At 61.6% G+C, this 57,671-nt stretch carries 47 protein-coding genes (2 of these 47 running past the window's edge); 33 read left to right on the top strand and 14 right to left on the bottom strand.

Annotated features, from left to right (window positions below; translation table 11 throughout):
- From RGM2987_RS26985 to RGM2987_RS27015, 7 genes are all read left to right on the top strand, one after another.
- Positions 1 to 474: the end of a CoA-acylating methylmalonate-semialdehyde dehydrogenase gene (locus tag RGM2987_RS26985; RefSeq protein ID WP_245145950.1), read on the top strand. The gene continues 1,035 nt to the left of window position 1, outside the view; the window shows 474 of its 1,509 coding nt (coding positions 1,036–1,509); its start codon lies beyond the left edge, outside the window; it ends in the stop codon at positions 472 to 474.
- 45 nt (positions 475 to 519) lie between these two features.
- Positions 520 to 1,293 carry an enoyl-CoA hydratase gene (locus tag RGM2987_RS26990; protein ID WP_245145953.1) on the top strand — a complete coding sequence of 258 codons (774 nt, stop codon included), beginning with the start codon at positions 520 to 522 and terminating at the stop codon, positions 1,291 to 1,293.
- Between the two features lie 25 nt (positions 1,294 to 1,318).
- Positions 1,319 to 2,209: a 3-hydroxyisobutyrate dehydrogenase gene (gene mmsB, locus RGM2987_RS26995; RefSeq protein WP_245145955.1), complete on the top strand. Its 891-nt coding sequence runs from the start codon at positions 1,319 to 1,321 to the stop codon at positions 2,207 to 2,209.
- Between the two features lie 2 nt (positions 2,210 to 2,211).
- On the top strand, positions 2,212 to 3,300 hold the full coding sequence (locus tag RGM2987_RS27000) for an enoyl-CoA hydratase/isomerase family protein (RefSeq protein WP_245145957.1): 1,089 nt from the start codon (positions 2,212 to 2,214) through the stop codon (positions 3,298 to 3,300).
- Positions 3,301 to 3,319: 19 nt separating this feature from the next.
- Entirely contained in the window at positions 3,320 to 4,471 is a 1,152-nt protein-coding gene (locus tag RGM2987_RS27005) for an acyl-CoA dehydrogenase family protein (protein WP_245145959.1), read from the top strand.
- 67 nt (positions 4,472 to 4,538) lie between these two features.
- Positions 4,539 to 6,167, top strand: coding sequence for a methyl-accepting chemotaxis protein (locus tag RGM2987_RS27010; protein WP_245145961.1), 1,629 nt, complete (start codon positions 4,539 to 4,541; stop codon positions 6,165 to 6,167).
- A gap of 106 nt (positions 6,168 to 6,273) precedes the next feature.
- Entirely contained in the window at positions 6,274 to 6,933 is a 660-nt protein-coding gene (locus tag RGM2987_RS27015; protein WP_245145963.1) for a TetR/AcrR family transcriptional regulator, read from the top strand.
- Positions 6,934 to 6,961: 28 nt separating this feature from the next.
- On the opposite strand, the gene RGM2987_RS27020 is transcribed toward RGM2987_RS27015, so the two are convergent.
- The gene (locus RGM2987_RS27020) at positions 6,962 to 7,237 is read right to left on the bottom strand and encodes a hypothetical protein (protein ID WP_245145965.1); all 276 of its coding nucleotides are present in this window, start codon (positions 7,235 to 7,237) and stop codon (positions 6,962 to 6,964) included.
- Between the two features lie 146 nt (positions 7,238 to 7,383).
- Positions 7,384 to 8,313 carry a LysR family transcriptional regulator gene (locus tag RGM2987_RS27025; protein ID WP_245145967.1) on the bottom strand — a complete coding sequence of 310 codons (930 nt, stop codon included), beginning with the start codon at positions 8,311 to 8,313 and terminating at the stop codon, positions 7,384 to 7,386.
- Positions 8,314 to 8,726: 413 nt separating this feature from the next.
- Between RGM2987_RS27025 and RGM2987_RS27030 the strand changes: the two genes are divergently transcribed.
- On the top strand, positions 8,727 to 10,028 hold the full coding sequence (locus RGM2987_RS27030; protein WP_245146167.1) for an OprD family outer membrane porin: 1,302 nt from the start codon (positions 8,727 to 8,729) through the stop codon (positions 10,026 to 10,028).
- Positions 10,029 to 10,374: 346 nt separating this feature from the next.
- Here the strand turns inward: RGM2987_RS27030 and RGM2987_RS27035 are convergent, their stop codons facing one another.
- The 4 genes from RGM2987_RS27035 to RGM2987_RS27050 form a co-directional block, all read right to left on the bottom strand.
- Positions 10,375 to 10,776, bottom strand: a complete 402-nt coding sequence (locus RGM2987_RS27035) for a biopolymer transporter ExbD (protein WP_245145969.1) — start codon at positions 10,774 to 10,776, stop codon at positions 10,375 to 10,377.
- Between the two features lies 1 nt (position 10,777).
- A complete protein-coding gene (locus RGM2987_RS27040) occupies positions 10,778 to 11,503 on the bottom strand; it encodes a MotA/TolQ/ExbB proton channel family protein (RefSeq protein ID WP_245145970.1) in 726 nt (241 codons plus the stop codon).
- An 85-nt stretch (positions 11,504 to 11,588) separates the two neighbouring features.
- On the bottom strand, positions 11,589 to 12,401 hold the full coding sequence (locus tag RGM2987_RS27045; RefSeq protein ID WP_245145972.1) for an energy transducer TonB: 813 nt from the start codon (positions 12,399 to 12,401) through the stop codon (positions 11,589 to 11,591).
- A 154-nt stretch (positions 12,402 to 12,555) separates the two neighbouring features.
- A complete protein-coding gene (locus RGM2987_RS27050; protein WP_245145975.1) occupies positions 12,556 to 13,602 on the bottom strand; it encodes a LacI family DNA-binding transcriptional regulator in 1,047 nt (348 codons plus the stop codon).
- A 207-nt stretch (positions 13,603 to 13,809) separates the two neighbouring features.
- Between RGM2987_RS27050 and RGM2987_RS27055 the strand changes: the two genes are divergently transcribed.
- The 3 genes from RGM2987_RS27055 to RGM2987_RS27065 are packed head-to-tail and all read left to right on the top strand — an operon-like array spanning position 13,810 to position 18,417.
- Positions 13,810 to 16,068: a TonB-dependent receptor gene (locus RGM2987_RS27055; RefSeq protein ID WP_245145976.1), complete on the top strand. Its 2,259-nt coding sequence runs from the start codon at positions 13,810 to 13,812 to the stop codon at positions 16,066 to 16,068.
- Between the two features lie 39 nt (positions 16,069 to 16,107).
- Positions 16,108 to 17,454, top strand: a complete 1,347-nt coding sequence (locus tag RGM2987_RS27060) for an LLM class flavin-dependent oxidoreductase (RefSeq protein WP_245145978.1) — start codon at positions 16,108 to 16,110, stop codon at positions 17,452 to 17,454.
- Between the two features lie 24 nt (positions 17,455 to 17,478).
- The gene (locus RGM2987_RS27065; protein ID WP_245145980.1) at positions 17,479 to 18,417 is read left to right on the top strand and encodes a sulfonate ABC transporter substrate-binding protein; all 939 of its coding nucleotides are present in this window, start codon (positions 17,479 to 17,481) and stop codon (positions 18,415 to 18,417) included.
- Between the two features lie 36 nt (positions 18,418 to 18,453).
- Here RGM2987_RS27065 and RGM2987_RS27070 read toward each other — a convergent pair whose 3' ends face one another.
- From RGM2987_RS27070 to RGM2987_RS27080, 3 genes are read right to left on the bottom strand one after another with little or no spacing between them, the layout of a single operon-like run.
- Positions 18,454 to 19,500 (bottom strand): ABC transporter substrate-binding protein, encoded by a 1,047-nt coding sequence (locus RGM2987_RS27070; RefSeq protein WP_245145982.1) that lies wholly within the window; start codon positions 19,498 to 19,500, stop codon positions 18,454 to 18,456.
- Entirely contained in the window at positions 19,493 to 20,305 is an 813-nt protein-coding gene (locus RGM2987_RS27075) for an ABC transporter ATP-binding protein (protein ID WP_245145984.1), read from the bottom strand. The genes RGM2987_RS27070 and RGM2987_RS27075 overlap by 8 nt, the downstream gene beginning before the upstream one ends.
- Before the next feature lies 1 nt (position 20,306).
- Positions 20,307 to 21,188 (bottom strand): ABC transporter permease, encoded by an 882-nt coding sequence (locus tag RGM2987_RS27080; RefSeq protein WP_245145986.1) that lies wholly within the window; start codon positions 21,186 to 21,188, stop codon positions 20,307 to 20,309.
- 467 nt (positions 21,189 to 21,655) lie between these two features.
- On the opposite strand from RGM2987_RS27080, the gene RGM2987_RS27085 reads away from it, so the two are divergent.
- Positions 21,656 to 24,091, top strand: coding sequence for a TonB-dependent receptor (locus RGM2987_RS27085; protein WP_245146170.1), 2,436 nt, complete (start codon positions 21,656 to 21,658; stop codon positions 24,089 to 24,091).
- A 41-nt stretch (positions 24,092 to 24,132) separates the two neighbouring features.
- Entirely contained in the window at positions 24,133 to 25,221 is a 1,089-nt protein-coding gene (locus tag RGM2987_RS27090) for an LLM class flavin-dependent oxidoreductase (protein ID WP_245145988.1), read from the top strand.
- A gap of 587 nt (positions 25,222 to 25,808) precedes the next feature.
- On the opposite strand, the gene RGM2987_RS27095 is transcribed toward RGM2987_RS27090, so the two are convergent.
- Together RGM2987_RS27095 and RGM2987_RS27100 are read right to left on the bottom strand one after the other, a co-directional pair.
- Complete coding sequence (locus RGM2987_RS27095; protein ID WP_245145990.1) at positions 25,809 to 26,603, bottom strand: class II aldolase/adducin family protein; 795 nt, start codon at positions 26,601 to 26,603, stop codon at positions 25,809 to 25,811.
- A gap of 104 nt (positions 26,604 to 26,707) precedes the next feature.
- Entirely contained in the window at positions 26,708 to 27,613 is a 906-nt protein-coding gene (locus tag RGM2987_RS27100; RefSeq protein WP_245145992.1) for a LysR family transcriptional regulator, read from the bottom strand.
- A 222-nt stretch (positions 27,614 to 27,835) separates the two neighbouring features.
- Here RGM2987_RS27100 and RGM2987_RS27105 point away from each other — a divergent pair, with 222 nt between their 5' ends.
- The 15 genes from RGM2987_RS27105 to RGM2987_RS27175 all read left to right on the top strand — a co-directional run bounded on the left by RGM2987_RS27105 (position 27,836) and on the right by RGM2987_RS27175 (position 48,472).
- A complete protein-coding gene (locus tag RGM2987_RS27105) occupies positions 27,836 to 28,444 on the top strand; it encodes a cysteine dioxygenase (protein WP_245145994.1) in 609 nt (202 codons plus the stop codon).
- The gene (locus tag RGM2987_RS27110) at positions 28,441 to 30,024 is read left to right on the top strand and encodes a rhodanese homology domain-containing protein (protein ID WP_245145995.1); all 1,584 of its coding nucleotides are present in this window, start codon (positions 28,441 to 28,443) and stop codon (positions 30,022 to 30,024) included. The genes RGM2987_RS27105 and RGM2987_RS27110 overlap by 4 nt, the downstream gene beginning before the upstream one ends.
- A gap of 100 nt (positions 30,025 to 30,124) precedes the next feature.
- Complete coding sequence (locus RGM2987_RS27115; RefSeq protein WP_245145997.1) at positions 30,125 to 30,994, top strand: TauD/TfdA family dioxygenase; 870 nt, start codon at positions 30,125 to 30,127, stop codon at positions 30,992 to 30,994.
- Between the two features lie 93 nt (positions 30,995 to 31,087).
- Positions 31,088 to 33,562, top strand: a complete 2,475-nt coding sequence (locus RGM2987_RS27120) for a TonB-dependent receptor (RefSeq protein ID WP_245145998.1) — start codon at positions 31,088 to 31,090, stop codon at positions 33,560 to 33,562.
- Between the two features lie 284 nt (positions 33,563 to 33,846).
- A complete protein-coding gene (locus RGM2987_RS27125) occupies positions 33,847 to 34,824 on the top strand; it encodes an ABC transporter substrate-binding protein (RefSeq protein WP_245145999.1) in 978 nt (325 codons plus the stop codon).
- A 32-nt stretch (positions 34,825 to 34,856) separates the two neighbouring features.
- On the top strand, positions 34,857 to 36,203 hold the full coding sequence (locus RGM2987_RS27130) for an LLM class flavin-dependent oxidoreductase (protein WP_245146000.1): 1,347 nt from the start codon (positions 34,857 to 34,859) through the stop codon (positions 36,201 to 36,203).
- Positions 36,200 to 36,883 (top strand): peroxiredoxin-like family protein, encoded by a 684-nt coding sequence (locus RGM2987_RS27135; RefSeq protein WP_245146002.1) that lies wholly within the window; start codon positions 36,200 to 36,202, stop codon positions 36,881 to 36,883. The genes RGM2987_RS27130 and RGM2987_RS27135 overlap by 4 nt, the downstream gene beginning before the upstream one ends.
- Positions 36,884 to 36,896: 13 nt before the next feature.
- Positions 36,897 to 37,907 (top strand): ABC transporter substrate-binding protein, encoded by a 1,011-nt coding sequence (locus tag RGM2987_RS27140; RefSeq protein ID WP_245146004.1) that lies wholly within the window; start codon positions 36,897 to 36,899, stop codon positions 37,905 to 37,907.
- Between the two features lie 60 nt (positions 37,908 to 37,967).
- Complete coding sequence (locus tag RGM2987_RS27145; protein ID WP_245146007.1) at positions 37,968 to 39,155, top strand: acyl-CoA dehydrogenase family protein; 1,188 nt, start codon at positions 37,968 to 37,970, stop codon at positions 39,153 to 39,155.
- Positions 39,152 to 40,111: a D-isomer specific 2-hydroxyacid dehydrogenase family protein gene (locus tag RGM2987_RS27150; protein WP_245146009.1), complete on the top strand. Its 960-nt coding sequence runs from the start codon at positions 39,152 to 39,154 to the stop codon at positions 40,109 to 40,111. The genes RGM2987_RS27145 and RGM2987_RS27150 overlap by 4 nt, the downstream gene beginning before the upstream one ends.
- 457 nt (positions 40,112 to 40,568) lie before the next feature.
- Entirely contained in the window at positions 40,569 to 42,701 is a 2,133-nt protein-coding gene (locus RGM2987_RS27155; protein WP_245146011.1) for a TonB-dependent receptor, read from the top strand.
- Positions 42,702 to 42,736: 35 nt separating this feature from the next.
- A complete protein-coding gene (locus RGM2987_RS27160) occupies positions 42,737 to 44,311 on the top strand; it encodes an FAD-dependent oxidoreductase (protein WP_245146013.1) in 1,575 nt (524 codons plus the stop codon).
- A 38-nt stretch (positions 44,312 to 44,349) separates the two neighbouring features.
- Positions 44,350 to 44,847: a RidA family protein gene (locus RGM2987_RS27165; protein WP_245146015.1), complete on the top strand. Its 498-nt coding sequence runs from the start codon at positions 44,350 to 44,352 to the stop codon at positions 44,845 to 44,847.
- A gap of 36 nt (positions 44,848 to 44,883) precedes the next feature.
- Complete coding sequence (locus tag RGM2987_RS27170; protein ID WP_245146016.1) at positions 44,884 to 47,385, top strand: TonB-dependent receptor; 2,502 nt, start codon at positions 44,884 to 44,886, stop codon at positions 47,383 to 47,385.
- A 109-nt stretch (positions 47,386 to 47,494) separates the two neighbouring features.
- On the top strand, positions 47,495 to 48,472 hold the full coding sequence (locus tag RGM2987_RS27175) for an aliphatic sulfonate ABC transporter substrate-binding protein (RefSeq protein ID WP_245146017.1): 978 nt from the start codon (positions 47,495 to 47,497) through the stop codon (positions 48,470 to 48,472).
- Positions 48,473 to 48,508: 36 nt separating this feature from the next.
- On the opposite strand, the gene RGM2987_RS27180 is transcribed toward RGM2987_RS27175, so the two are convergent.
- Positions 48,509 to 49,387, bottom strand: a complete 879-nt coding sequence (locus RGM2987_RS27180; protein ID WP_245146018.1) for a LysR family transcriptional regulator — start codon at positions 49,385 to 49,387, stop codon at positions 48,509 to 48,511.
- 131 nt (positions 49,388 to 49,518) lie between these two features.
- On the opposite strand from RGM2987_RS27180, the gene RGM2987_RS27185 reads away from it, so the two are divergent.
- The 3 genes from RGM2987_RS27185 to RGM2987_RS27195 all read left to right on the top strand — a co-directional run bounded on the left by RGM2987_RS27185 (position 49,519) and on the right by RGM2987_RS27195 (position 53,303).
- The gene (locus RGM2987_RS27185) at positions 49,519 to 50,715 is read left to right on the top strand and encodes a serine hydrolase domain-containing protein (RefSeq protein ID WP_245146019.1); all 1,197 of its coding nucleotides are present in this window, start codon (positions 49,519 to 49,521) and stop codon (positions 50,713 to 50,715) included.
- Complete coding sequence (locus tag RGM2987_RS27190; protein ID WP_245146020.1) at positions 50,712 to 51,911, top strand: MFS transporter; 1,200 nt, start codon at positions 50,712 to 50,714, stop codon at positions 51,909 to 51,911. Before RGM2987_RS27185 ends, RGM2987_RS27190 begins: the two co-directional genes overlap by 4 nt.
- A gap of 180 nt (positions 51,912 to 52,091) precedes the next feature.
- Entirely contained in the window at positions 52,092 to 53,303 is a 1,212-nt protein-coding gene (locus RGM2987_RS27195) for a multidrug effflux MFS transporter (protein ID WP_245146022.1), read from the top strand.
- Here the strand turns inward: RGM2987_RS27195 and RGM2987_RS27200 are convergent.
- Positions 53,283 to 54,236: a transcriptional regulator GcvA gene (locus RGM2987_RS27200; protein WP_245146024.1), complete on the bottom strand. Its 954-nt coding sequence runs from the start codon at positions 54,234 to 54,236 to the stop codon at positions 53,283 to 53,285. The genes RGM2987_RS27195 and RGM2987_RS27200 overlap by 21 nt on opposite strands.
- A gap of 123 nt (positions 54,237 to 54,359) precedes the next feature.
- On the opposite strand from RGM2987_RS27200, the gene gstA reads away from it, so the two are divergent.
- Positions 54,360 to 54,971 (top strand): glutathione transferase GstA, encoded by a 612-nt coding sequence (gene gstA, locus RGM2987_RS27205; protein ID WP_245146025.1) that lies wholly within the window; start codon positions 54,360 to 54,362, stop codon positions 54,969 to 54,971.
- A gap of 85 nt (positions 54,972 to 55,056) precedes the next feature.
- Positions 55,057 to 56,823 (top strand): S8/S53 family peptidase, encoded by a 1,767-nt coding sequence (locus tag RGM2987_RS27210; RefSeq protein ID WP_245146027.1) that lies wholly within the window; start codon positions 55,057 to 55,059, stop codon positions 56,821 to 56,823.
- Between the two features lie 25 nt (positions 56,824 to 56,848).
- Here RGM2987_RS27210 and RGM2987_RS27215 read toward each other — a convergent pair whose 3' ends face one another.
- Positions 56,849 to 57,671: the end of a sigma 54-interacting transcriptional regulator gene (locus tag RGM2987_RS27215; RefSeq protein ID WP_245146172.1), read on the bottom strand. 1,184 nt of this gene lie beyond the right edge of the window; only the last 823 of its 2,007 coding nucleotides appear in the window; its start codon lies off the right edge, out of view; the stop codon is at positions 56,849 to 56,851.

Genomic DNA, 57,671 nt, shown 5'->3' on the forward strand with positions numbered 1-57,671 from the left:
GAAGGCGCCACACTCGAACTGGATGGACGCAACCCCAGCGTACCCGGTTACCAGGACGGCAACTTCGTCGGCCCGACCATCTTCTCCGGTGTCACCGCGCAGATGTCCGTCTATCGCGAGGAAATTTTCGGCCCGGTGCTGTGCGTGATGCACGCTGCCGACCTGAGCGAGGCGATCGAGATTATCAACGCCAACCCCAATGGTAACGGCACTGCCCTGTTCACCCGCTCCGGTGCCGCGGCCCGGCACTTCCAGGAAGAAATCGACGTCGGCCAGGTGGGCATCAACGTGCCGATCCCGGTGCCGGTCCCGCTGTTTTCTTTCTCCGGTTCGCGCGCTTCCAAGCTGGGTGACCTGGGTCCGTATGGCAAGCAAGTAGTGACCTTCTACACCCAGACCAAGACCGTCACCCAGCGCTGGTTCGATGAAGACGACACCGACAGCGCCGTGAACACCACCATCACCCTGAAATGACCTTTGCTGGCCGGCGTCAAGCGCCGGCCAGTCAGGAGCTTAAAGATGGAATACCAGACTCTACTGGTCGATGTGCAACAGCGCGTGGGCCTGATCACCCTCAACCGGCCACAGGCGCTCAACGCACTGAACAGCCAATTGATCGCCGAGCTGAACCAGGCCCTTGATCGCCTGGAGGCCGACCCTGAAGTCGGCTGCCTGGTCATCACCGGATCGACCAAGGCCTTTGCCGCCGGTGCCGACATCAAAGAAATGGCCGCGCTGAGTTATCCGCAGATCTATCTGGACGATTTCTTTGCCGCCGCCGACCGCATCGGCGCCCGGCGCAAGCCAATTATTGCTGCAGTGGCTGGCTATGCGTTGGGCGGCGGCTGCGAGCTGGCACTGATGTGCGACTTCATCTATGCCGCCGATAACGCCCGCTTCGGCCTGCCGGAGCTGAACCTGGGTGTGATCCCCGGCATCGGTGGCACCCAGCGCCTGAGCCGCACCGTGGGCAAATCCAAGGCCATGGAGATGTGCCTGACGGGTCGCCAGCTCAGTGCCGAGGAAGCTGAGCGCGCCAATCTGGTGGCCCGTGTTTTCCCCGTTGCAGAGTTGCTGGAACGAACCCTGGAAGTCGCCCGCGGCATTGCCGGCAAGTCGCTGCCAGCAGCCATGATGATCAAGGAATGCGTCAACCGCGCCGAAGAAATCAGCCTCACCGAAGGCGTACGTTTCGAGCGCCGGCTGTTCCATTCGCTGTTTGCCAGCCACGACCAAAAGGAAGGCATGCAAGCCTTCGTCGACAAGCGCGTGCCAAATTTCCTGCACCACTGAACCCCACTCGCAAAAGGTAGCCATCATGCATATCGGATTTCTCGGCCTCGGCAATATGGGTGGCCCCATGGCTCGCAACCTGCTCAAGGCCGGCCACCGCCTGACTGTCTTCGATCCGTTCCCGCAGGCAGTCGCCGCCCTGGTGGAGGGCGGCGCCAGCCCAGCCGACTCACCGGCCGCCGTGGCAAGCGCCAAGGTTGAAGTAATCATCACCATGTTGCCGACCGCCGACCATGTGAAGCAGGTCTATCGCGGCAAGGATGGGCTACTCGCCAATGTCGACCAGGGCGTCCTGTTGATCGACAGTTCGACCATCGATCCGCTGACCGCCCGCGAGGTCGCCAGGTTCGCCCTTGCCCAGGGCAACCCGATGCTCGACGCACCGGTCTCCGGCGGCACCGGTGGCGCAGCGGCAGGCACCTTGACGTTTATGGTTGGCGGCCCGGTCGGCGTGTACGACCAAGCCCTGCCGGTCCTCTCGGTGATGGGCCAGAACATCGTGCACTGCGGTGCGGCGGGCAACGGTCAGGTGGCCAAGATCGCCAACAACATGCTGTTGGGCATCTCGATGGTCGGGGTCGCTGAAGCGATGGCCCTGGGTGTGGCACTGGGCATGGACGCCAAGGTACTGGCAGGGGTAATCAATTCCTCCACCGGGCGCTGCTGGAGTTCGATGATCAATAACCCGTTCCCCGGGGTGATGGAAAACACTCCGGCCTCCCGCGGCTACAGTGGCGGCTTTGGCACCGACCTGATGCTCAAGGATCTGGGCCTCGCCACCGAAGCCGCCAGGCAGGCGCGCCAGCCAGTGGTGCTCGGCGCCGTCGCCCAGCAGCTCTACCAAACCTTCAGCCTGCAAGGCAAAGGCAGCCTGGATTTCTCCGCGATCATCAAAATGTTCCGCGGGGAGTCATGAGCATGAGCGAGCAACAGGCACCGGTACTGGCTCGTGTGAGCAATCGCATCGGCCACCTGACGTTGAACCGACCCGGCGCATTGAACACCCTGGACCTGCCCACGGTGGACTTGCTGCACCAACACCTACAGGCGTGGGAAAGCGACCCGCAGATCGTTGCGGTGACCCTGCGCGGTGCCGGCGAAAAAGCCTTCTGTGCCGGCGGTGATATCCGGATGTTGTACGACAGCCACAAGGCCGGCCACAACCTGCACGAACGGTTTTTCGAGCAAGAATACGCCCTCGATCACTATCTGCATCGCTACCCTAAACCGGTACTGGCGCTGTTGGATGGGTTCGTCCTGGGCGGCGGCATGGGACTGGCCCAGGCGGCCTCGCTACGAGTCATCACCGAGCGCACGCGGATGGGTATGCCGGAAGTCGGCATCGGCTTTTTCCCGGACGTTGGCGGCAGTTATTTCCTGCCGCGGCTTCCGGGTGAACTGGGGATTTATCTGGGTGTGACCGGCTGCCAAGTACGCGCCGCCGACGCGCTCTACGCGCAACTGGCCGATTATTGTCTGCCCAGCGAACGGCTGGCTGAACTGGATACCCGGCTCGATCAGTTGAACTGGAGCAGCACACCTGAACAGGACCTCCAGGACCTGCTCGGTGGCATGGCTACCGAACGCATCGCCGGGTCGGAACTCAAGGCCTATCGGCAGGTGATCGACGAATACTTTTCCCTGCCGGATGTGCCAGCCATCCACGCGGCCCTGCTGCGCGAACAACGTCCCGAACTGCGCGATTGGGCCGAGCAGACAGTCAGCCTGATCGACAGCCGATCGCCGCTGGCAATGGCCGTGACCCTGGAACTGCTTCGTCGCGGGCGCTACCTGAGCCTGGCCGACTGTTTCGCTCAGGAGCTGTACCTGGATTATCAATGGTTCGACAAAGGAGACCTGATGGAGGGGGTCCGCGCCTTGATCATCGACAAGGACAAGACGCCGATCTGGAACCCACCGACCCTGGATGAACTGGCGCCGCCACGGGTGCAATCGTTTTTCAGCAACTTTCGCCCGGTCTCCGGCAAGCCCCTTCGTACCGCCTGACCCAACAGGAGACAGTGCAATGCACGATATCGAACTGACCGAAGAGCAACGCATGATCCGCGACATGGCGCGCGACTTCGCCCGCAGCGAGGTCGCACCCCACGCCCAGGCCTGGGAAAAGGCCGGATGGATCGATGACCACGTGGTGGCGCAAATGGGCGAGCTGGGCCTGCTCGGCATGGTCGTCCCGGACACCTGGGGCGGCAGTTATACCGACTACGTGGCCTATGCCTTGGCGGTGGAGGAGATCTCGGCCGGCGACGGCGCCCTCGGTGCGCTGATGAGCATCCACAACTCGGTGGGCTGTGGTCCACTGCTGAAGTACGGCAGCGAGGCACAGCAAGACCAATGGCTGCCGGCGCTCGCCAGTGGCCAGGCGATCGGCTGTTTCTGCCTGACCGAGCCACAGGCCGGCACCGAGGCACACAACCTGCGCACCCGCGCCGAACTGCGCGACGGACAATGGGTGCTTAACGGCGCCAAGCAATTCGTCAGCAATGGCGAGCGCGCCCAACTGGCGATCGTTTTCGCGGTCACCGATCCGGAACTGGGTAAAAAGGGCCTCTCGGCTTTCCTGGTGCCCACTGACAACCCGGGTTTCGTGGTCGACCGCCGTGAACATAAGATGGGTATCAAGGCTTCCGACACCTGTGCAGTGACCCTGAGCAACTGCGCGATTCCGGAGGCCAATCTGCTGGGCGAACGCGGCAAAGGCCTGGCAATCGCCTTGTCCAACCTGGAAGGCGGTCGGATAGGCATTGCCGCCCAGGCCCTGGGCATCGCTCGCGCCGCCTTCGAGGCCGCGCTCGGCTATGCCCGGGAACGCGTCCAGTTCGACAAGCCGATCGTCGAGCACCAAAGCATCGCCAACCTGTTGGCCGACATGCACACCCGGCTCAACGCTGCCCGCCTTATGGTCCTGCATGCTGCGCGCTTGAAAAGCGCAGGACAACCGTGCCTTTCGCAAGCGTCCCAGGCCAAGCTGTTCGCCTCGGAAATGGCCGAGCGCGTGTGCTCCAGCGCGATTCAGATTCATGGCGGCTACGGCTATCTGGAGGACTACCCGGTCGAGCGTTATTACCGCGATGCGCGCATCACCCAGATCTACGAAGGCACCAGCGAAGTCCAGCGACTGCTGATCGCCCGCGAGCTGGCCCGCTACGCACTCTGAGCCCCTGCCGGACGCGCCCGCTGCGTCCGGCTGCCCTTTTTATCCTGCCCTTTTTGTGGAGCTGCCCATGCTCGGCCTGCGCAATATTCCCATCAGCCGCCGCTTGTGGTTGATCCTGCTGATGTCTCTGCTGATGCTACTGATGCTTGCCGGCCTGATGCTCAAGCAGAACCGTGACGACCTGTACGCGGCGAAGGAGCTGAAAACCCGCCATGTGGTCGAGACGGTCGGTGGCATCCTGCGCCATTTCCAGAGCCTGGAAAGCCAGGGTCTGAGTCGTGAACAAGCGCAGCAGCAGGCCAGCTCGGTGATACGCGACTTGCGCTATGACCGCGGGGAATACTTCTGGCTCGAAGACCTTGATACCCGCCTGATCCTGCACCCCAACGCCAAGCTCGAAGGCAAGCGCATGGCCGGCACGCTCGATCCTGACGGCAAGGCGCTGTTCGACGAGATGGTTACCGTGGCAAAGCGCGATGGCTCCGGGCTAGTGCGTTATCGCTGGGCCAGGCCCAATAGCGAGACCCCGATTGAAAAAGTGTCCTATGTCGAACTGTTCAAACCCTGGGGCTGGATCGTCGGCTCAGGAATCTATGTTGACGATGTACAGGAGGAGTTCCACCGCCAACTGACCCAGGCCCTGGTCACCCTAGTGATAATCGCCTTGCTACTGGGCGCACTGATCCTGCTCATCGCCCGCAGCATCGCTTCACCACTGACACAAGCGGTGGATGCCATGCAGAACATCGCCAGCGGCGAGGCAGACCTGACCCGCAAGCTCGACAACCACTGGCGCGACGAGCTGACCGCGCTGGGCAGTCATTTCAACGCGTTCATCCATAAGCTGCGGACCGTCATCGACCAATCCAAACAAACCGCCAACCGCTTGGAAAATGCCTCGCAATCGCTGGGTGAAATTGCCAGTGACAGTCAGCGTCACAGTCAACAACAGTCCGAGCAGATGGAGCTGGTGGCCACCGCCATTCATCAAGTTTCCTACGTCGTACAGGAAGTGGCGAGGAACGCTGAGCACGCCGCCAATGAGGTACGCCAAGCCGATGACCAGGCACGACAGGGGCAACAAAACATTGGGAACAGCGTGCAGCGGATCGATCAGTTGTCCGAGACGATCGAGCAGGCGGTCCACGTAATCCAGGGCTTGGCCCAGGAAAGCACCCAGATCGGCGGCGTGCTGGAAGTGATCAGAGCCATCGCCGAACAAACCAACCTGCTGGCGCTCAACGCCGCCATTGAAGCGGCTCGCGCAGGCGAACAGGGCCGGGGTTTTGCCGTGGTGGCAGACGAAGTGCGCCTGCTGGCCCAGCGCACCCAGCAATCCATTGCGCAAATCAAAGGCATGATCGAGCGCCTGCAAGGTAATTCACAAGCGGCGGTCAATGTCATCAATGCCAGCAGTCAAGCAGCACAGTTGACCGTAGAACAGGCCCGCCAAACCGGCGAGACCCTGAATCAGATACTCGGCACCCTGCGCAACCTCACCGAACTCAATACCTCAATTGCCAGTGCAACGCTGGAGCAGGCGCACGTGGTCGACGATATCAACCGGAACGTCACCCGTGCAGCGTCCCTGGCCCACGAAAATGCCATCGCCGCAGACCGGACCACCGAGGCCAGCCAGGACCTGGGCCAAATGGCCGCGCGACTCAATCAACTGTTGAGGCAGTTTCAGGTATGACGCGGACCAAATTCCTTGAGCATTTGAAAACCGGTCGTTTCCAGCGGTAAAGCAAAAATCGCCCCGCTACAGGTAGGGCCCCTGCACTGCTGAAGGAGTTGATTTCATGACCCTCCCCCAATCAGTCACGCATCGTGGCGTCAGCTCGCGTCCCGTCATGACGATCTCCGTCGACGCAGAACGCCAATCACGTTTTGTGGAAACCCGGTTAAAAGCCCTCGAACTGTTCGCCCGGCATGGTTTCAGTCGGGTCGGCATGCGGGACCTGGCCACTGGCATGGGGATCAAGCCGGGGTCCATCTACAACCATATCGAGAGCAAGGAAACGCTGCTGTTCGAGCTGATAGAAGAGCTCTACGAACAGTTGCTCGACGGCGCCGGTCGGGTGACCCGGCGCAAAACGGCGCCTGAAGTGCGGCTGCGTAGCCTGTTGGAAGCGCACCTGTTGCTCCATGAACGCATGGGCGCGCACTTTCGGCTGGCAGAGTACGACCTTCACTGCCTGAACGAAGAGCAGCAAGGCTTGATCCTGTCCCTACGCAGGCGTTATGAGGAGTATCTGATTCACACCATTGAACAGCTCACCGGCAAGCCCACTAGCGTTGCCCGACGCGCAGCTTTGAGCGGCGTCGTTTCCCTGCTCAATCAGTTGCCGGCCTGGGTGGCAGAACTCCAGGTCAACCAAGAGGCTCGACGCAAGCTGTTGCATGACATGGTGATGGGTTCGCTCCAGGGTGCATTGCAGGCCACTCTGGAGAATCTTTAGCGTAGGCAGTGTTCGGTCAATAGGCTGCTCAGATCGTAGGACCGATCTTGGACGTGCAGTAGCGTGCCGTCTGCCAGGCTCCGGCAGCCGACTTACGGAGCAGGAACAGCTCCTGATACGCCGCGGACGTGACGACACCAGTTGACTTGATCGTTTCAGTGCCCTCGGTGGCACTCCGGACAAAGGCCCAGCCGGCGCTGATCTGCACAACCTCCTTGATTCCATAAGTCATGGCGAAGCCGATTGTTTCGAAGACGCCAGGGTAGACGATGGCGAGTTCCTCCTTGCCTACTGCTGCCGGCATGCCGGGCGCCATCAGCACACCGTCATCCGCATACGTCGCCAGTATGGCGGCGTTCGCCTGCGCGATTGAACGCAGTCAAGTAGGCGATCGCATTCGCTTCAATCGCAGCAGTTCTTCATTAATGATTTCGCTCATATCCTCATTCCTCAAAGTGTCCTACAGTGACCATCTTGGTCTGACAGGATCTCCGGTATCATCTTTTTCAACAGCTCGACCCATGTCCTGATCTTCGCATCCAAGTATTGTCGAGATGGATAGACCGCGAATACAGACAGCTCTTGCAGCTTGTATTCTGGAAGCAGTCTGACCAGAGAACCGTTCCTCAAGCCTGGGTTGGCAGTATAAATCGGTAATACCCCCACCCCCATCCCAAGGTTAATAGCAGCGATCAGGCCATCCGCAGTATTGATGTCCAAGGCTGCATTACGAATCGTCACCGCTTCTTCACCATTTGGCCCGTGAAAGCGCCAGTTGTGCAACTCAGACACGTCGCTGACAATTCTCAGGCAGTCATGATGCTTGAGGTCTGCTGGGGTTTGAACTGCTCCATGTAGCTGCACGTATTCAGGCGACGCACAAACCACGCTGTAGGTGTCCCCGAGCTTCTGAGAAATCAATCCTGAGTCCGATAACTCACTGGCGATGACAACAGAAATGTCGAAACCCTCACTGACGAGATCAGGGATACGGTTCGCAAGCATGATGTTGAATGTCACGTCAGGGAACGACTTCTTATACTGCACAGCGGCACGGATAACGAAGTGATGACCGATGCTTGTCATCGCGTGCACCTTTATCCGACCGCTTGGGTGGTTCTGCGCACTCCCCGCCTCCTGCTCCGCATCCCTCACCAGGTCGATGACCGCTTCACATTTAGCCAGATACCTCATCCCCGCTTCGGTCAGGGAAAGCTTACGCGTCGTGCGATTCACCAGTTTTGCTTTCAGGTGTGTCTCAAGCTGAGCCATCGCCCGGGAGACGTTGGCCACTGACGTCCCAAGCGTGTCGGCTGCGCCAGTGAAGCTACCTCGATCAGCAATAGCGATGAAAATCGTCATGAGATTGAACGTGTCCATCAATTTCCCAACTTGAGCAAAAACTGGACGACACGATAATACAAAACACCAACAACCGATTATTAATAAAAACTGTTAACTGATTTACGGATCCCGTCACTTATGGATGGACATTGGGCCGGATACCATCCACTCAGCGTCCCTTAATGGGTCGCTCCTCTTTGAACGTTTTTACGTGGCCCCTAGGTTTAGGGGCTTTTTTTTTCCTGCAATAGCCGTCGTGCTCCAAACAACTACAACTCCTTTCACCACATGCCACGTGATGGGTCATCTCTTGATTCTGACGGTGGGTATTTCATACCAACACGAGTTTGACAGGTATGTGATTGAGGGACAGCCATAGGAAAGCAGAAATGGTTCATCGCAACGCTCTAAACATCGCCATCAGTCTCGCCACGCTACTGGGGCTGCCTATGGTGGTCACACCCGCCTGCGCGGATTTTCTGGAAGACAGTAAAGTGACGCTCAACGCCCGCACGCTATATTTTGAAGGTGACAACCGCGACGGCGGTTCAGACCAGCGACAGACGGTTCAAGGTTTCAAACTGGATGCGATCTCAGGTTATACATCCGGGCCGGTTGGATTCGGGATAGACGCCCAGGCCCTCACCGGCATCACGCTGGGAGGCGGCATTGACAACCACTCGAGTTCAACGGTCAACACCGTGAGTCCTGTCTCCACCGACGGAACGCCTGTTCACAACTGGACCCGATTCGGAGCGTCGCTGAAGGCAAAAATATCCCAAACGGAAATGCGAGCGGGCAGCAACCTCGCCCCCAATGTCCCCGTCATTGTCACGAACGACGGCCGGCTGCTTCCACAGACATTCGAAGGCGCGATGTTCTCATCCAAAGACATCGAGAATGTCACGGTGAATGCGGGACGAATCACCCGCGGCACAAGCCGAGCGTCGAGCAACTCCGCCGGCCTGGCTGCCAATGGCGGGACAAAGGGATCGGACAGCTTCATCTATGGCGGCGCGGATTGGAAAGCCGCCAAGGACCTGACGCTGCAGTACTACTATGCAAAGCTTGAGGATTACTATAAGCAAAACTTCCTTGGCGCGATCTACCTCAAACCCCTCGGTGACGACCAAAGTTTCAAGGTCGACTTGAGATACTTCGACAGTACCTCGGACGGTAAAAACGGCGACAGCGCCTATCGCTTCAACAACAATAATGGTTATGCACGCAAGCCCGGCGAAGTCGACAATAAAACGTGGTCGGCAATGTTCACCTATGCGCTGGGGGGACACTCATTCATGCTCGGACGGCAACGAATCAATGATGACGGGGGCTTTGTCTGGGTCAACAATGGCAGCATCAGAGACGGCCGTGGGCGGCCGGAAGGCGAAGGAGGTTCAAGCTTTTATCTGTTCACAGACCTCATGATCGGGCAGTTTTCGCGAGCAGGTGAAGACACGTCTTTCGGTCAGTATTCCTACGACTTCTCAAAGCAAGGTATACCTGGCCTCAAAGCAGCCATCAGCTACATTAGCGGCCGTGATATCAAGGATGCCAATGGCTCCGGTAGCGAGTACAAGGAATGGGAGCGCGATTATCGTTTCGATTACACCGTCCCGACAGGCACCCTCAAAGGCCTGGGATTTACCTTACGGCGCGCGAACCTGCGTACGAACATCCCTGGTTCACAGGGCGGGGCAGATACCGATCAAACCCGTTTCTACATTAACTACTCCTACGCATTTATGTGATGCCAGGAGGCTGGGCCAAGGATATCTCCTGGCATGAACCTGGCCTCGCCCAGCCGACTGAACTCGCTGCTTTGCGAACGCTACATGCCGCTCCGTCCATGACGCGGCGCCCGGCTCAAGGGTGGCGCGCGGTTGTTGCAACGCTCAGCAGATTGCGGCGGCCGAGGCCGTCGATCAGCGAGCGCAGCCCAAACTCACACCGAGGCGCCAGACCGCTGGTGGTCCGCGATTGCACAGGGCGCCCAGCTTTGTTGCTGATGTTCACCTGTAGCCGAGCACTCGTGAAACAGGGGCCTCACGAGTGGGATCGCGTTCGATATCCTCGCGATGTTCCGGGCGCGGGCCTCTATTTCGCCGTGATCACCGACAACTTGGTAATCCCCGCCCGCTCGATAGAAGCCATGGCCCGGGCCACTTCGCCGTAGTTCACCCCGTTGTCCGCCTGCAGTTGCACCCGCAGATCAGGGTTCTTGCCTTTGGCCGCCTGCAAGTTGGATTCAAGCAGGTCCGCCTGGATCTCGTCCTTGTTGATGAACACCTTGCCCTTGTCATCAATGCTCACCACCAGCGGATCCTTCTGTTCCACCGGCGCCACCGCCTCGGTCTTCGGCAGGTTGATCGGGATGGCGTTGGTCAGCAGCGGCGCGGTGACGATGAACACCACCAACAGGACCAACATGACGTCCACCAGAGGCGTGACGTTGATCTCGCTGAGCACTTCATCGCTGTCTTGTGTGGAGAAGGCCATCTCAGGACGCCTCCTTGACTTTCTGGCCGGTGACCGTCACGCCGGACTTGTTCAGGGCCGGGTGCTGCAACACGCGGAAGGCGTTTTTCTGCGCCAGGCTGTAGAAGTCGTGGGCGAAGTCGTCCAGGTCAGCGGCGGTCAGCTTCAGGCGACGCAGAAAATAGTTGTACACCAGCACCGCCGGCACCGCGACGGCAATCCCGACGCCGGTGGCGACCAGGGCGGCGCCGATCGGGCCGGCCACGGTTTCCAGGCTCGCCGAGCCGGCGGCGCTGATGCCTTTGAGTGCCGACATGATGCCCCAGACGGTGCCGAACAGACCGATGAAGGGCGACGTACTACCGATGCTCGCGAGAATCGCCAAGCCACTTTCCAAGGCACGCCGCTCGCGCACGATCTGCTGGCGCAAAGCGCGCTCGAGACGATCCTGGTGATTGATCGCCTGACTCAGGTCTGCGGCATGGGTGCTTTCCGGCACCTGGATCGCCGCGTAACCGGCCAGTGCTACCCGAGCCGCCGCGCCCGGTTGGCTGTGCGTCAGCTCGGCGGCGGAATCGAGGCTGGAAGCGGCCCAGAATTGCTTGTGGAACTTGCGGTCCTGGATCTTGAGACGGCTGAACTGCAGGCCCTTGAGCAAGGCCAGCCCCCAGGTCGCGACGGAAAAGACGATCAACAGCCAGATGACGGCGTGTTCGATGGATTCGAAAGGTGATGCAATCAGGTTCATGGTCAGGCTCTCCAACAAGGCATTCGGATCAGTTGTAGCGATGCGCCTTTTGTCAGGTGGCCCGCGGTCTATCGGTTAAGTCGAGTTACTTGATCTTGAAGTCGATGGGTACGCTGACCCACCCGTCCAGGGCGACGTCGCCTTGCTTGGCCGGGACGAAACTCCAGCGCTTGACCGCTGCCAGGGCGGCGTCATCGAGTTGATCGCGGCCACTGCTCTTCTGGATCTGGATTTCCCCAGGCTTGCCACTGGCCAAAACGTGAACCCGCAACAACACCGTGCCTTCCCAGCCTCGACGCATCGCCAGCGAGGGGTATTCAGGCGCCGGGTTTTTCAGGTAGCCGGCGCTGGCCGATGGCGGGCTCACCGGTTTCGGCGCAGGTGGTGCGGGAGGCGCAGGCGCGGCAACCGGTTGCACTGGCGCAGGGGCTACGGGCGGTTGCTCCACAGGCTTGGCGACCGGTTTGGGCACGGGCTTGACTACCGGCTTGGGTTTTGGAATCGGTTTGGGGGGCGGTGGCTTGACGGCCAACTCATCCTCCACCGGTGGCGGTGGTTCAACCACAGGCTGCGGGATCGGCTCGGGCGGCACAGGTTCCACCACAGGCGGCGCGGGCTGGGAGAACTCGATGGTCATCGGCGGGATTTCCGGCGGCACCACGGGCAGCACCGGTGCCGGCGCCTGATTGACCCAGACAATCACCGCGCCGTGCAACACCAACGCGAACACGCCCAGCAACACGCCTTCCCGGCGAGTCAGCACGCGTTTGGGGGTGGTGTGCAACCGTGACGACCCAAGGGGTTCACGAAAGACCCGGCCAAGGTCGAGCAGCTCGCCGATAGGCGCCGGGTGCCGGAACACCTCGAATGCACCCTTGGCGCTCTGGACATTGCCCATGTACTTACTCCTGTAAAGCTTCGGATTGATATCGAGCGCTACCCTGTGCGTTTCGACGCTGGGCAAATCACGAAACCGATCATCAATGAAAGCCATTATTTCTTAAAAGAATATTTGATTATCCAAATATGCAATTTGTGCATATAACCCTGTTTTACGCGCTCTCGCGCTCGATCAACCGACATGTCAGCAGGTTCAGTCGCGAGACCTCATCCTCTACCGGCAGGCGGCCCAGGCTCTCCAGTACCCGCGTGGCGGCCAGGACGCCGATTTCCAATGCCGGAGGCTTGATGGTGCTCAGGCTCGGCAACAGCATTTCGGCAAAGGGATAATCGCCAAAGCCAAACACCGCGCAGTCCCCTGGGATCTTCAGCCCGGCCCGTTGCCCGGCCAGCAAGCCACCGGCGGCGAGGTTGTCGTTGGCGAAAATGATCGCGTCGGGACGCCGGGCCTCGCTCATCAATGCATCCATGGCTTGCTTGCCTGCTTCGAACGGTGCCCGCCCGGCATCCGGCGTGAACACCCACGGCTCCAGCTCCAGCGCCCGCACCGTCGCGGCATACCCGTCGCAGCGCTCCTGGGCGCTGAGGTCCCCGGCCACGCTGTTCTGCACAAAAGCGATACGTCGATAACCCTTGCCGTGCAGATAGCGAACGGCGGTTACACCGACTTCATAGTGGGAAAAACCGATCTGCACCGGCTCGCGTTCGGGTTGGTAATCCCAGGTCTCGATCACTGGGATGTCTGCCTCGGCAATCATTTTTTCGGTACCGGCGCTGTGGAAGTGGCTGGTCAGGACCAGCGCCGCCGGTGACCAGCCAAGGAACGCCCGAACCGCGTTTTCTTCCTGTTCCAGGGAGAAATAACTCGATGCCAACAGCAACTGATAACCGTGCTGGCTTAGGGTGTCGCTGAAGCCCTGGATCGTGTTGGCGAAGATCGGGCCGGAGATGTTCGGGATGACCATCGCCACGATCCTGCCCCGCGCCGACGCCAGCCCGCCGGCCACCAGGTTCGGCACGTAACCCAGCGCATTGACCGCCGCCGCGATCCGTTCACGGCGCTCGGGCGAGACCTGCTCCGGCTGATTGAAGTAGCGCGAGACCGTGATGGCAGACACACCGGCGTGCTTGGCCACCGTGTTCAACGTCACGCGTCCGGCACCGCGGCGTTTACGTCCGGGGGGCTTTTCAATACTCAACTGGCGCTCCTTTTTAATACCTAAAACACATATAAAAGTAATTTTTAAGTATTTGACGGTCTATCTATGGATTTTCAATACTGTCGATGTTAGCGCTACCGAAGCGCGTTGTCTGCTACTCGCTCGAGCGAATGCCCAAGACAAATCCAAGGCGCCGCGACCAACGGGTCAACGGCGGTTCAGGGCAAATTCCGAGCAGGCACAACGATGCATTACATTCTTGGGCAACAACAAAAACTGGCGCGTTCGATACGCACGGCCATTGCACGCCAACAGCGGATGGGCCTGTTACTGGCTGGGCTTACAGCGCTCCCATTGCCCTACGCCTTTGCGGCAGACAGCAGCGCAAGCGACCAGGACCGGCCCGTGGCCCTGGAGGCCGTCACCGTCACGGCCACCCGCCGCGAAGAATCCCTGCAGAAAGTCCCGGTGGCGGTTTCGGTGGTGGACGGCGAACAGTTGGAGCGCGACAACCGCAACGGCGTCGCCAGTATCGTCCAACAGGTGCCGTCCCTGAATTTCCGTACCGGCGCGTCGAACAAAGACACCTCGCTGTTCGTTCGCGGGGTCGGGACCATTTCCACTTCCCCCGGCGTCGAGCCGACCGTGGCGACGGTGATCGACGGCGTGGTCTACGGCCGTCCTGGCCAGGCGACCCTCGATCTTCTCGACCTGGAGCGCATCGAAGTGCTGCGCGGCCCCCAGGGCACCCTGTTCGGCAAGAACGCTTCGGCCGGCGTGCTGAACATCGTGACCAAGGCGCCCAGCGCCGAGACCCATGGCTACATCGACCAGTCCTATTACAGCGGCAATGAAAGCCGTACCCGCTTCGGCCTCGGCGGCAGCCTGATTCCAGACACCCTGAGCGGTTCGGTGACCACCCTGTTCGGCAGCTACGATGGCAACGTCGACAACGAACACAACGGCCACGAAGTCAACGGCTACAACCGCAAGGGCGTGCGCGGCAAGTTGGCGTTCACGCCCAACGACGACGTGACCTTCACCCTCGCCGCCGACTACATGCAGTCCCATGACGATGCGCCCAACGGTGTGGTCAGCAAGGCGCTCACCCCGGCCTTCGGCATTGCCTTGAACCCGGTGCGCGCCAGCAGCGATAACCGTGACATCAACACCGACACCCGCAGCCATGTGGAAGACGTCAACAAGGGCTTGTCCGGCCAGCTCGACTGGAACCTGGGCGACTACACCCTCACGTCCATCACGGCCTGGCGCGGCTGGGACAACACCCAATACCAGGACGGCGACCGTCTCGGCACTGTCACTGCCGCCTTCCCCGGCACCGCCGACAAGGGTGAGCTGGATTACAACCAATACTCCCAGGAACTGCGCCTGGCCTCGCCCAAGGGCCAGTTCCTGGAATACGTAGGCGGTCTGTTCTACATGCACGGCAAGGATGAGGAAACCTACCGCCGCACGTTGACCACCTCCACCGCCGTCAATCGCGGCATCGCCGACTACAGCACCACCAGCGACAGCTACGCGGTGTTTGGCGAAACCACGCTGAATTTCACCTCGGACTTTCGTGGCATCGCCGGTTTGCGCTGGACCCACGACGATCTGGAATACGGCCACCGCCGGGTTTCCACCTCTGCGACCACGGTCAGCGGTATCCAGCCCAATACCAGCAGTTCCGGATCAGTGGATGAAGATGGCTGGTCCGGCCGTCTCGGTGTGCAGTACGACCTGAGCGACGCGGTCACCACCTACCTGACTTACTCGCGTGGCTACAAAGGCCCTGCGTACAACGTGTTCTTCAACATGCAGCCACGGGATACCGAGGCGCTGAAACCGGAAACCTCCAATACCTGGGAAGCCGGCATCAAGGCCACCTCCTGGAACAACCGCCTGACCACCAACCTGGCGGTGTTCCACAGCGACTACGACAACTACCAGGCGAATTTTTTCGACACCGTCGCCGGCCAGGTCGTGACCCGCTTGATCAACGCCGGCAGCGTCAGCACCGAAGGCGTCGAACTCGATTACACCTTGCAGGCCACTCGCCAACTGAAGCTCTCCGGCGCCCTGGCCTATACCCGCGCCCGCATCGATGAGTTTGCCTGCCCGCCGGGCGCCGCCGCGACCTGCAACGTCAACGGCAAACCGCTGCCATACAGCCCGGACTGGAAAAGCTACGTGCGTGCCGACTACAGCATCCCGCTGGACAACGGCCTGGATATCGAACTGGGGACCGACTACAGCTGGCAGAGCGAGGTGCAGTACGACATCAGCCAGAACGCAGACACCAAACAGGGCGCCTATGGCATCTGGAACGCCAGCATTGCCCTGGCCGACTACAACGAAGGCTGGCGCGTGGCACTGCTGGGCAAGAATCTCGCCGACAAGTCCTATTCGCCGCTGCTGGCAAGCGGTGGCAGCTACATCTACCGCGCCGTGCCCCGGGATGACGAGCGCTATTTCGGTGTGCAACTGCGCAAGGATTTTTGAGCCGTTGCGTGCTCCCACCATTGACCCAAGGAACTGGCTATGACCCACGCACCCCGCCAACTGAAACTGGGGGCTTTTCTGATGGCCACCGGGCACCACGTTGCGGCCTGGCGCCATCCGCAGGTTCCGGCCGACGCCGGGCTGGATTTCCAGCACTACAAACATCTGGCCCGGATCGCCGAAGCGGCCAGGTTCGATGCCCTGTTTGTCGCCGACAGCGTCGCCGCGCCAACCGGTGAAGCAGCCAGCCGCATGGCGCGCTCGGATCACTTTGAGCCATTGACTTTGCTCTCGGCCCTGAGCGCGGTCACTGAACACATCGGCCTGATCGCCACCGCCACCACCAGCTACAACGAGCCCTACCACGTGGCGCGCAAGTTCGCTTCCCTGGATCATCTGTCCGGCGGTCGTGCCGGCTGGAACCTGGTGACCTCCGACGCGGCTGCGGAAGCTGCAAACTTCGGCCGCGACGAACACATCGGCCACGCCGAGCGCTACCAGCGCGCCCGGGAATTCCACCAGGTCGTCACCGGCCTCTGGGACAGCTGGGAGGATGACGCTTTCATCCGCGACAAGATTTCGGGCCAGTACTTCGACCCGGACAAACAGCATGTGCTGGATCACCAGGGCGAATTCTTCAAGGTCAAAGGCCCGCTGAACGTCGCCCGCTCTCCCCAAGGCCAACCGGTCGTCGTCCAGGCTGGCGCATCTCAAACCGGTCGCGAGTTGGCTGCGCAAACCGCTGAAGTGGTGTTCACCGCGCAAACCTCATTGACTGATGCCCAGGCGTTCTATGCCGATTTGAAGGGCCGCCTGGCAGCCTTCGGCCGCAGCCCCGATTCGCTGAAAATCATGCCGGGGTTTTTTGTCGTGGTTGGTCAGACGCAAGCGCAAGCCTGGGAAAAGTACGAGGCACTCCAGGCGCTGGTCGAACCTGAGGTGGGCATCGCCCTGCTGGGACGCATGCTCGGCAACTTCGATTTATCCGGTTACCCGCCGGACGGTCCGGTGCCTGAGCTGCCGCTGACAGAGACCGGCCAGCAGAGCCGACAGAAGCTGCTGACGGCGCTGGCCGGCACGGAAAACCTCAGTTTGGCGCAGTTGGGCCGCAGGATCGCTGGCGGTCGTGGGCATTACAGCCTGATCGGCACGCCGGAGCAGATTGCTGACGAGTTGCAGAACTGGTTCGAAAACCAAGCGGCGGACGGTTTCAATGTGTTGGTCCCGCACCTGCCCGGTGGGCTGGAAGACTTCGCCCAACAGGTGGTTCCCGAACTGCAAAGGCGCGGGTTGTTTCGCCGCGAATACGAAGGCCGGACCCTGCGGGAAAACCTTGGACTGGCCCGACCCGGCAACCGATTCGTATTGGCTGAAAAGCGACCTTAATCCCCATTGCAAAGTGAGACGACAATGAGATTTCTGAAAAAACTCTGCACAGGCCTTGCCCTGCTCGGCGTGACTCACATCGCCGTGGCGCAAGATCCCGCGACGCTGCGGATCGGCTACCAGAAGGGCTCGATTGCCCTGGTATTGGCCAAGGAACATGGCCTGCTGGAAAAACGCTTCGGACAGACCGCCGTGAAGTGGATCGAATTCCCGGCCGGGCCGCAAATGCTGGAGGCATTGAACATCGGCGCGCTGGACGTCGGCTCAACGGGCGACATCCCACCGCTGTTCGCCCAGGCAGCCGGGGCCGATCTGGTGTACATCGGTGCCGAGCCGGCCAAACCCCAGGCCGAAACCATCCTCGTGCGTGGTGACAGCCCACTGCACGACGTTACCCAACTCAAAGGCAAGAAAGTCGCCTTCCAGAAGGGCTCCAGCTCACACAATCTGATTCTGCGCGCCCTGAACAAGGCCGGGCTGAGCTACAACGACATCCAGCCGGTCTACCTGCCGCCCGCCGATGCCCGGGCGGCCTTCGAACAAGGTAGCGTCGATGCCTGGGCGATCTGGGAACCCTACGCGTCACTGGCCCTGAGTCAGAGTGACGGCCGCGTACTCGCCAACGGTGAGGGCCTGGGCCTGTCCGGCCCGGTCTATACCGCCCGACGCGACTATGCCCAAGGCCACGGCGATTTCCTGCGTGCACTGCTCGCTGAGCTTACGGCCGCCGAGGCCCTGACGCGCAGCCAACGGGAAGCCAGCCTTCAGCTGCTGACCCAGTCCATGGGGCTGCCCGAAGCGGTGATCGCTCGTTACGTGGACAATCGACCGCCGTCACCGGTGCTGCCCATCGATGAAAAAATCATCGAAGCGCAGCAGGTCACGGCGGATCTGTTCTATGCCAACAAGTTGCTGCCCAAACGGCTGGACGTGCAAGCCGCGGCCTGGACACCGACCAACTGATGCACGCCTGGCGCGGTCAACGCGCCAGGCTCCCCATTACCGGGCAGGTTCAGCCTGGCTCACGCTCAGAGGTTGAGCGGGAAACACTGTGGCGTCCGTCAGCTTTTCCACCTCGACACGATGGGGGAAGATCTTTTTCTCCACGAACAGGTCATCGACCTGTTGCAGAGCCTGAATGTCTCGCGCCTCGACCGGAACCAGCGATTCGTCGCCCCACTTGCGCAACGTCTGCGAAACGTCGAGAGGGATGTCGTTGACCTTGGCAAAAACCCGGGCGTATTCGTCGGAGTTGTCCTGCGCCCATTCGAATGCCTTGGCAAATCGCCCCAGCACATCGCTCAAGGCCCTGCGCTTGAGCGGGTCGTTCAAGACTTCGTCGGAGGCGGTGATAAACGTCAGCCCCGAATTGATCCCTTCGCCGGTGATCAATACCCGGGCGCCCTTCTGCTCGGCGAATGCCTGGTATACACCGAAGGTCGCCCAGGCTTCGATTTGCCCGGCGTTGAACGCTGGCAAGGCGTCGGTCGGCAGCACGAAGCCCACGTTGACGTCCTTCTCCTGCACCCCGGCGTTGGCCAAGGCGCGGATCAATAGATATTGGGCGATGCTGCCTCGGGCGGACGACACCACGACGTTACGCCCCTTCAAATTGGCGACGCTGCGAATCGTCGAGTCCGGCGGGACCAGGATCGCGATCCCGCGGGACTGGCCGCGCCGCGCCGCGACAATCCGCAGCGGCGTGCCTCCGGTGGCCGCGGCGAGCACCGGCGTATCGCCAGCCGGGCCCAGGTCGACGGCCCCGGCGCGCAAGGCCTCGAACAACGGCGCGGCGCCCTGGAAATTGGCCCACTGCACCTTGTACTCGATGCCGTCCAACGCGCTCGACGCTTCCACCACCGTGCGCAGGCCCTTGGCTTGGTCGCCGAGCACCAACGTCACGCCGGACAAATCGGAAGGTTTGGCGGCTGATGTTTTCGTGTTGGCGCTTTCCCCGCACCCGGCGAGCAACAGCGCCGCGCCGGACAACAACAGCGCCGTGGTTTTCCAGAGGCGCCCTGGCGTCCTTATCGAAAGATCAGCCATGGGCGAACCGCCGGACAGTACCGTTCGAAGGCTGACGCGAAGTCCCGGTTGTTTGAACGGCTGACTCCACCGCTTCGACCCCCAGCAAACCCAACAGGCGCGCACGGATCTGCTGGAAGCCTTCCTGGCCGGTATCCCGGGCCCTGGGCAAATCAATCGTCAGTTGCTCGGCGATCTTGCCGTTGGCCAGCACGATCACCCGGTCGGCCAGCAGGATGGCCTCGTCCACATCATGGGTCACCAACAGCACCGCCGGTGTGTGCTTGCGCCACAGGTCGATGATCAATCGATGCATGCGAATCCGCGTCAAGGCATCGAGTGCAGCGAATGGTTCATCCAGCAACAACAGCTTGGGCTCGCGCACCAGGCCACGGGCCAGTGCTACCCGCTGGGCTTCACCGCCGGAGAGTGTCGCCGGATAGGCTTCCAGGCGATGGGCCAGGCCGACTTCGGTCAGGGCGTCCACCGCCCGGGCCTTGGCATTGGGAATCCGCAGGCCGAGCACGACGTTCTTCCAGGCCCGCTTCCACGGCATCAACCGGGGTTCCTGAAACACCGCCGCCCGCGCCTTGGGTACTCGCAGTTGACCGCTGTCGATGCTGTCCAGACCTGCCAGGCTGCGCAGCAAGGTGGTCTTGCCCGAACCGCTGGCACCCAGCAGCGCGACGAATTCCCCCGGCGCAATGTCCAGGTCCAGGCCGTCGATGACCCGCTGCTGGCCGAATTGACGGACCACATTGCGCAGTTGCACCGGCGCAGCTGATTCCGTGGCGTTGGACGCTTGCACAAGATCGATGCTCGACATATCAGTTCCTCACAAAAGTTGGGCGCCAGGCCAGGGCAAATCGCTCCAGCGTGCGGATCAATCCATCGATCAAAAGGCCGAGGACGCTATAGATAAGGAGGCAGATCACAATCACGTCGGTGCGCATGAAATCCCGCGCATCGCTGGCCAGGTAGCCGATACCGGCGGTGGTGTTGATTTGCTCGACGAACACCAGCGCCAGCCAGGAAATCCCCAGGGAATAGCGCAGGCCGACAAAGAATGAGGGTAAGGACCCCGGCAGGATCACGTGCCAGATCAATTCGCGACGACTCAGGCCCAGGGTGTTGGCGGCTTCGATCAGCTTGGGATCGATATTGCGAATGCCGGCGAACAGGTTCAGGTACACCGGGAACGTGGTACCGATGACGATCAGCGCGATCTTGGTGAATTCGCCGATGCCAAACCACAGGATGAACAGTGGCACCAGGGCCAGCGACGGAATGGTGCGCAGCATCTGCATCGGTGAATCGAGGACCACCTCGCCGCGTTTTGACAGGCCGCTGATCAACGCCGCCACCACACCGATAGACACGCCAATGCTCAGCCCCACGAGCGCCCGTTGCAGGGAAACCAGCAGGTGCTTGCCCAGTTCCCCGGAAACGATCATCGCCCAAAGCGTACCGCCGATCTGCGACGGAGCGGCGATGACTCGCTGCGGAATCAGGCCCCAGCGCGACGCCAGTTCCCACAGCAACAGCAGCACAATCGGGCTGACCAACCGCAACAGGGCTTCCGGCGTGCGCCATTGGCGCAACCAGTCGGGGGCCAGTCTCGACACCCCCTGCCCGGCTGCGCCAACTCGAACGGTCTTGTCGATGGAGAACGAGCTGCTGCTCTGGGTCTCGAATGTCTTGTCGTTCATTCAGGCTTCCTTCCTCATACAGAACATGGCCGGAGGCGCCATGCATCAGCTTCAGGCCATGCTATTCGTATAAAAAACCTCAGTGAAATTCTTTTTGGGAATAACCTAATATGATTAGAAATCAGCTAGCCGATGGAGCGAATAAATTATTTGCATAATGAAGCCACTCAGCCCAGAGGTTCTCAGAGCTGCATCGAATGAACAGCCTAAAATGCCAAGTAATAATATTAGCCATTACATGTGATTAATTAATTTAATAATTACCATAGAACAAAACGGCATTTCACAGCGTCATCCCGTTACGCCTACTTTCCCAGGCACAGACCGACCCCGACCAGGTGGAGGATTGAATCGAGCCTATCCATGACCTGATGTGAGTCGTATCTATGTCCGTACCACCCGCGTCCGCACCACCTGGGTCCTTTTCCCGACGTTCACCTTTGATTGTCAGCCTGGCCGCCTGCGGCATGGCTTTCGGCAGTTCGGCGCTCAAGGCCGAAGATGCTGAGCGCAGCGATGACCGGGAGACCCGCCTGGAAAAAGTCACCGTGATTTCTACCGGGGTCCGGGGCACCCAACGCACCGTTGCCCAGAGCCCGGCGCCGATTGACATCGTCAGCGGCGAACAACTGCTCAAGACCGGTCGCGCCGATCTCAGCGAAGCCATCTCCAAGCTGCTGCCCTCGTTCAACTACGGCACCAACATCGCTGGCTATAACTCGACCATCCGCCCGCTCTCCAATCGCAGCCTGGCGCCGGCTTATACGTTGGTACTGGTCAACGGCAAGCGCCGGCACAACAGCGCCCTGCCCGCCAACGGCTCGACCGACAGCAGCGGCGCCAACTCGGTCGACATCGACATGATTCCGATCAGCGCGGTGGAGCGTATCGAGGTGCTCAAGGACAGCGCCGCCGCCCAATACGGTTCGGACGCAATCGCCGGGGTGATCAACGTGATTCTCAAGTCCGGCAGCCAGGGCGGTCACTTCGGGACGACCTACGGCAAGCTTTACAGTGGCGAAGGCGAAGTCACCAAATTCGAGGGCGATACCGGGTTCACCCTGGGCGATGGCGGTTTCCTGCGCCTGTCGGGCGATGCCCGCAAACGCGGTGATGCCAGCTGGAACGAACGAGCCACCAACACCGCGTACTTTCCGGGCGATCCTCGGGAAGCGACCTGGGACCGGGTCGGAGTCAAAAACGGCGATCCGCAGATCAAGGCCTTCAACCTGGGCTACAACGCCGAATTGCCTCTGGACGAGCAAACCAAACTCTATTCCTACGCGACCTACGGCGAGCGTGAAGCGGTCGTTAACAATTATTTCCGCTACCCCAATGGCAACGCCAACATCCCGGAGTTGTTCCCCGATGGCTACTACCCGCTGAACAACCTGGACGACCGGGACTACCAGCTGTTGTTCGGTGGCAAGGGGATCGCCGCGGGTTGGGACTGGGACCTGAGCACCACCTACGGGCGCAACACCAACCATCAGTACAGCGACCGTACGCTCAACCCGTCGCTGGGACCCGCATCGCCGACTTCGTTTGACGACCTGGCCACCTATCGTTTCGACCAGTGGGTCAACAACCTGGACATCACCCGCGCTTTCGACGAAGCGTTCGGTTTCCCGCTGCAAGTATCGGCGGGCCTTGAGCATCGCTGGGAACGTTTCAACACCTTCGCCGGCGATGCCCAGGCCTACCGTGTTGGCGGCTATCGGTTCCCGGCGACATTACCCAACGGCCAACCCAATCCCCTCGCCGGACAACTGGCGTCGATTGCAGCCCAGGCTGCTGCCACCATCGCGCCGCAGGACGAGGCCAGCATCAAACGCAACAATTACGCCGCGTACATTGACGTCGGAATCACACCGGTCGAGCGCCTGTTCATCGACGTGGCGGCCCGGGCCGAACACTTCGATGACGACTCGGGAAATACCGTCAGCGCCAAGGTCAATTCCCGCTATGAACTCACCGAAACCCTGGCCGTGCGCGGTACGCTGGGCAGCGGATTCCGGGCGCCGTCCCTGACCCAGATCGGCTACAGCATCACCGACAATCGCGTGGGGGCAACGCCTGACGGCACTATTGTCCCGGCCGTCACCCGTATCGCCCCGGTGGACTCGGCACTGGCCCAGGCGTTGGGTGCCAGCAGCCTCGACCCGGAAAAATCACGCAACTTCGGGCTAGGCGTGACATGGCAACCGGCGCAACGCACCAGCCTGACCGTCGATGCGTATTGGATTGAAATCTCCGATCGTATTACCCGCACCGAAAGCCTCTATGGCCCGGTACTCGCACCGACCCTGAGTGGCCTGGGGATCGACACCTCCACCTGGACGTCTTACTACGCCAACGCGTTCGACACCCGCACCCGGGGCGTGGATGTGGTGGCCGATCATCTGACGGACATCGGCGCCTGGGGCGAGGTGCGCTGGAACGCTGCGTTCAACTACAACGACACCGTGATCACCGACCTCAAGGACGCGCCCGCGGCACTTCAGGGCCTGGGCAGCAACCCCGGTGGCAGCCTGACCTGGGTCGGCCGCGCACGCCAGGGCGACTTGACCGATGCGCAACCCCGTACCAAGTGGATCCTGGGGGCGAACTGGCGCCTCGCAGACCTTGCGATCAACCTGCAAACCACCCGCTACGGCAAGGTCAAGACCCTGCAACAGCTGGAAAGCGGTGACCGCAGCTTCGGCGCGAAATGGATCACCGACCTGGATATCTCCTACACCCTGCTGGACAACATCACCTTGAGCCTGGGCGGTACCAATATCTTTGATGTACGCCCGGACAAAAACGCCATCCCCTCAGCCGTCGGCCTCAACCGGTACGGCAACCCGCCGTTCTATCCGGGCGGCGGGTTCTGGTACACGAAGCTGGCCTACGACTTCTGATGCTCACCCACGACTTCTTACCCACGATAAGGAACTGCCCCATGACTATTGAATTCATCGGCTTCATCGGCGGCCATCACGCCTCGGAGATCCACCCTCGCAGCGGCCCTACCCTGCAACCGGAGTACGTGGAGAAAGTCGCCCGCGCCCATGAGGAAGCCGGCTTCGACCGGGCGTTGATCGCCTTTCATTCCAATAGCCCGGATAGCACGCTGATCGCTGCCCACGCCGCCAGCGTCACGAAGAAATTGAAATTCCTGATTGCCCATCGACCCGGGTTTGCGGCGCCAACCCTGGCCGCACGCCAGTTCATCACCCTGGACGTGTTCAATGGCGGGCGCACCGCCGTCCACATCATCACCGGTGGCGACGACCGCGAGCTGCGGGCCGACGGCAGCCACATCGGCAAGGACGAGCGCTACGCGCGTACCGATGAATACCTGGATGTCGTGCGTCAGGAATGGACCAGCGAGAAGCCTTTCGATTATCAGGGCAAGTATTACCAAGTGGAGGGTGCGTATGCGGACGTGAAATCGCCGCAGCAACCGCATATTCCGCTGTACTTCGGCGGTTCGTCGGCGGCGGCCATTGCGGTGGCGGGCAAACACGCCGATGTCTATGCGCTGTGGGGGGAAACCTACGAGCAGGTGCGCGACGTGGTTGCCCAGGTCCGCGCCGAGGCCGCCAAGCATGGTCGCAGCGTTCGCTTCAGCCTGTCGTTGCGGCCGATTCTGGCGGACACCGAAGAGCAGGCCTGGGAACGCGCCGACCGGATCCTGCAACAGGCCGCCGCCCTGGCCGAACAGAATGGCTTCGTTCGCCGCGAACCACCCAACGAAGGCTCGCGCCGCCTGCTCGCAGCGGCCGCCCAGGGTTCGCGCCTGGACAAGCGCCTGTGGACCGGCATCGCCGGCCTGCTCGGCGCCCAAGGCAACTCGACCTCACTGGTGGGCACACCGGAACAAGTCGCCGATGCCCTGCTCGACTACTACGACCTGGGCATCACCACGTTTCTGATCCGCGGCTTCGATCCCCTTGAAGATGCCATCGATTATGGCAAGCGCCTGATCCCCCTGACCCGCCAGTTGATCGCCGAACGCGAACGCCAGGCGGCGGAGAAAGTGGCTTAGCCGCAACGGATTTGCGAGATGCCGATCGGACCTGCTCGCGGTAGCGTCAGGTCCGTTGGCATTTGTGCTGGATGTACCGCCGTCATCGCGAGCAGGCTCGCTCCCAAATGGGTCTTTGGGTGTCCGCAAAATCTGCGTCCACCATCAAGCCCCTGTGGGAGCGGGCTTGCTCGCGATAGCGGTGGGTCTGTTGGCTGTGATGTTGAATGAGCTGTCCTCTTCGCGAGCAAGCCCGCTCCCACAGGGGTTATCGGGTGTATGCAAGACCTGCATCCACCACCAATTCCCTGTGGGAGCCGAGCCTGCTCGCGATGGCGTCAGACCGGCAGCATTGCCCTCGACTGCCCCACCGCTTTCGCGAGCAAGCTCAGCTCCCACAGGTAGCGAGGGTGGCTGCAAAATCTGCGTCCACCACGAACTCTCTGTGGGAGCGGGCTTGCTCGCGAAAGCGGTGGGTCTGCTGGCGGCGATGTTGGATGGGCTGCCGTCTTCGCGGGCAAGCCCGCTCCCACAGGGGTTCCTTGGTGTTCGCAGGATCTGCGTCCACCCTCGATCCCCTGCTCGCGATAGCGGTCGACCTGAAGGACTCAGTCCTTGTAGTCGAGATCGGTTCTTTCCAGCTGGCGGATCAGGGCATTCCAATGCCGTGCAACGCCGGGCCCGTCGCCGCTCTTGAAGGCCTCGGCCTGGGTTTCGACCTTGGCCACCACCTCGGCCGGTGGGAAGATCAGTTCGACGTTACCCGCGGCCTGCGCGGCGATCTGGATGTTGCAGGCGCGCTCCAGGCTTTGCAGCTGTTGAAAGGCATGCTCGACGCTGACACCTGCGGTCAACAAACCATGGTTGCGCAGGATCAACACACTCTTATCGCCCAGATCCGCCACCAACCGTTCGCGCTCATCCAGGTCAAGGGCAATGCCTTCGTAACCGTGATACGCCACCCGCCCGGAAAAGGCGATGGAATGCTGGGAGATCGGCAACAGCCCGTCGCGCTGGGCGGAGACGGCAATGCCGTCGCGGGTGTGGGTATGCAGGACTGCTTGCAGATCGGGGCGCGCCCCATGGATCGCGCTGTGGATCACGTACCCGGCGTAGTTGATGCCCAACCCCGTCGGGTCGTCGACGATAGTACCGTCGATGTCGACCTTGACCAGGTTGGAGGCGGTGATTTCATCAAACAACAACCCGAAGGCGTTGATCAGGAAATGCTCGTCAGGCCCCGGCACCCGCGCCGAAAAATGCGTGTAGATGTGGTCGGTCCATTTGAACAGGGCCGCCAAACGATAGGCGGCGGCCAGTTTGACCCGCACCTCCCACTCTTCGGCACTGACGCGCTGGCGGACATTTTTCGAAACGCTGGTTAACGGACTGACGCTGCTCATGGCAAAACTTCCTGGATGGCCTTAAGGATCTGGCGCCAGCCTAGGGGAAGCCAAAAAATAATAAAAAGCACATTTTAATCTAAGCTAATTATTATTCTTTTTTATTATGCAGCGCTCTTGATCTTCTGCAGCGAGCCGGCCACCAACTTGCCGAAAGCATCCACCGGCCCCTGCAGGTTGCCCAGGAAGTGCGGGTAGATCAGCCACAGGTCCATCACTGGCTTGAAATCCTTGAGCGGCATGGCTGCCAGTTGATCACGGTGAACGCTGCGCTCCAGCAACGGACGCGGCACCAGGCCCAGGCCCAGCCCATCGGCCACCAGGCCAAGCTGCAATTCAGTGCCAAAGGTTTCCAGGTTGACCCGCAGCGCCAGGCCCTGGTCCGACAAGGTCCGTTGCAGCCCGGCGCGGAAACCGCAGCCATCGGGGTTGAGAATCCAACCGTTCTGGTAGACGTCAGCCAGTTTGCACGGGCGCTTGGGCAGTTGCGTCTTGGCACAGACCACCACCAGCTCCATCTTGCCAATGGACTCCCCGACGATGTTGTCTGGAAAGATCTTGCCCGCGGGAAACAATGCCGCCGCCGCATCCAGCTCGCCGCGCTCGATCTTGCCCACCAGCTGGCTGCCCCAGCCCGTCGCCACCTGGGCGCGTAGTTCGGGGTATTCGACGCGCAGATGCTTGAGCGCATCGAGCAGCACCACATCACCGATCGTCTGCGGCACCCCCAGGCGCAACAACCCGGTGGGCGGCGCGTCGGTGGCCACCAGTTCGCGCAAAGCGTCCATTTCCCGCAGGATCAACCGACACTGCTCGTAGACTCGTGTGCCGATCACCGTAGGTTTGAGCGGTTTGGTGTTGCGGTCGAACAACTCCACACCCAAGGCCTGTTCAAAGTTCTGCACGCGCCGCGTGATCGCCGGTTGCGTCAGTTGCAGCGTCTCGGCGGCATGGCTGATGGACTGGCAACGAATCACTTCGACAAAGGCGTCAATATCGTCAATTTTCATTTGGTCCGCACATAGAGAACAGTCAATAAGATGTTCTAAAAGCATAGTGCCATTGTTGAAATCTGGATAGTCCGACCGGGTTGTCGATAACATCTAACGCTAGATGAACCGGTTCTAAATTCCTTTGAGCTATAACCTAATCATTAAAAAATAGCATATTAACCAAAATCATTATGCTTAAATCCAGACATCGACCTTTTCAAACACGATGATGGAATCGCCATGACCCAGGCCCGACACCCGGAAAGACTCAGAGCATTCATAGGCGCCCTGGCGGAACTGATCGACGGCAACCCCCGTGAAGGTGACGTGTTGCATCGCGGGGGCAAGCTGCTTGCCCAGTTGGTCAGCCACGACGATTGGCTCCCCGAAGACTTTGCCCAGCCCGACCCCGAGCGTTATCAGCAATACCTGCTGCATGCCGATTCGCGGCAGCGGTTCAGCGTGGTCAGCTTTGTCTGGGGGCCGGGGCAACGCACGCCGATCCATGATCATCGGGTCTGGGGCCTGATCGGGATGCTGCGCGGCGCGGAATATTCACAGGGTTTCGCCCGTCATCCCGACGGCCACCTGGTGCCCGAGGGTACGCGGATCCAGCTGTCGCCGGGCCAGGTCGAAGCCGTCTCACCCAAGATCGGCGACATCCATCAGGTCAGCAATGCCTTCGATGACCAGGTATCCATCAGCATCCATGTCTATGGCGCCAACATCGGCGCGGTCCGCCGTGCGGTGTACCAGCCCGACGGCAGCGAGAAGTTGTTCATCTCCGGTTATTCCAACGCCTTCCTCCCCAATATCTGGGACCTGTCCAAAGAGAACCAAGCCTTATGAGCACCGCACCCACCCGCTCCTATTCCCAGATTCGCCAGGCGTTGCTGAACCGCGAAGAGCTGGCCATCGTCGATGTCCGCGAAGAGGCGCCCTTTGCCGAAGGCCATCCGCTGTTTGCGGCCAATATCCCGCTGTCCAAGCTTGAGCTTGAGGTGTACTCGCGTATTCCCAGGCGCGATACGCAAGTCACGGTCTACGACAACGGCGAAGGCCTGGCGCAGATTGCGGCGCAGCGCTTGCAGAACCTGGGCTACGTCAATGTCAGCGTGCTCGAGGGTGGCTTGCAGGGCTGGAGCAGCGCTGGCGGTGAGCTGTTCATCGACGTCAACGTGCCGAGCAAGGCCTTTGGCGAACTGGTGGAAAGCCAGCGCCATACACCGTCATTGGCGGCAGAAGAAGTCCAGGCGCTGCTCGACAGCGAGGCTGACGTGGTGGTGCTCGATGCCCGGCGTTTCGATGAATACCAGACCATGAGCATTCCAAGCGGCATCAGCGTACCCGGCGCCGAACTGGTACTACGCGCCCGGGAGCTGGCGCCGGACCCTGCGACCCGGATCATCGTCAATTGCGCCGGACGCACCCGCAGCATCATCGGCACCCAGTCGTTGATCAACGCCGGCATCGCCAACCCGGTGTCCGCCCTGCGCAATGGCACCATTGGCTGGACCCTGGCCGGTCAGACGCTGGAGCACGGCCAGTCGCGGCGATTCGCCCCTACCAGCGACGAACATCGAGCCATCGCCGCCGGCGAAGCCCGCCGCGTTGCCGACAAAGCCCTGGTCGGACGCGCCACCCTCGCCGAGCTACAGCGCTGGCAACAGGAACCGACCCGCAGCACCTACCTGTTCGACGTGCGCACCCCGGAGGAATTCGAAGCCGGTCACCTGCCCGGATCGCGCTCGACACCGGGCGGACAACTGGTGCAGGAAACCGACCACTTCGCCAGTGTGCGTGGCGCACGCCTGGTGCTGGTGGACGACGATGGCGTGCGCGCCAACATGTCGGCCTCCTGGCTCGCGCAACTGGGCTGGGAGGTGCATGTGCTGGATGATCTGCAAGCGGCGCATTTCACCGGACAGGGCCCTTGGAAGGCGCCCGTGCCAGCACCACCCCAGGCCGAGGAAATCAGCCCGGACACCCTCGCCCAGTGGCTGGCCGAAGGTGACACCGCACTGTTGGATTTCACCAGCAGCGCCAACTACGTCAAGCGCCACATTCCGGGTGCGTGGTGGGTACTGCGTGGGCAGTTAAGCGAGGCGCTAAGCAAGATTCCATCGGCGCAGCGCTATGTACTGACCTGCGGTAGCAGCCAGTTGGCGCGCCTGGCAGTCGCCGAGGTCGAGGACCTGACCGGCAAAGCCGTATTCCTGCTACGCGACGGCACTGCCGCCTGGATCGCCGCACAATTGCCACTGGAGCACGGCGAAACCCGCCTGGCCTCGCCGCGCATCGACCGCTATCGCCGACCCTATGAAGGCACCGATAACCCCCGGGAGGCGATGCAGGCCTACCTCGATTGGGAATACGGCCTCGTGGACCAACTCGCCCGCGACGGCACCCATGGATTCTTTGTGATCTAGCAATCGCGTCCCTGTGCCAGTTCGGCACAGGGACAAACCCACCCCACATCCGACCCCTCTCCAGGCGGAGGCTGAACCCACAACCGAGAGGATCTCCATCATGTCCGCTGCTTTGCACCGAACCGACCCAAGCCCCACCCAAACCCTGCACGTCACTCGCCTGGAGCCCACCATCGGCGCAGAAATCAGCGGCATCGATCTGCGCCAGCCGCTGACGCCCGCACGGCGCGATGAGCTGCGCAGCCTGCTGCTCGAACACAAGGTGATTTTCTTCCGCGACCAGGCCATCGACACCGAACAGCAGATTGCCTTCGCGCGTGAATTTGGCGAACTCTACGTTCACCCGACCACCCAGCAAAACGACCCGACGCAACCGCAAGCGCATCTGATTCAAGCCCAGGACGAACGCAAACTGTACGGCCCACGAACCAGTGGCCGTTGGCACACCGACACCAGTTGGCTGTTGCAACCCACCCTCGGCGCCGTCCTGCGCGCGGTCGACCTACCTCCCGTTGGCGGCGATACCCTGTGGGCCGATACAGCTGCGGTCTATCGTGCCTTACCCGACGAGCTACGCGAAGAAATCGATGACCTGCAAGTGGTTCACGACTTCAAGTCGGCATTGGACAAGGTCGGCTACGACTACCCGATTCTCGCGCACCCGCTGGTGCGGACCCACCCGGAAACCGGCGAGGACGGCCTGTTCATCAACTTTTCGCAGAACCCTTCGGTAATCGGCTGGGCGCCCGAGAGGAGCAAGCAACTGGTCGCCCGGCTGTTGCTGGAGTTCAACAAACCCGAACATCAGGTGCGCTTCAAATGGCGGGAAAACTCAGTGGCATTCTGGGACAACCGGTCGACGCTGCACTACCCGGTCTATAACTACGGCGACTACCCGCGCCGCATGGAACGGGTACTGATCGCTTATGACGACATTCCCCATCGGGTAAGACGCGCTCACGCGGCCTGAACCCACCCAAGAAAAAACCTGGCAATCCCCTGTTATTCGCGAATGTTGGCGAAGGGGTTCGCCTGTGCGTGCAATCTTTCAGGAATTCGCGTCATGAGCTCATCCAGCCCCCGAGTGAAATACGATTATTACGCGGTCGCCGCCTTCAGCCTGCTGGCCGCCAGCCTCCAGGCTCATGCCGAGAGCGCCGAGCCGGACAAGACCCTGGGCACGGTGGTGGTGACCGGCAACCGCGGCAGTCAGCCCCGCACCCTCACCGACAGCCCTTCGCCCATCGATGTGATCAGCGCCGAGCAATTGCAAGCCAGCGGCAAGGTCGGCCTCAAGGAGCTGCTCGCCCGCCTGCTGCCCTCCTTCAACCTGCCGGCCATCAATGGCGGCGGCACGTCCTGGTCGGTGCGCGGCGTGACCATGCGCGGGCTGTCCGGCGATCAGGTGCTGGTGCTGGTCAACGGCAAACGGCGACACAACACGGCACTGATCAACAACCTGGCCCGCATCGGCACAGCGGCGGTGCCGGTCAACCTCGACCTGATCCCGGTCTCGGCGATCGATCATATCGAGGTACTGCGTGACGGAGCCTCTGCGCAATATGGTTCGGACGCGATCGCCGGGGTGATCAACATCATCCTCAAGGAAAACGACAGTGGCGGCAGCGCCGAAACCTCATTCGGGCGCTATGGCAGTGGCGACGGCGACACCGTGCACCAGACGGTCAACTATGGCCTGGCGCTGCCCAACGATGGCTTCGCCAACCTGGCGCTGGACAGCAAGGAACATGAACCCTTTGATCGCACCGGCAGCGCCAGCGGAAACCTCTATTCGCTACCCGGCTTCCCCGACAGCCGCGACCAGACCGTCAATCGCCACGGCTGGAACCCCAGTTATGGACTGGGCAGGGAAAAGGTCACCAACGCCAGCTACAACCTTGAGCTGCCGATCGACGATGACCTGACGTTCTATTCGTTTTCCACGGCCAGCTACATGGAGACCACCAAGGTCACCGGCAACTATCGTCCCAACGACATCGTGTCCCTGGCCGGCGACCCGGATACGCCCTACCCCGACGGTATCCACGCGCAGCGGCGCAACCGCACCATAGACTTTCAGGTGGCCGGAGGCTTCAAGGGCGAGGTCGGTGGCTGGAACTATGACGCCAGCTCGACCTGGGGCGAGGACGACTCGACGCTCAATGCCAGCAATACCCTCAACCCATCCTGGGGGCCCACCAGCCCGACCTCGTTCCATCTCGCCTCGCAGATCTTCGACCAGTGGACCAATAACCTGGACTTCAATCGCGGCTTCGACATTGGCCTGAAAAACCCGCTGCAAACTGCCTTCGGCTTCGAGTACCGCTGGGAGAAATACCAGATCGAGCCCGGCGATTTCGCCGCCTATACCCCTGGCAACTACGTCATCCCGAGCGGCCCCTTTGCCGGACGCACACCGTTGCCGGGCCTGGCTTCATACAATGGCACCAGCCCCGCCGATGCCGGGGAGATCAGCCGCAGCAACGTTGCCAGCTACGTCGACCTGGGCCTCGACGTGACCGATAAATGGTACGTCGGCGCGGCCGCTCGCTACGAGCGCTACACCCAGGACATCGGCAGCACCTGGAGCGGCAAGTTCTCCACCCGCTATAAAGTCACCGACGCCTTTGCCCTGCGCGGCACCATCAATAATGGCTTTCGCGCACCGTCGCTGGCGCAGACCATTTATGCCTCGTCGACCTTCACCTCCGGTGGTGTGGTCAACGGCCAACAGGTTTCGGTGCCGGTCAAGGTGTTGCCGGTGGACACCACCGAGGCCCAGGCCCTGGGCGCGGAAAAACTCAAGCCTGAAAAATCCCTGAACTACAGCTTCGGCTTCACCTATGAACCGACGCAAAACTATCGGCTGACCACCGACCTCTATCAGATCGGCATCCGCGACCGTATCGTCTCCACCAGCCTGCTGGGCGGCCCGGAAGTCTCGCAGATCCTGGTTGCCAATGGCTTGTCTCCAGGGTTGTTCGCTCAGTACTACACCAACGCGGTCGACACCCGTACCCGCGGCATCGACATCGTCAACGAGTTCCGCCAGCAATTGGATGAGTACGGTCAGATCCGCTGGAGCGCGGCCTATAACTGGAACCAGACCAAAATCGAAAAGCTCCAGGCCAACCCACCGGCACTCAGCAGCCTGGGGCCTGGCTACCAACTCTTCGACCGGCGGCTGCAAAAGGACCTGACGGTTGCCACGCCGCAATCGAAACTGATCCTCGCGGCAAACTGGAAAGTCACCGATTACAACCTGAACCTGGCGGTCACCCGCTTTGGCAGCTACGTCGAGGGCGACAACAACCCGGTGAACGATCGAAAATTCAGCGCCAAGTGGATCACCGACGTTGACGCCGCCTACGACCTGACCAAACAGCTGACGGTCGCACTGGGGGCAAACAACCTGTTCAATGTGTACCCCGATAAGAACGGCATCCAGGACTGGGCCGGGGGCTATAAATATGGGCAGTTCTCGCCATTCGGGTTTGGCGGGGCCTACTACTACACCCGACTGGCCTACAACTTCTGACAGCACTGCCAAACCACCACGAACCAGTGGGAGCATGGCTTGCCCGCGATGTCACGGCAGCAGCCTCCAGGTTGAATGTGCCTGCCTCATCGCGGGAAAGCCATGCTCACACATGCGTTATTTTCATAATGTTATTTTTTTTAATCAGATAACTTAATAATTAGCATATAACCAAAAAGACCTTCACAGCGACTTTTTATAGGCATAACGTTGATTCCAGGCCGACCCCTTTCTCCAGGCGGAGGTAACCCAACGATCCAAGACCCGCCTGGAAGGACGCCACCATGACGCTTCAACGACTGCCTTTTAAACGCCTGCTGCTGGGCGCCATTCTCACCTGGGGGCTGGGCACGCTGGCCCAGGCTGCCGACCTTCAACCGCTGCTGGTGGCCAATCAAAAGTCTTCGATCAAGGTGCTGCTGGAGGTCTCCGGCGAACTGAAGAACGTTCCTTACGAGATCCAGTTCTCCGAGTTCCCCGCCGCCGCGCCACTGGGCGAAGCGCTGAATGCCGGCGCCGTGGACATCGGCGGCCTGGGCGATGCGCCCTACGTGTTCGCCCTCGGCGCTGGCGTGCCCATCAAGGTCATCAGCATCGTGCATGCCGAGGGCCGCTTCACCACGGCCATCCTCGCGCCGAAGGACTCGCCGCTGAACAACGCTCGCGACCTCAAGGGCAAGCGGATCGTCACCACACGTGGCTCCATCGGTCACTTCCTGGCGATCAAAGCCTTGCGCGACGCCGGCCTGAGCACACAGGACGTGCAGTTCATCTATTTGCTGCCGAGCGAGTCACGCATCCTGCTGGACAACGGCAGTGCCGACGCCTGGTCGACCTGGGACCCGTACACCACCATTGCCACGACCCAGAACCAGGCCAAGGTGTTAGCCAGTGGCGAAACCCTGCTGACCAACCATCTGTACCTGGCCGCCACCAGCCAGGCCATCGCCGGTAAACGCCAGCAACTTGAAGACTTCATCGCCCGGGTCGATCGCGCCTACCGCTGGACCAATGCCCACCCCGAGGAATACGCCGCCGCCCAGGCGCGCGTGACTGGTCTGCCGCTGGACGTGCACATCGCCATTGCCAAAGGCACGCACATGAACCCCGTCGTGATCGACGACACGGTCATCAGCGGCCTGCAAACCACCGCAGACATCTATCAGCAAGAAGCGATTCTCACCAAACACATCGACGTCTCCCAAGGCTTCGACAAGAGCTTCAACGCCAAGCGTGCCCAACTTAACCAGGCATCTCGATAACGATGCGACTGACTGACTGAAGGAGTAGAACCATGAGCCAACAACGGCAACTGAAACTCGGCGCGATGGTCCATGGCGTCGGCCATGGCTGGGGCGAATGGCGCCACCCGCAGGCACAACCTGATGCCAGTACCAACTTTGGTTTTTACAAGCAGCAGGCCCAGCTGGCCGAAGCCGCGAAGTTTGATTTCGTGTTCATCGCCGACAGCCTGCACATCCATGAGAAGTCCAGCCCGCACTACCTCAACCGCTTCGAGCCGCTGACTATTCTCTCGGCCCTGGCGGCAGTGACATCGAATATCGGCCTCGTCGCCACGGTGACCGTCAGCTACACCGAGCCCTACCAAGTGGCCCGCCAGTTTGCCTCGCTGGACCATATCAGCGGCGGTCGCGCCGGGTGGAACGTGGTGACTTCCTGGCTCAGTGGCACCGCCGACAACTTCGGCAAGGCCGAGCATCCACCCCATGCCGTGCGCTACCGGATCGCCAAGGAACACGTGAATGTGGTGAAAGGCCTGTGGGATTCCTGGGAAGACGATGCCTTTGCCTATAACAAGCAAAGCGGAGAGTTCTTCACCCCCGGCAAACTGCACGCGCTGGAACACAAGGGTGAGTTCTTCTCGGTGAAAGGCCCGCTCAATATTGCCCGCTCGCGGCAAGGCCAGCCGGTGATTTTCCAGGCCGGCACCTCGGAGGATGGGCGCAACTTCGCCGCCGGGAATTCCGACGCGATATTCGTCGGTGCCGAAGGCTTCGACGAAGCACGCACTTACTATCAGGATCTGAAAAAACGCGCCAAAGGCTTTGGCCGCGACGCTGCCGAGCTGTCGATCCTGCCCGGCATCCGCCCGATTGTCGGGCGCGATGAAGCCGAAGTCGAAGACCGTTATCAGCAAGCCGTGGAACTGGTGACCATTGAAGATGCGATTGTCGCCCTCGGCCGCCCGTTCAACGATCATGACTTCAGCCAATACCCGCTGGATGCGCCGTTCCCCGAGCTCGGCGATCTCGGATCCAACAGCCAGAAAGGCGGCTCGGACCGGATCAAGCAACTGGCCAGGGACGAAGGCCTGACCTTGCGCGAGGTTGCCCTGCGTTTCTCCCAACCACGGCGCGATTTTGTCGGCACCCCCGAGCAGGTAGCCGATGCCATCGAGCAGTGGTTCGAAGGAGGCGCGGCCGACGGTTTCATCATCAACTCGTTGTTGCCGGACGGCTTGCAATATTTCACCGAGCTGGTGGTGCCGGTCCTGCAACAACGCGGGCTGTTTCGCGACGAGTACAGCGGCAACACCCTGCGCGACAACCTCGGCCTCGCCGTACCCGCCAACCGTCACACGACCCCAAAAGTTCAAGCGAAAAGCGAGGCCGTGGCATGAGCGAGTCCCTCAACCAGCTGTTGGCCAACTTGCATGCCGAGCGTCTGGCGACCTGGGAGCCCGCAGCCCTGCAAGTCAATATCGACCAGCGTCAGCGCCTGGTGAATGAAGCCCGGGTCGACGACTTCGTCAAGGCTGGCGACGCGCTTGAGCCCTTCACCTTGTTGAAGGTCGAAGGTGGCAGCCTGAGCCGCGACGAACTGCTCGCCAACGGTCCGGCGGTGCTGATTTTCTTCCGCTTCGCAGGTTGCCCGGCGTGCAACATCGCCCTGCCCTATTACCAGCGCCAGCTGTATCCGCGACTGCACGCGCTGGGGGTGCCGCTGGTGGCGGTCAGCCCGCAAGTGCCGCAAAGGCTGGTGGAGATCAAGACCCGGCACACGCTCGATCTGCAAGTGGCCAGTGACCCTGACAACCACCTCGGTCGACGCCTGGGCATTCTCTACAGCTTCGATGAAGCCTCGCGCAAAGCGGCTTTGGCCAAAGGCAAGGGCATTGGCGAAACCACTGGCACCGGAACCTGGGAACTGCCACAACCCACCGTGGTAGTCATCGCCCAGGACGGCACGGTGGCCTTCGCTGAAGTCAGCCCGGACTGGCTGGTGCGCACCGAGGCCGAACCGGTGCTGCGCGCCGTCGAACACCTGCTCGGGCAAACCGCCTTGCAACTTGCCATCTGACCAGAGCCTGACCATGACGAAAAACATTACACCGGGACCGTTCAATCGTCGCGACTTCCTGACGGCCAGCTCGATCGCCCTCGGTGCGCTGGGGTTGTCATCGCTCGGCTTGGTTCCCCGCGCGTTCGCGCAAGACGCCAAGCTCTCGGACCTGACGCTGGCCGTCGCCACCTACCGCGGCCAGGACTCGTATTTCACCGACGACGCCGGCACTGCCAACACGCCCTACAAGGTCGAGTACGCGGAGTTTGCCGGCGGCAACCTGATCGTCGAAGCGCTGGCCTCGGGCAGCCTGGACGTCGGCGGCATGAGCGAGATCCCGCCGATCTTCTCGATCCAGAGCCATCGCCAGCCGCGCCTGGTGGCCGTGCTGCAAGGCGATGTGAACAATCAGGTGATCCTGATTCCCAAGGACTCTTCGGTCAATTCGGTCGGGCAGCTGCGCGGCAAGCGGGTCGGCTACGTGCGCTCCACCACCTCGCACTACTTTCTGATCAAGGCGCTGAAGGAACAGGGCCTGACCATGAACGACATCACGGCGGTAGCGCTCACCCCGCAAGACGGCTTTACCGCCTTTCAAAGCGGCCAGCTCGATGCGTGGGTGATCTACGGGGTGTTCATCCAGTTGGCGAAGTTCCGCAGCGGCGCCCGTGTGTTGAAAACCGCCCTGGGCTATCTCTCCGGCAACTACTTGATCGCCGCACGACCCGCCGCGCTGGAAGACCCGTTGCGCAAGCAGGCGATCCAGGACTACATCCAGCGCCAGGCGCGCACCTGGGAATGGATCAATAACAATCCCGAGCCGTGGGCGGCAAAGTCGGCGCAACTGCTGGGCGTCGACAAGGCGGTGTTCCTGGACGTGTACAACAGCCGCAGCCAGCCGACGACAATCGTCGAAGTGAATGAACAGGCCATTGCCTCGCAACAGGAAGTCGCCGACCTGTTCTTCGAGGCCGGTGTGTTGAGCGAGCGGCTGGATGTCAGCCCTTTATGGGACCGCAATTTCCGCCTGCTGCCGCTGTGAGCGCACCACCCTCCCAGCGGCAAGCAGTGATATTCACCTTTTTGATCGAGTGAACTCACCATGAGTCGTTCCTCTTCACTTTCGCCGTTGCTGCAATCGGTCGATGCCGCTGACTTCGATTCATTGCTCGAACGCCTCGGCAAACAACTGGCTGCCACGGCTCACGTCTACGACGAGAGCGGCGACTTTCCCCAGGCCAACTTCAAGCTGCTGCACGAACATGGGCTGGTGGCCCTCACGGTGCCCAAGGCGTTGGGCGGTGGCGGGGCCAGCCTGGCGCAGGCGCGCCAGGTCATCAGCGCCGTCGCCAAGGGCGAGCCCTCCACTGCGCTGATCCTGGTGATGCAGTACCTCCAGCATTCGCGCTTGCAGGACAGCCGCACCTGGCCCGAAGCATTGCGCCTGCGAGTGGCCCGCGATGCTGTACGCGATGGCGCGTTGATCAATGCCCTGCGCGTCGAGCCCGACTTGGGCACCCCGGCCCGTGGCGGCCTGCCGGCGACGATTGCCCGCCGGACCTCCGAGGGCTGGCGCATCAGCGGGCGCAAGATCTACTCCACCGGCAGCCACGGCCTGACCTGGTTCAGCGTCTGGGCCCGTAGCACCGATGAAGACCCATTGGTGGGCGCCTGGCTGGTGCACAAGGACACGCCCGGGATCAGCATCATCGAAGACTGGGACCACCTGGGCATGCGCGCCACTTGCAGCCATGAGGTGTCGTTCGACAACGTGCTGGTGCCACTGGACCACGCGGTCAGTGTCAGTCCATGGAGCGCACCGCAGCCGGAGCTCGATAGCGAGGGCTTCCTGTGGATGTCAGTGTTGCTGTCGGCGGTCTACGACGGCGTCGCCCAAGCCGCGCGGGATTGGCTGGTGGGTTGGCTGGAACAGCGCAAGCCGTCCAATCTCGGCGCTGCGTTGTCGACGCTGCCGCGCTTTCAGGAAACCGTCGGGCACATCGACACGCTGCTGTTCGCCAACCGCAGCCTGCTGGATGCCGCCGCCGCAGGACTCACCGCAGGCAACCACGCCGCGCAGTTGAAGTACCTGGTGACCGGCAACGCCATCCGGGCGGTCGAGCTGGCCATCGAGGCGTCCGGCAATCCCGGCCTGTCACGCCACAATCCGCTGCAACGGCATTACCGCGACGTACTCTGCGGTCGCGTCCACACCCCGCAAAACGACGCCGTGCTGCAAGGCGTCGGCAAAGCCGTGTTTGCCCAACGCCAGAAAAAGGACGCCCCATGAGCAGCCTCGTGATTGCCAGCCAGCTGGATAAAGATTTCAACGATGTGATTCGCCAACGCCTGGAGCACACGCACCCGGGCGTCGAGGTGCGCGATGTACCGGGCGGCGTGCCCAGTGACCTGGCGGCTGACGTCGGGGTTCTGCTGGCTCGACCGATCAACGTTCGCGGCTACGAGGCACCGCAGACGCCGCCGCCGGGTTGGCCCTACGGTTTGAAGTGGGTGCAGGTGGTCTCGTCGGGGATCGACTTCTACCCCAAATGGCTGTTCGACGGCCCGCCGGTAAGCACCTCCCGGGGCAGCGCCGCGGACAACATCGCCGAGTTCGCCCTGGCGGCGATTTTCGCCGCTGCCAAGCATCTGCCGGACATCTGGGTGCATGACGCGCAATGGAATTTCACCGCCCTGAGGCCGCTCAAGGGCAGCACCTTGGGAATTCTCGGCTTTGGCGCAATAGGCCACAGCCTGGCGACCAAGGCCCGTGCGCTGGGGATCAAGGTGGTGGCGCTGCGTCAGAGCCAGGCGCCATTCGAGGTCGAGGGTGTCGAGGCCGCGCGGGACATCCATGAGCTGTTTTCCCAATCCGATCATCTGGTACTGGCCGCGCCCCTGACCGATGCCACACGGCATATCGTCGACGGCGCGGTGCTTGCCAGTGCCAAACCGGGCCTGCACCTGATCAACATTGCCCGAGGCGGTCTGCTCGACCACGGGGCTTTGCTTGAAGCCCTGGACAGCGGGCGCATCGGCCTCGCTTCATTGGACGTCACCGAGCCTGAGCCACTGCCGGACGGGCATCCTCTCTATACCCACCCACGGGTGCGACTGTCGCCCCATACCTCGGCAATCTCCACCAACAGTCGTTATGAAATTGCCGACAGCTTCCTGGCCAATCTGGAGCGTTTTCTGGAGGGATCGACACTGGAGAACCTGGCGAACGCACAGCGCGGGTACTGATCCCCCATTCATTTGCACTGAAATACTACAACCCCCTGTGGGAGCGGGCTTGCTCGCGAAAGCGGAGTGTCATTCAACGTCTTGGTTGTCTGATACGACGCCTTCGCGAGCAAGCCCGCTCCCACAGGTTTTTTTGTGCAGCCACCAAATTCAGCATCAGCTTTACGCATCAAAACAACGAACTTAATGTCCAATTTTTATAATTAGCTTATAGCCAATCGGACTTTTACAGCCATCACTTATACCCATACTGTTACAACCATCACCGACCCCTGACCAGGTGGAGGCCCTTGAAACTGCGTGTTTTGCGGCCGACACCACTCCACGGTCAATTGCCACACCCAAACCTGATAACGGCTAAAGCCACCGCCGCCATGACTTTCAAATCATGCCTATGGCAACGCTTTGCCTAAAAAAAAGATCACGCCAACACCGCACCTACATCCTGGGGTTCACCATGCACAACACCTTCACTTCAAACCGCCTGACGCTGGCCGTATCGCTGGCCCTGTTCGGGTTGTCGGCACATGCCGAAGAAAGCACCAGGGAGGGGGCGCTGCCCGTGGTCACGGTCACCGCTGAACATCGCAGCGAAGACCTGCAAAAGGCCCCGCTGGCGATCTCGGCGTTCGATGAAAACGCCTTGGAAGACAAGCAGATCAAGAGCATCCGCGACCTGTCCGGGCAAGTGCCGAACCTGACCCTCAGCCGCCAGTCGATCTCCTACAGCGCCCAGACCTACGGCATTCGTGGCATTGGCGAAACCGATCCGATCCAGGAGTCGGCCGTGGCGGTCTATGCCGATGACCTGTACATCCCGCGGGCGATTTCCTCGATGCTCGACTTCAACGATGTCGAGCGCGTCGAGGTCCTGCGCGGCCCCCAGGGCACCCTGTACGGACGTAACAGCAGCGCTGGCGCGATCCGCGTGATCACTCGCGATCCGACCCAGGAAACCCGTGGTTTCTTCGAGCTCGGCGCCGGCAACTACAACGCGCAGAACGGCCGGCTGCTGATCAGCGGGCCACTGGTGGACAACACCTTGTTCGGCAGTTTTTCAGCGATTCGCCTGACCCGCGACGGCACGGTCTCCAACCCCACCCGAGGCGAGGACGTGAACAACGTCGACCTGCAGTCGTACCGCGGCAAGCTGCGCTTCAACCCCATCGATTCGCGGTGGGATGTGCAGCTGACGCTGGCCGGCACCTTCGACCGCGGCGACACCACCAGCTACACGCCATTCGATGCCGATGGCCACTTCGACAAGTTCAGGAGCTACAGCAGCCTCAACCCGAAAAACCGTCTCGACCAGGGCAGTTCGGTGCTGCGGGCGATCTACGCCATCGACGACCACCTGAACTTCAAGTCGGTGACCGCCTACTCGGCTTTCAACCAGCCCGTGGACTATGACAACTCGGGGCAGGCGGCGCTGATCCAGAACAACCTGATCACCTATAACCAGGACTACGCCACCCAGGAGTTCCAGCTCAACGGCGACTACGACGACTTCAGTTTCAGCACCGGCCTGTACCTGTACCGGGAGAAGTTCGAAGCCGAGCGGGACAACCTGACCTATTCGGTTGCCCGCAACCGAGTGATCGGCCAGGGCCAGTACAGCACCACCAGCACCGAAAGCTACGCGTTGTATGGTCAGGGCAGCTACAAGGTCACGCAACAACTGTCGCTGATCGCCGGGCTGCGGTTCACCCGCGAACACAAGAACTTCGACTACAGCAACTACGCGATCACCACCAACCGGGACATCACCGGCACCAACTTCAGCGCCGACTCGAGCAAATCCTGGCAGTCCACCAGCCCGAAACTCGGCTTCGAGTACGCCTGGACACCGCACCTGAACCAATACGCCTATGTCGCCAAAGGCTTCAAGGCCGGCGGCTATGATAACCGTGCGCCGACCCAGGCCGCCGCTGAGCAGGCGTTCTCTCCGGAAAACGTGACCACCTGGGAAACCGGCTTCAAGGGCGATTTCTTCGACCGTCGCCTGCGCGCCAACCTCGCGCTGTTCTACAACGACTACAAGGACCTGCAAACCAACGCCTATGACCCGGCGCTGGGTGTCAGCCTGCGGACCAACGTCGGCCAGGCCCACACCTACGGGGTCGAGCTGGAAACCCTCAGTGCCCTGACCAACGACCTGCAACTGACCTTCAACCTCGGCTATCTGCAAAGCCAGTACGACGACTTTGAAAACGCTGGCGGCGCCGGGGTCGATGCCAACGGCCAACAACTGGTGTACTCGCCGCGCTGGAACACCAGTGTCGGCCTCAACTACACCATCCCGGCCGGTTTGCCCGGCACCTGGCTGGCCGGCACCGATGCGCAGTTCCAGACCAAGTCCTATGCCAACGCCTTGAACGATGACGTCCAGGAAATCCCCCAGCAGACCTTCTGGAACGCCAACACCCGCTACATCTCCGGCGACGGTCACTGGACCACCACCCTGTCGGTGAAAAACCTGCTGGATCGCGCCTATCCGCAGTCGGTCGGCTACATCCCTTCCAGCGGCGCCCGCTACTACTCGCTCAACGACCCACGAACCCTGTTGCTGTCCGTGCGCTACGACCTCTGACCCGCAGATAGGCAAACATGCCAAGGAGCACTTTTATGGCTTTCACCCGCAGGCAAATGATTTCCCGGATTGCCGCGGTCGGCGGTTATTCCGCCGCCGTCGGCGCCCTCGGTGCATTGGGGCTCACGCCTCAGGCCGTCGCGTCAACGTTCGCGCCGTTGCAGTTGGGCAGCAGTGGCAAAGGCAAACAGGTGGTGGTAATCGGCGCCGGCATTTCCGGCCTGGTCAGCGCCTATGAGTTGCGCAAGGCCGGCTTCAGTGTGACGGTCCTCGAAGCCCGCGAACGGGTCGGCGGGCGCAACTGGACCTTGCGACGTGGCACCCGGGTCGAGTTCGACGATGGCATCAGCCAGACCGTGGATTTCGATGACGGGCAGTTCTTCAATGCGGGCCCTGCGCGCATCCCCAGCCATCACCAGACGATCCTCGGCTACTGCCGCGAGTTGGGCGTGGAGCTGCAAGTACTGGTCAACAGCAGTCGTAACGCATTGGCCCTGCCAGACACCCGCCAACCGGCCTTCCAGTTGCGCCAGGCAGTCAACGACACCCGTGGGCAACTGTCCGAACTGCTGGCCCGCACCGTCAGCCGCAAGGCCCTGGACCAGGACCTGAGCGCGGACGACCGGCAGGCCTTGTTGAATTTCCTCAAGGTCTATGGCGACCTCAACGCCGACTTCCAATACAAAGGATCGGTGCGCTCGGGCTACAACCGCATCCCCGGCGCCGGCGATCAAACCGGGATCACCCGCACCCCGCTGGAGTTGCAGACGCTGCTCAATCCCAAGCTCTGGGGCGCGCTGGTGTTCGATGAAATTCCCGAGTTTTCCTCGACCATGTTCCAACCGGTGGGCGGCATGGACCGGATCCCCTATGCGTTCTACGAACAGCTCAAGGATTCGATTCGCTTCCACGCCGAAGTCAGCGACATCCAGACCTCGGAGCAAGGCAGCCGCATTACCTACCGGGACCGGCAGAGCGGCAAGACCCAGACCCTGAACGCCGATTACGCCATTGTCACCGTGCCCCTGCCCTTGCTGGCGAAGCTGCCGAGCAACTTCACCGCACCGTTCAAGCAAGCGATCCTCAGCGCGCAAAGCGATCAGGCGAACAAAGTCGCCTGGCAGTCGCCGCGCTTCTGGGAAACCGACTTCAACATCTTCGGCGGGCTGTCTTACCTGGATCATGAAGTCAAAGGCCTGTGGTACCCCAGCGACCGGCTGAACAGTGCCCAAGGCATCCTGGTCGCGGCCTACAACACCAGCGAGGCCGCGCAATCCTTCAGTCAGAAATCCCTGGCCGAACAGTTCGCCTCCTCCCGCCAGGCCGTCGAGCTGCTGCATCCCGGTCACAGCGCCAAGTTGCAGAAACCGGTGGCGATCAACTGGGCCAAGGTGCCGTTCAGCAAAGGCCCGTGGATCGTCAACGACGAGGTAGGCGAGCAGGCCTACCAGATTCTCAACCAACCCCAGGGCCGCACTTACCTGGCCAGCGACGCCCTCGCCCATGGCGGGGTCGGCATCTGGCAGAACACCGCGGCCGATTCGGCGCGGCGCATCGTTTCGCTGATCGGCCGGCATGCCGAGCGCCAGCTATCGGGCGTTGCCGCCTGATTCATTTCGCCTGATTCATTTCGAGAAGGGACCTACCGATGAAAACCCTGACATTGCTCACAGGACTGCTCATGACCGCCACCGCATTCACCAGCCAGGCCGACGAGATCAAGCGCATCGCCCTGCCCAACTCCAACTTTCCGATTTCCCTGGCCGTGTCGGTGCCGGCCCAGACCGACCTGCTGTTCGTCAGCGGCCTGCTCGCCGACCTGCATGACCCGCAAGCGCCGAAAGACTCGTTCGCTGCCTATGGCGATACCGCGACCCAGACCACCTCGATCCTCAACAAGCTCAAGGGCGTGTTGCAAAGCCAAGGGTTGGATCTGGGGGATGTGGTGCAGTTGCGAGTGTTCCTGGTAGGCGATCCGGCCAAGGGCGGCAAGCTCGATTTCGCCGGGTTGCAGCAAGGCTATACGCCGTTCTTCGGCAGCGCCGAACAGCCGAACAAGCCCGCACGCACCGCCGTGCAAGTCGTCGCCTTGCCGCTGCCCGGCGGCCTGGTGGAAATCGAAGCCGTCGCCGCTCGCAAGCAGTGACACGGACCTCAGCCGACCTCCAGGAGCTGCACTCTCATGCACAACGACTCAACTGCCCTACGTGCCGGGCGCCTCGCCGTGCCTGTCTATCGTCCGTTACTGCTGCCGCTGTCCATTGCCTGCGGGCTTGCTTCGTTCAATCTCGAAGCGGCCGAAAGCGGCTCGCCGACCCTCGACACCGTGGTGGTCACCGGCAACCGTGGCGCCACGCAACGCACCGTCACCACCAGCCCGACGCCCATTGATGTGGTGACGGGCGAACAACTGCGTGCCGTGGGCAAACCCAGCCTGCTGGAAGCGCTGAGCAAGTTCATTCCTTCCTTCAACCTGCCCGACCGCGCCGGTTGGGACGCCAGCGGCGTGGTGCGCTCGGCGACCCTGCGCGGGCTGACCGCATCCCATGTGTTGGTGCTGGTCAACGGCAAGCGCCGGCACACCAGCGCCACGTTGAACATCAACGGCATCAACAGCGGCGCAGCGCCCAGCGACCTTGACCTGATCCCAGTGGCCTCCATCGACCACATCGAGGTGTTGCGCGACGGCGCTGCAGCGCAGTACGGCTCGGATGCGATCTCCGGGGTGATCAATATCATCCTCAAGCAGACCACCGGCGGCAGTTCCGACACCACCCTCGGCCAGGGCTACGACGGCAAGCGCGGGACGGCCCAGGAAGCGCTCAACTACGGTTTCCAGATTGGCGAAGCCGGTGTACTGAATGTCTCGTTCGACACCCGCTACCAGGAGCGCGACAACAAGGCCGGCAGCAACGGCTACAGCGCCCATTACTACCCGCAGGCCGACGGTTCCCCCGACCCACGGGAGGCCGATGCCAGCCACCACACCTACAAGGGCTACGGCCTGCCCCGCAGCCAACTGGCGGATGTTGGCTACAACCTCGACCTGCCGCTGAACGACGCCGTGACGCTTTACTCGTTCTCCACGCTCGCCACCCGGGAGAACAACGACGGCCAGAACTTCCGCCTGCCCAGTGGCCGTAACACCATCACCACCGGTCCTAATGGCTACCCTGACGGCTACAGCCCCTACTGGCTGGTCAACGAAACCGATTTCCAGTCCGCGTTCGGCGCCAAGGGCGAGGACTTCGGTGGTTGGGCCTGGGACCTGAGCAGCACCTACGGGCGCAACTACGCCAAGCAACGCACCTACAACAACCAGAACCCGTCACTGGGGGAAAGCACGCCGAACAAGTTCACCTCCGGCATCTACATCGCCGATCAGCTGACCAGCAACCTGGACCTGAAAAACAGCTATGAGATCGGCTTGGCGAAGCCGCTGGATGTCGCCTTCGGTTTCGAACACCGCCGTGAAAGCTACGAAACCCGCGCCGGCTCCGAGGCCTCCTACATCGACGGGGGCTACGTATTCCCGGTCGGCCACCCGCGCGCCGGGGAACGCCCCGATCCGGGCGCCCAGGTCACCAACGGCATCACCCCCGAGGACGCGCAGAAAGTCAGCCGCAACAGCGTCGCCAGCTACATCGACCTGGGTTTCTACCCCGTCGAACAGTGGTACCTCGGCGTGGCCGCGCGGTATGAACATTACAACGAAGGCGTCGGCGGCACCCGCAGCGGCAAGCTCAGCACCCGCTACGAATTCAACCCGGTGTTCTCGGTGCGCGGTACCGTCAGCAACGGCTTCCGCGCCCCCTCCCTGGCCAACCAGATCTTTACCGCCCGTTCGACCGGATTCGACACCATCAACGGGGTCTACCAGGCCTATAACTATGCGGTCCTGCCGGTGGATTCGGCAGGTGCCCAAGCCCTCGGGGCCGAGTCGTTGAAACCCGAACGCTCCACCAACTTCAGCCTCGGCTTCGCCCTGACGCCTAGCGATGACCTGAGCCTGACGGTGGACGGCTACGTGATCAACCTGCGCGACCGCCTGGTGCTCAGCGAACGCTTCCAGGGCCCAGGCGTCGCCGCCCTGCTCGACAACATCGGCGTACCGGCCACCGCCGGGGCGCAGTACTTCACCAATGGCGCCAACACCCGGACCTCCGGTGTCGACGTGGTGGGTAACTACCGGCAGAACCTGGAGCGCTACGGCTCGGTGCGCTGGACCGCCGCGCTGAACTACAACCACACGAAGATTCTCAGCGTCAACGACACGCCCTCGCAGCTGACCTCCCTGGGGGATTTCCAACTGCTCGGGCGCCAGTCGCGAGCGCTGATTACCAAGACCTCCCCCAGCAGCAAGATGATCTTTTCCGCCGACTGGGCCATCAACGACTTCGACGTCAACCTGCGACTGACCCGCTACGGCACCTACACCGAGGTCAACAGCTCGAGCGACTCGAGCCTGGACCGCGAGTATTCAGCCAAATGGATCACCGACCTCGATGTGGCCTATGCGATCAACAAGCAACTGACCGTCGCCGTCGGCGCGCAGAACCTGTTCGACAAATACCCAGACCACATCGGCGTCAGCAACTCCTCGTTCGGCGATAACTGGGGCAGCTATTCGCCCTTCGGCTTCACTGGCGGTTACTACTACACCCGCCTGCAATATGCGTTCTGATGCCCACGGGTGGCGCCTAAGCTAATGCCCAAAAAGTATTTATAAAAAGTTTTTTAGAACAATAGGATTCCCCAAGCCTTCTCATTCCTCTTTTCAATTCGAGTGTGCCATGTCGAAACTCATCAAGAACCTTGGGGCGATCGTGCGTCGCCCGACCCTGGCTGGCGTGATCGCCGTCCTGGCTTTATCCTCTCTCACCCTGCCGGCCCAAGCCCGGGAAACGCTGCGCATCGGCTATCAGAAATCATCGACCCTGATCAGCCTGCTCAAGACCCAGGGCAAGCTGGACAAAGCCCTGGCCGCCGCGAACATCGACGTGAGCTGGCATGAGTTTCCCAGTGGCCTGCCACTGCTGGAGGCGTTGAACGTCGGCAACATCGACGTCAGCGCCGACGTGGCGGACACCGTGCCGATCTTCGCCCAGGCCGCCCAGGCCAAGCTGACCTATTTCGCCCAGGAAGCGCCCTCGCCATCGGCCCAGGCCATCGTGGTGCGCAAAGACTCGCCGCTACAACAACTGGCGGATCTCAAGGGCAAGAAAGTCGCGGTCACCAAAGCCGCCGGCGCTCACTACCTGTTGATCGCCGCGCTGAACAAGGCCGGCCTGAAATTCTCCGACATCGAACCTGCATACCTGACGCCCGCCGACGGCAGGGCCGCGTTCGAAAACCACAAGGTCGACGCCTGGGTCACCTGGGAACCCTTCCTCAGTGGCGTGCAACGTCAACTGCCGACCCGAACCCTGGCCGACGGCGGTGGCCTGGCCAGCTACAAGCGTTATTACCTGACCAGTACCCGCTATGCCAAGGCGCACCCGGAGGTGCTCAAGCTGGTCTATGAACAACTGCACGAAGCCGGGACCTGGGTCAAGAACCACCCCCGCGATGCAGCGCAAGTCCTGGGCCCGCTATGGGGCAATCTCGACGTGGAAACCGTCGAGGCGGCCAACGCTCACCGCAGCTACCAGGTGCAGCCGGTATCCGCCGATCAGTTGGGTGAACAACAGAAAATCGCCGATGCTTTTTTTACTGCGGGACTGCTGCCCAAGGCGGTGAATGCCCAAGATGTGGAGATCTGGGCACCTTGAGACGATGCCTGACCGAATCCCACGTCGCTTCCATGCTCACATATGCAACGAGATGAAATCCACGAAACAGCGCAACTTGGGGGTGATGAAGCGGTTGGGCGGCCACAGGACACTGAAGTGGATGGTACGGGTCACTTCCTCGGTCAGTACGGCCTGAAGGTCACCGGCCTCAATAGCCTCCTTGACGGCGAATTCGGGCAGGCAGGCGATGCCACGCCCTTCCATGGCCGCATTCAAGAGCATGTCGATGTTGTTGCAGACCATCACCGCCTGAAGGTCCTGTGTACCATTGGCGGCGCTGTCCGGCAGCGGCCAGCGCTCCAGCTTTCCGGTAGACGGCACCCGATACAAAAGGCAGTCATGACGGCTCAGGTCGCTGGCATCTGCGGGGGCGCCATGGGTCTGGAAATAGGCCGGCGCCCCTACCAGCAAAAAGCGAAAAGCACCCAGCCGACGCGCCACCAGGCGCGAGTCGTTCAGCTCGCCGGTCCTGACCACGGCGTCGAAGCCCTCCTCTACCACATCCACCAGGCGATCACTGAAATCCAGTTCCAGGTGGATGTCCGGGTAGCGCTTGGCGAATCGGGACAGCAAGGTGAACAGGAACTGTCCGGCCAACGGCAGGCTCACGCGCAACTTGCCCCGAGGCTCGCTGCTGTTGCTCGACAGTTCAAGCTCCGCCGCTTCCAGCTCGTTGAGCACACGCTGGCAACGGTTCAGGAACAGCATGCCTTCTGCCGTCAGGTTGATGCTTCGCGTGCTGCGGTGGAAGAGCCTGACGCCCAGGCGCTGCTCCAGGCGCGCGATACTTTTGCCAACCGCCGAGGACGACACGCCCAGTTGTCGTCCCGCCGCGACAAAACTGCGGGTTTCGGCAACTTGTACGAAAACCGTGATTCCGCTGAGGTTGTCCACGCACTCTCCTTGAGTTCCGCGCGTTGAATTGCGGAACGAAACGTCCGATGTGTCCGGAATTCTAGCCTCTGTTTCCCCTGGCGTCTGCGACCTAGCATGACGGCGTCTACTACCAGCAGGGAATCGGGATCATGACCGTCAAAGCGTCCATTGTTTTATCCAGTGCAGTTGCCACCGAACCTATGCAGGCGCGAATCGACGCTGCCTTGAACAGCGCGCTCGAGGACAAACGCCTCGTGGGGGCCGTGGTGGTGGTTGCCCGGCGTGGTGAAATCATCTATCGCCAGGCCGCCGGGCTGGCCGACCGGGAGGCTGGCATCCCCATGCGCACCGATGCCTTGTTCCGGCTCTCCTCGGTCACCAAACCCATCACCTCGGCGGCGGCCGTGGCCTTGGTTGCCCAAGGCCGCATTGGCCTGGACGACCCCATCGCCCGCTGGCTGCCGGAATTCCAGCCGACCCTGGCCGATGGCACCCGCGTCACCATCAGCGTACGCCAGTTGCTCAGCCATACGGCGGGCCTGGGCTACGGTTTCCTCGAAGCCCCGGGTGGCGGAGCGTACGCGCGTGCCGGTGTATGCGATGGGCTGGAGAAAGCATCGCTGACACTCGATGAAAATATCCGCCGGCTGGCGAGCGCACCGCTGCTGTATCGCCCAGGCACCGATTGGGGCTATTCGATCGCCACCGACGTGTTGGGTGCGCTGATCGCGCGGGTGTGTGAAACCAGCCTGAGCGAGGCTGTCGAGCGCCTGGTTTGCGAGCCGCTGGGGCTGACCGATACCCGCTTCCACGTTGTGGATCACACTCGCCTGACGGCCGCCTACCTCAATGACGACCCCGCTCCACGGCGAATGAAGGGGGTCGAGGTGATAGAGGTTTTCGAAAACACCGCCGGCATCCGGATGGACGCAGATCGAGCGCTGGATGACAACGCCTATCACTCCGGCGGCTCTGGGATGATCGGCTCCGCCGAAGAGTTTCTCACCCTGCTTGAGACCCTGCGCCAGGGTGGTGGCGCACTGATGCCGGCGAGCCTGGCCAAGGAAATGGGCACCGTGCAGACCGGCAGCCTGGAACTGGCCAACTGGCCAGGCCGTGGCTTCGGCCTGGGGTTCACCGTGTTGTCCGATCCGCAAGCGGCACAGGCACCGGAGTCCGTCGGCACCTGGCGCCTAGGCGGGGCCTTTGGTCATTCGTGGTTCGTCGATCCGGTGCAGCAACTGTCCGTTGTAGCGTTCACCAACACTGCCTTCGAAGGCATGTTCGGCCAGTTCACCGTGGATCTGTGCAATGCCGTCTACGGGCGTCTTGAGGACCGGTCATGAAAATGTTCAATCCTCTCTTCTTCATCGCCCTGGGGTTATTCGGCGTCTATACCATCGAGTTCGGGGTGGTCGGCATCCTGCCGGTAATCATCGAACGCTATGGCATCAGCGCATCGCAGGCCGGCTATCTGGTGGGGTTGTTTGCCTTGGTCATCGCGTTGTTCGGCCCGTTCATGGTTCTGCTGTTCTCACGCTACAACCGTAAACGGATCCTGACCGTCTCACTGTTCATCTTTGCGGGCAGCAGCGCGCTGTCAGCCTTCGCGCCCAACTATGAAACACTGGCGATCCTACGGATCATCCCGGCGTTCTTCCATCCGGTGTATTTCTCGCTGGCGTTCGTCGCGGTGATCTCCCTCTATCCCAAGGACCAGGCGACACAAGCTACGGCCAAGGCCTTTGTGGGCACCAGCATGGGCATGGTGCTCGGCATGCCCATCACCACCTGGATCGCCGCACGTTTTTCCTACGAGGCAGCCTTCCTGTTCTGCACTGCGGTCAATGTAATCGCCGGCCTGGGCATCATTGCCCGCCTGCCCGACACGTTTGCCGGCCAGCGGACACCCTACGGTGAGCAATTGGCGATTCTGCGCAAGCCTACGCTGTGGCTCAACATCGCCGCCTCCACGCTGATCTTCGGCGCGATGTTTTCGGTGTACTCCTATAGTGCCGAATACCTCTCCCGCGAAGCCGGCATGAATGGTGAGGTGATCAGTGCAATGTTGATCCTGTTCGGCGTGGGAGGTGTCGCCGGTAACCTGCTGGCGGGTCGGCTGCTTTCCAGGAACAAGGTGGGCACCACGCTGATGCATCCTCTCATGCTGGGCATGGCCTATCTGATCCTGCACTTCTTTGCCAGCCCGGACATCCTGCCGATGGTACTGATCGTGGTCCTCTGGGGGGCCACTCACACCAGTGGCCTGATCGTAACGCAAGTCTGGCTGACCTCCGAGGCGCCGCAAGCCCCGGAGTTCGTCACCGGACTGTATATCTCATTCATCAACCTGGGCGTGACGCTCGGCGCAACGGCCGGAGGATGGTGCCTGGAGCGCATGGGAATGGAGGGGACGATCATCAGCGGGCTGGTCTTCTGCGCATTGGCGGCCGCGATGATTGTCACCCGGGTGCTGGTGTACGGCACCCGGAAACCGGATCCCGCGCCGCAATCTTTACCGTTGTGCACCAAGGTTCCGTGAACGCTCACTCGGACCGCCGCATACCCAATCCCCTGAATATTGAGCTTGACGAATTACATGATGACCATCATATTCGTCTCAAAATATTACCAGCATCATACACAGCAATTCTCTCGCTCCACTTTACGGCCGCCCTGAAGCCAGGCAGCTGCACCTGCAAAACGTCCAAAGGTAAGATCCATGACCACAGCCGTTGCAAACACCCAGGCCCACCAAGCCGTCCAGCCACTCACCGGGCGAATCGTCGCCTTGCTCGCCGGCCTGGCAGCAATCGGCATGCTCTCCACGAACATCATCCTCCCCGCCTTCCCGCTCATCGGTGAAGCCCTGGGGGTGAGCGCTCGCGAAATGGGCCTGACGCTGTCCAGTTACTTCATCACCTTCGCTTTGGGCCAGTTGATCGTCGGGCCGCTCGCCGATCGCTACGGACGCCAGAAGCTGGTGCTGGGCGGGCTGGCGATTTTTGTAGTCGGTACGGTGATTGGCGGGCTCGCCACCAGTCTTGAGATGCTGATCGCAGGACGCGTCGTCCAGGCGCTGGGCGTGTGTGCGGCCTCGGTGTTATCGCGGGCTATCGCCCGGGACCTGTTCGAGGGCGAGGCGCTGGCTCGCGCCTTGTCGCTGACCATGATCGCCACCGCCGCCGCCCCGGGGTTTTCGCCGCTGGCCGGCAGCCTGCTGTCCGTCACGCTGGGCTGGCGTGCGATTTTCATCTTGGTGGGACTGGCCGCGGTGGTGCTGGCGTTCTTTTATGTCCGGGGGCTGGGCGAGACCCACCCGGCCGATCGCCGGGCGCCGCATTCGGCCAAGAGCGTGGTGCTCGCCTATGCCCGATTGGCGCGAGACAGTCGCTTCATCCTTCCGACCCTTTCCATGAGTCTGTTGATGAGCGGACTGTTCGCCTCGTTCGCCGCCGCGCCCGCCATTCTGATGAAAGGGATCGGCCTGACTTCGTTACAGACCGGTCTCTATTTTGCGTCGACGGTATTTGTCGTGTTCGCCGCCGGAATGGCCGCGCCGCGCCTGGCGCACCGCTACGGCGCTGGCTTCGTCACGATCCTGGGCATCGCCTGCGCCATGGCCGGTGGCGGCCTGCTGCTCGCCGGGTCGGCCGATCCAAGCCTTGGCTGGTACGCGCTCTCGATGGTTACTTTCCTGTGGGGCATGGGGCTGGCCAACCCGCTGGGCACGGCAATCGCCATGGGCCCATTCGGCAAAGAGGCCGGGATGGCTTCCGCGCTGCTCGGTTTTATCTCCATGGGCGCAGCCGCACTGAGCACCTGGCTGGCTTCGGTGCTGGCTTTTGCGCCGGTCACGACGTTGGGCGGAATCCAATTGGTCGCCTGCCTGGTGGCGATGGTCTTGTTTCTTCTACGAGGTCGTCCAAGCTGACCCACCGCTATCGCGAGCAAGCTCGGCTCCCACAGGGGGTGTGGTGTCTACTTGCTCTATCAACCAGCCCCTGAATGCTTGCACCTTAGTAGAATTGGCACTCTCAAGCGGCGTTACCAGATAGAAGCCGAGATCGGACTTCAGCTTCAAGTCAAAAGGCGCCACCAACCTGCCCGCCTTCAGGTCTTCATCGACGTAAGTTGAGCGTCCGATGCAGACGCCCAAGCCATCGATCGCCGCCTGAACGGCCATCATTGCCAGATCGAAGGTCAGCCGCGAGCCCTCGGCCAGCTCCTGCGGTTGACCCGCTGCGTCCAGCCACAGGTTCCAGTCATCACCGGTCATCCCACTGACCTGCAGCAATGTGTGGCGGGCCAGGTCAGCCGGCGCTTCCAACGCGTTGGGACCCTCCAATAACCGCGGGCTGCACACCGGGAATATTTCATCGGACATCAGCGGGTCGGCACGCAACCCCGGCCAGTCACCACGACCGTAACGAATGGCGGCATCGATGCCGGCCTTGCGCAAATCCGTCAACTCGGTCGAGGCCGTTACGCGTACGTCGATATTCGCAAATGCCTCTTGAAACGACCCCAGCCTGGGCAATAGCCATTTGGAGGCGAAGGAAACCAAGGTGCTGATCGTCAACGTGTTGTTCTCGCGGCGCCCCAACAAGCTTTCGGTCGAATGCCGCAGCTCGTTGAAGGCCGAGCGTACCCCGGGCAAATAGGCCCGCCCTTCCTGGGTCAGGGTCAAACCGTCCTTGGCCCGCAGGAACAGGCGAACGCCAAGTTCGTCTTCGAGTCGTCTGATCTGGTGGCTGATCGCGGTCTGAGTGACGTTCAGCTCTTGTGCGGCCTGGGTGAAACTCATATGCCGGGCTGCGGATTCGAAGGCTTTCAAGCCATTAAGAGAAGGAATTCTGACGGCCATCGGGGCTTGCGGCGCTCATGAGATTTTGTCATACCGTAGCATTCGAAATGTGCTTTGCGAAAGGCTCCAGCGTTCGCGGATGCTGGCGACGCTTCTTCATCCCCAAGCAAGGACCACCTGGAAATGAAACTGTACTTCGCCCCCCTGACCTGCTCTTTGTCACCGCATATCGTGCTGCGAGAACTGGGCATCGCCTTCGAATGGGTCCGCGTCAACAACAAGACCAAGCAAACCGCCGACGGCCAGGACTTCCTCGACATCAATCCCAAAGGCTACGTCGCCGCGCTGGTGCTGGACGACGGTAAGGTGCTGACTGAGGGGCCGGCGATCCTCCAGTATCTGGCGGACCTCGTCCCAGGCAACACACTGGCACCGGCGAACGGCACGTGGGAACGGGTTCGACTGCAAGAGTGGCTGAACTTCATCGCCACAGAGATTCACAGCGCTTGCGCCCCGCTGTTCAACGCCGATATCCCGGAGCCCACCAAAGCCGTCTTCAAACAGAAACTGTTCAAGCGCCTCGACTACCTGACTGAATCGCTGCGACACCAGGATTACCTGATGAACACCTTCGGTTTGGCCGACAGTTATTTGTTCAGCGTCCTCAAATGGCTGCCGTTCTTCAACATCGATATCAAGCAGTGGCCCGCGTTGGCGTCGTTCATGGCGCGTATCGAGGCGCGCCCCAGTGTCCGGGCGGCCATTGCGGCAGAAGAGGCCACGCTACCGGTCTGACAGAGGCTGTTGACGGAGCCTGTCCTGAACGAAGCGCGCGCTGCGGCGGTCCGAACAACTGAACCCTTTGGCTAGAAACCCGACCATGCTGCTACGCCCTATTGCCCTCGCAACATTGCTCACTCTGGCTAGCCACGGCGCAATCGCCGCGCAGGAGCCACTGCGCCTGGAAAGCCTGAAACGTTGTGGCGACTTGCTGCAAAGCCAGCACCAGCAATGGTGTCTGACCGTGCGCGGGTTGGGGCCTTCGATGCCGCAATTGAAACTGGGGAGCAAGCCACTGCCCGCCGATGCCGTCCAGCGCGACGGGCAAAACCTGCGGTTGCGCCTGGACAGCGCCGATTACCAGAGCGGTCCGCTCTGGCTGGAGGACGGACCGCGCCTGAGCAATGCCGCCTGGCTGACCCTGCGCAACAGTCATGTAGTGGCCGCCGGGCCGGATGAAGTGGCGAAGAACATGGACGGCCTGACCACCTACGTCAACCTGGTCAGCCTGTTGATCGAGGAAAACCACGATGGCCGCCAGGAAGCCGAACGCCTGGCCGAGAAGTACGGGGCCAAGGTGGTGGGTAGCATCGCGCCACTGAATGTCTATCAACTGCAGTTGCCGGCCGCGGACCTGATGCAACGCGATGCATTGGTACTGCGCCTGGGCAGCGAAACCAGCGTGGACGCCGTGGTGATCGAGGAGTCCGCCGCAGAAGAAGCCGAGCAGGCCACGCCCCATCCTGAAGAACCGCAGAAACCGGCCCCGGACTCCGATGAATGGGCCGCGAACCGTTTCCTCGATGCAGTGAACTACTACCTGCGGCGCATCCCCGGCCGACAGGACCCCATCCGCCCGCAGCCGGTGCGCATCGGCCTGATCGAGCGTGACGTGGATTTCGACACGGCGGATTTTGCCGACTACGTCGGGGCGTGCTCGGCACCGCGCACCTGTGTCTACGCACGCGATGCAGACAAGCCGGACAACCACGGCAGCACCGTCGCCGGCATTCTCGCCGCACGCTGGAACGATGGCGGCAACAGCGGTTTTCTTCGTGGCCTGGACAAGGCAAGTGGTGGCTTCGAGGTGATCGTCGAGCGCAACTCCGATGCCGGCATCACCGCCAACATCGCCGCCTCGGTCAACCTCGTGGAAGACGGCGTACGCGTGCTCAACTGGAGCTGGGGCATTCATCGCGTCGGCGCGAAAAACGTCAAAGGCGATGATGTGGATTCCCTGCTGCGCTCAGGCATTGCCATGGGCGGCTACGAGGAACTGCTGGAGGAATTTTTTCTCTGGCTGCGCAAGGAACATCCCGACGTGGTGGTGGTGAATTCCGCCGGCAACGGCTCATCGTTCTCGGGCAGCGATGAGTACCGCCTGCCCTCCTCCTTCATCACGGAACAACTGCTGGTGGTCGGCGGCCACCAGCGCAGCGAGCGCGCTGGGGTCGCCGTCGACGACCCGGCCTATGCGGTCAAGCGCAGCTCCTCGAACATCGACATGCGCGTCGACATCACCGCCGCCGCCTGCACCCACGCCTCGACAACCGAGGCAGGCCAGGACGGCGCCGTGCATTGCGGCACCTCCTATGCCACGCCGATGGTCACCGGCCTGGTGGCGGCGATGCTCTCCATCAACCCGCAACTGCAACCCGAGCAATTGCGCATGTTGCTGCGCCGCAGCGCGATGACCATCGGCGACAACCACGACTTCGAACGAATGGACGCCGAAGACCTCACCGCGCCGATCCTGCCGTCGGAGCGCAACTACCAGCTCAACGACAAGGACGTGGGCCGTTCGGCGCGGCTGGACATGTATAAGGCGCTCGATCTGGCGGAGCAGAGTCGGCGGCGGGTGCGTTGATTGAGCTACGCCGCAGGCCCTGATCTCAAGGAACGTCCGTCCCTGCACGAAAAGCCTCTGCACTGAGCCCGAACCGACTCATCTTGTTGTACAACCCGCCCCGGGAAACATTCAGCTGCCTGGCAGCCAGGCGGATGTTGCCGCGGGTTGCCTTGAGGGCCGCGATGATCGCCTGCATTTCATGGGCATCCAGGCCCAGGGTGGTCGGACGCTCAGGTACATGCCCTGGCGACGAAGGCCGTACGCCTTGGCGGATTTCCAGCGGCAGGTCATCCGGTTCGATCTGTTCGGTGGTTGCCAGGTTGGTCGCACGCTCGATGATGTTTTCCAGCTCACGCACATTGCCCGGCCAGTGGTACACCGACAGGATATCCAGGGCCGGTGGCGAAATACCTCGCACCGATTTGCGCAACGTGCGGGCGCAACGCTTGAGGAAATGCTGCGCCAGCAAGGGCACATCGTCGCGGCGCATGCGCAGTGGCGGCACCGTCAGGTTCAGCACGTTGAGCCGATAGTAAAGGTCTTCGCGAAACGCCCCGTCGGCCACCGCCTGGCTCAGGTTGCGGTGGGTGGCGGCGATGATGCGTACGTTCACCTGCTGGGATTTTTTTGCCCCGACCCGCGTGACTTCGCCCTCTTGCAGCACCCGCAGCAGGCTGACCTGGGCACCAAAGGACATGTCGCCGATCTCGTCGAGGAAGATCGTGCCGCCATCGGCCAGTTCGAACTTGCCGGCTGACCCGCCACGCGCCGAACCGGTGAAGGCGCCCTCGACATGCCCGAACAATTCGCTCTGCACCAGCTCTCGCGGAATCGCCCCGCAGTTGACCGCCACGAATGGGCCACTG

Source organism: Pseudomonas sp. RGM2987 (assembly GCF_022952855.1).
Classification (GTDB): domain Bacteria; phylum Pseudomonadota; class Gammaproteobacteria; order Pseudomonadales; family Pseudomonadaceae; genus Aquipseudomonas.

Bases quoted from the DNA above. Each gene is read 5' to 3' on its own strand.
- RGM2987_RS27070 (WP_245145982.1), bottom strand. From the start codon at position 19,500: ATGGCTGATCTTTCGATAAGGACGCCAGGGCGCCTCTGGAAAACCACG.
- RGM2987_RS27025 (WP_245145967.1), bottom strand. From the start codon at position 8,313: ATGGACACGTTCAATCTCATGACGATTTTCATCGCTATTGCTGATCGA.
- RGM2987_RS27075 (WP_245145984.1), bottom strand. From the start codon at position 20,305: ATGTCGAGCATCGATCTTGTGCAAGCGTCCAACGCCACGGAATCAGCT.
- RGM2987_RS27095 (WP_245145990.1), bottom strand. From the start codon at position 26,603: ATGAGCAGCGTCAGTCCGTTAACCAGCGTTTCGAAAAATGTCCGCCAG.
- RGM2987_RS27125 (WP_245145999.1), top strand. From the start codon at position 33,847: ATGACGCTTCAACGACTGCCTTTTAAACGCCTGCTGCTGGGCGCCATT.
- RGM2987_RS27210 (WP_245146027.1), top strand. From the start codon at position 55,057: ATGCTGCTACGCCCTATTGCCCTCGCAACATTGCTCACTCTGGCTAGC.
- RGM2987_RS27165 (WP_245146015.1), top strand. From the start codon at position 44,350: ATGAAAACCCTGACATTGCTCACAGGACTGCTCATGACCGCCACCGCA.
- gstA (WP_245146025.1), top strand. From the start codon at position 54,360: ATGAAACTGTACTTCGCCCCCCTGACCTGCTCTTTGTCACCGCATATC.
- RGM2987_RS27065 (WP_245145980.1), top strand. From the start codon at position 17,479: ATGAGATTTCTGAAAAAACTCTGCACAGGCCTTGCCCTGCTCGGCGTG.
- RGM2987_RS27115 (WP_245145997.1), top strand. From the start codon at position 30,125: ATGTCCGCTGCTTTGCACCGAACCGACCCAAGCCCCACCCAAACCCTG.
- RGM2987_RS27100 (WP_245145992.1), bottom strand. From the start codon at position 27,613: ATGAAAATTGACGATATTGACGCCTTTGTCGAAGTGATTCGTTGCCAG.
- RGM2987_RS27080 (WP_245145986.1), bottom strand. From the start codon at position 21,188: ATGAACGACAAGACATTCGAGACCCAGAGCAGCAGCTCGTTCTCCATC.
- RGM2987_RS27085 (WP_245146170.1), top strand. From the start codon at position 21,656: ATGGCTTTCGGCAGTTCGGCGCTCAAGGCCGAAGATGCTGAGCGCAGC.
- RGM2987_RS27035 (WP_245145969.1), bottom strand. From the start codon at position 10,776: ATGGCCTTCTCCACACAAGACAGCGATGAAGTGCTCAGCGAGATCAAC.
- RGM2987_RS27160 (WP_245146013.1), top strand. From the start codon at position 42,737: ATGGCTTTCACCCGCAGGCAAATGATTTCCCGGATTGCCGCGGTCGGC.
- RGM2987_RS27150 (WP_245146009.1), top strand. From the start codon at position 39,152: ATGAGCAGCCTCGTGATTGCCAGCCAGCTGGATAAAGATTTCAACGAT.
- RGM2987_RS26990 (WP_245145953.1), top strand. From the start codon at position 520: ATGGAATACCAGACTCTACTGGTCGATGTGCAACAGCGCGTGGGCCTG.
- RGM2987_RS27130 (WP_245146000.1), top strand. From the start codon at position 34,857: ATGAGCCAACAACGGCAACTGAAACTCGGCGCGATGGTCCATGGCGTC.
- RGM2987_RS27110 (WP_245145995.1), top strand. From the start codon at position 28,441: ATGAGCACCGCACCCACCCGCTCCTATTCCCAGATTCGCCAGGCGTTG.
- RGM2987_RS27000 (WP_245145957.1), top strand. From the start codon at position 2,212: ATGAGCGAGCAACAGGCACCGGTACTGGCTCGTGTGAGCAATCGCATC.
- RGM2987_RS27005 (WP_245145959.1), top strand. From the start codon at position 3,320: ATGCACGATATCGAACTGACCGAAGAGCAACGCATGATCCGCGACATG.
- RGM2987_RS27145 (WP_245146007.1), top strand. From the start codon at position 37,968: ATGAGTCGTTCCTCTTCACTTTCGCCGTTGCTGCAATCGGTCGATGCC.
- RGM2987_RS27045 (WP_245145972.1), bottom strand. From the start codon at position 12,401: ATGGGCAATGTCCAGAGCGCCAAGGGTGCATTCGAGGTGTTCCGGCAC.
- RGM2987_RS27040 (WP_245145970.1), bottom strand. From the start codon at position 11,503: ATGAACCTGATTGCATCACCTTTCGAATCCATCGAACACGCCGTCATC.
- RGM2987_RS27120 (WP_245145998.1), top strand. From the start codon at position 31,088: ATGAGCTCATCCAGCCCCCGAGTGAAATACGATTATTACGCGGTCGCC.
- RGM2987_RS27010 (WP_245145961.1), top strand. From the start codon at position 4,539: ATGCTCGGCCTGCGCAATATTCCCATCAGCCGCCGCTTGTGGTTGATC.
- RGM2987_RS27060 (WP_245145978.1), top strand. From the start codon at position 16,108: ATGACCCACGCACCCCGCCAACTGAAACTGGGGGCTTTTCTGATGGCC.
- RGM2987_RS27055 (WP_245145976.1), top strand. From the start codon at position 13,810: ATGCATTACATTCTTGGGCAACAACAAAAACTGGCGCGTTCGATACGC.
- RGM2987_RS27190 (WP_245146020.1), top strand. From the start codon at position 50,712: ATGAAAATGTTCAATCCTCTCTTCTTCATCGCCCTGGGGTTATTCGGC.
- mmsB (WP_245145955.1), top strand. From the start codon at position 1,319: ATGCATATCGGATTTCTCGGCCTCGGCAATATGGGTGGCCCCATGGCT.
- RGM2987_RS27155 (WP_245146011.1), top strand. From the start codon at position 40,569: ATGCACAACACCTTCACTTCAAACCGCCTGACGCTGGCCGTATCGCTG.
- RGM2987_RS27175 (WP_245146017.1), top strand. From the start codon at position 47,495: ATGTCGAAACTCATCAAGAACCTTGGGGCGATCGTGCGTCGCCCGACC.
- RGM2987_RS27185 (WP_245146019.1), top strand. From the start codon at position 49,519: ATGACCGTCAAAGCGTCCATTGTTTTATCCAGTGCAGTTGCCACCGAA.
- RGM2987_RS27090 (WP_245145988.1), top strand. From the start codon at position 24,133: ATGACTATTGAATTCATCGGCTTCATCGGCGGCCATCACGCCTCGGAG.
- RGM2987_RS27140 (WP_245146004.1), top strand. From the start codon at position 36,897: ATGACGAAAAACATTACACCGGGACCGTTCAATCGTCGCGACTTCCTG.
- RGM2987_RS27135 (WP_245146002.1), top strand. From the start codon at position 36,200: ATGAGCGAGTCCCTCAACCAGCTGTTGGCCAACTTGCATGCCGAGCGT.
- RGM2987_RS27015 (WP_245145963.1), top strand. From the start codon at position 6,274: ATGACCCTCCCCCAATCAGTCACGCATCGTGGCGTCAGCTCGCGTCCC.
- RGM2987_RS27030 (WP_245146167.1), top strand. From the start codon at position 8,727: ATGGTGGTCACACCCGCCTGCGCGGATTTTCTGGAAGACAGTAAAGTG.
- RGM2987_RS27105 (WP_245145994.1), top strand. From the start codon at position 27,836: ATGACCCAGGCCCGACACCCGGAAAGACTCAGAGCATTCATAGGCGCC.
- RGM2987_RS27170 (WP_245146016.1), top strand. From the start codon at position 44,884: ATGCACAACGACTCAACTGCCCTACGTGCCGGGCGCCTCGCCGTGCCT.
- RGM2987_RS27195 (WP_245146022.1), top strand. From the start codon at position 52,092: ATGACCACAGCCGTTGCAAACACCCAGGCCCACCAAGCCGTCCAGCCA.
- RGM2987_RS27020 (WP_245145965.1), bottom strand. From the start codon at position 7,237: ATGCCGGCAGCAGTAGGCAAGGAGGAACTCGCCATCGTCTACCCTGGC.
- RGM2987_RS27200 (WP_245146024.1), bottom strand. From the start codon at position 54,236: ATGGCCGTCAGAATTCCTTCTCTTAATGGCTTGAAAGCCTTCGAATCC.